A 56380-nucleotide genomic window follows, 5' to 3' on the forward strand; every position below is an offset into this window, starting at 1 on the left:
GGGCCCGGCGTCGATGTCCCCACTCGCGCGAGTGGGGACATCGACGCCGGGCCCCCGCCAGCGGCTCAGGCCTCGGCGGTTCCGTCGGCGACGCCCGTACGGAGTCGTGCTTCCAGACGGCCCGCGACGGTCCGCGTCTCGAACGCGGGCTGCGGTGCCGTGGCGGGACCGGTCACGTTCCAGCCGTCCGACAGGCGGAAGGTGCTGCCGTGCCAGGGGCAGCGGACGCAGCCGTCGACGACGGTGCCCTCGGCGAGCGGTCCGCCCATGTGGCTGCACCGTGCGGCCAGGACACGGACCTCACCGTCCGCGTCCCGCACGATCACGACGGGCACCTCGCCGATGCGGCCCTGCCGGGGCCGGCCCTCGGGCAGGGAGACCACCTCGCCGAGGTCGTGCCAGCCCGGCTCGACCAGGTCGGCGACCTCCTCGGCGTGGTTCGCCCCCGCCCCCTGCCGGTACGCCAGATGGCCGCCGATCGCCCCGCCGGTGCCGATCGCGGCGAGACCGCAGAACGCCCACGCCTTCCCGCGCCAGTGGTGCCCGCGGCACCGGGCCGAGAAGGAGGCCGTGTAGAGGGCCACGCCGGTGATGTTCGCGGCGGCGTGGACGAGCCCCACCCGCAGCTGCGGGCGCCGCAGCTCCGCCCAGTCGGTCCAGCCCGACACGGCGGACGGCAGCGCCCCCACCAGGCCCGCGCCGACGAGGTAGCGCGCCGCCCGCCGTTCACCGGGGAGGAGGTCGAGCACGGCCGCCGACAGCCAGGCCCCGACGGGGAGCTGCACCAGGAGCGGATGGACCGGATGCCCGAGCCAGCGGCCGTGGAGGGCGTCCCGGGCCCGGCCGAGCGGAAGGCCCTGCACGGTGCGCCGCAGGGCGTCGACGACCCGGTCGCACCGGGCGGAGTTCTCGATCCGCTCCATCGCCGCCAGGACGCGGCCCGGCCCCTTGGCCGACGGCAGCACCGCGCGGGCGAGTGCGAGGGAACGGCGGGGAATGTCTTGGGTGGCCATGGCTGGCGTGTAACCCGTGGCGCCGCCCGGAAACGGACCCGCGGGGACGGATCCGGCGGGGGAGCGCCCGCGCACGAGCGGGCCCCCGTCGGCCGGGGCGCCGGAACCACCGGGCGCGTGCGCTGCGCCTGCCGATGACGGGCCTTTGTGCAGATAATGCTCGTGTCGCCCTCCGTCGTGCTCTCACGAAGCGGAGCGTCCTGCGGCGAGGAGCGGGATCCGGAGCGGGAGGAGCCATGCTCATCAGGCATCTGGTCGAGGACGGAGTCCTGCACCTGGCACTCCTGCGCGATCTGGACGTCCCCAGTCGTGCCGCGGCCGCCCTGCAGATCGAGACGCTCCTCCTGGCGCATCGACCGCGTCTGGTCAGGATGCAGCTGCCCACCGCCGAGCCCTCGCCCGCGTCGCTCAGCGCGCTCGCGCGCGCCCGGCGGATGTGCGAGGGCCTGGGCATCCCCCTGACGGTCGTCGGCCCCGCCCCGGTCGTCGACCCGCTCTGACGCCCGGGGAGCGCGACCGCCCCCGGGGTTGACCACGTGACCGTACGGCCCCCGAAGGCGACGACGAGGCGGCCGACCGTGCGCGACCGGCCGCCGTGCGGCACCGGGCCCGGCCGCCCCGGAGGCGCGGTCGGCGGCCGTGCCCCCGACGGCGTGAAGTGCCCCGTGCCGTCCCCTCGTTGCGGCAGCGTGTTCCATCGCCGACACGGGCGAGTGATCATTGGCCGTGATCGCCTTCAGGGGCCGGGGGCGACCGCGCGCCGCACCTAGACTCCCCGCACATGTCGCTCTGGCTCCTCAACCACTTCAGCACCTTCACCCTCGCCGTGGTCACCGTCGGCGGGACCGTCGTCCTCGCCGTGGCCGGCAGCGTGCTGCTCCGCCGCAGGTACCCCTCGCTGGCCCGGGGGGAGCACAACGACATGGTCGGGGTGACGCTGGGGATGTTCGGCGCGATCTACGGGATCATCCTCGCCTTCGTCATCGTCACCCTCTGGACCCAGCTGGACGGCACGCAGACCATCGTCGCCAGCGAGGCCACCGACGCCGCGCTCATCGCCCGTGACGCCGCCGCCTTCCCGCCCCCGGTCCGTGCCGACCTCGACGCGGCCGTCAGCGGCTACGTCCACGCGGTCGTCGAGGACCAGTGGCCCCGCATGCGCGCCGGACAGCCGAGCTACGGGGCCACGGAGAGGCACCTCCGGTCCGCCTTCGACGTCCTCCAGTCGTACGACCCGGCCTCCCCGCGCGAAGAGGTCTTCTACGAGCAGGCCGTCGCCCACCTCAACGACGTCGCCGCCCAGCGCCGCGCCCGTCTGAACATGGCCCAGCAGGAACTCCCGCCGCTGCTCCAGGTCCTGGCCTTCGGCGGTGCGATCGTCCTCGTCCCGCTCACCTTCCTCTACGGCATGCGCAAGCTCCGGATCCAGCTCCTCTTCGTCGCCTCCGTCGCCGGCCTCATCGGCTTCAGCCTGCTCCTGGTCTTCGTCCTCGACCGCCCGTTCGCGGGGGACCTGAGCGTGAGCCCCGCCCCGTACCGCGAGGGGGCGCTCGCCCCGTACTGGAACCGGTGAACGGCGGGGCGCGGCGCCGGGGTCAGGAGTGGCTGATGACCACTTTGCCGAAGGCCGTGCCGGTGGCGTAGTGGCGGTAGGCGTCGACGGCCTCGTCGAAGGGGAAGACGCGGTCGACGACCGGCCGCAGCCCGTGCGCCTCGATCAGGGCGTTCATGGCGGTGAACTGGGCGCGGCTGCCGACCGCCACGCTGCGGACGGTCGCGCCGGAGGCGAAGAGGGCGTACGGGTCGAGCGGCGGGGCGGTCCTGCCCGTGAAACCGACGCACGCGATGGTGCCCGCCAGGGCGATGGCGCGGACGGACTCGTGGAGGAGTCCGGCGACGTCGACGATGCGGTCGGCGCCCCGTCCGCCCGTGAGGGAGCGGACCCCGCCGGCCCAGTCGGGGGCGGCCGAGCGGTCGACGACGGCGTCGGCGCCGAGCTCGCGCAGCCGCGCGACCTTGGCCGGGCCGCCGGTCGTGGCGATCACGCGCGCGCCGAGCGCCCTGGCGAACCGGAGAGCGAAGAGGGAGACGCCGCCGGAGCCCTGCACGACGACCGTGTCGCCGGGACTGACCCCCGCTCCGTCGCCGGTCAGCGCGTTCCACGCCGTGACCGCCACGCAGGGCAGGGTGGCGGCCTCCACGTACGTCAGGTGCGCGGGCACGGTCACGAGCGAGTCCGCGTCGACGAGGGCGAACTCGGTGAGCATGCCGTCCAGGGAGCCGCCGCGCTGCGCGAGGTGCTCGACGGCGAAGGGGCCGTCCTGCCAGGAGGGGAAGAGCGTCGCGGCGACGCGGTCCCCGAGGCGCACCGACTCGACGTCCGGGCCGACCGCGACCACCTCTCCGGCCCCGTCGGAGACGGGGACGACGTCCGGCTGGACCGGAAGGACGTAGGTCCCGTCGAGCACCATGAGCTCGCGGAAGCTCAGGGACGTCGCCCGCACCGCCACCAGGGCCTGGCCGGGGCCCGGCACGGGGACGTCGTGCTCGCGGACGGTGAGGCCGGAGAGCCCGGCCCCGCTGTGCGACAGGTGGTAGCTCCGCATCGGTCGTGCCCTTCGTGAGACGTGGGTGGGGACGTGGGTGGCGCGGGGGAGACGGGTGACGGCGGCGGGGGCCGGGCGGCCCGGTCCGGGTCTCACGCGGCGTCGGACCCGGCGGCCGGCGGGACCTCCCCGGCCGTCTTGCCGAAGCCGAGCGACTCGACGATCAGGCCGTCCGTCACGCGCATCACGTTGACGCCCTGCACCCACTGGTCGGGCCCGTCGCCGAAGCGGTAGGCCCACACGATCGTCGCGCGGTCACCGGCCACGATGACCTCCTGCGGGGTGAACCGCGCGGCGTCGTCGTCGACGAGGGCGGTCCACCACTCCGTACGGGCTTCGCGTCCGGAGACCCGCTCCCCGCGCGGCGCGGGCTGGACGCTCTCCACGACGCAGTCCTCGGCGATCAGGTCGGCGAGGAGGCCGGCCTCGCGGTCGGTGAACGCGCGGTTGAAGCGGGCGATGACTTCGGCGGTGGTGCGCACGGACATGACGCCTCCTCGAAAGAGATAGACCGTTCGGTCTACGAGGGCTATAGATAGAACGGTTGATCTACCGTGTCAAGTGCTGCAGAATTGCCGCATGAGCACTTCCGTGAAGCCGGGGCCCCGTGAGCGACTCCTGCTCGCCGCGCAGGAGTTGACCTACCGTCAGGGCGTCGGCGTCGGCGTGGACGCCCTGCTGAAGGAGGCCGGGGTCGCCCGCCGCTCGCTGTACGAGCACTTCGGCGGCAAGGACGGCCTCATCGCCGAGGTGCTGCGCCGCAGCACCGCCGAGGACGTGGGGCGCTACCGCTCCACCATGGACTCCGCGGGGGACGACCCCAGGGCCCGGCTCCTCGCGGTCGTCGACCGGCTCGGCCGCATCGCCGCCGACCCGGACTTCCACGGCTGCCGCTACCTCGCCGCCGACCTCGCGCTCACGGACCCGGAGCACCCCGGGCACGAGGTCACCAGGGAGTACCGGCGCACCCTCCGGGGCCTGTTCGCGGACGAGTTCGCCGCCCTCGGACACGCCCGGCCCGACTTCGCCGCCGACCAGCTGCTCATCCTCGTCGACGGCCTCCTCGCCGCCGGCGCGACCCGCCCCGGCGTCGAGCCCGCCGCCGCGGCCCGCGCCCTGGCCGGACACGTCATCGACGCCGGCCTCGCGTAGGGGGTGCCCTTCGGGCCGCCCCCCGGGAGCGTCTTGCCGATCGGGGGCCACGCCTCGTGCACCCGGGGCGGCAGCTCCATCGGTCGTCGGGCCCCGTCGCGCCGAGCGGCGCCAGAAGGGCGGATCAGTGGGCGTAGCGGCCCGTGTCGATCTCCCAGCGGTGGTAGCCGGCGATCCAGGCGGCGAGCCCGTCGACGTACCGGCGGGCCGCCTCGCGAGCGGCCGGGGGGAGGCCCAGGAGCTCGCATATCTCGGGGACCTCGGACGACAGCTCCACGAAGCGGTCGACCATCGCCTGCGCCTCGCGCATCACTTCGACGGCCGCCTCGTCGGGGGTGCCGCCGAGCTCCTCGCGGACGATCATCACGATGTTGGCGACGTCGCCGCGGGCGATCTCCTGCGCGTACGAGTGCACGTCGTTCGTGAACGACGGTATGTCCGCGGCCAGTTGGCGCATCCGCCGGAAGGACGGATGGTGCAGAACCTCCTGCGGCAGCTCGAACCGGTTGAGCCGCTCGACCATGTCGAAGAGGGTCTCCATGGCGGCCGTGCCCCGGCGGAGCGCCAGATAGCCCTCCCGGTCGGGGAGGCGCCCGGAGAGCCGGCCGGCGGCCTCGGCGGGGTGGCAGGCGAAGTACCACTCCCAGTTGTAGGCGGACCGGGCGAGCCACCGGGCCGACATGCCGCGCACGCTGCGCTCCCAGAGGTCGGCGAAGGCCTGCTCGACGGCGGTACGGGCGCCGGGCTCGGGGCCGTTCCCGTGCAGAAGGCCCGTCAGCCGGGTGCACATCTCGGCCACTCGGGCCGGGGAGCGGCCGAGGCCCGAGTCGAACCGGTCGTCGAAGAGGAAGTAGAAGCCGAGCAGGTCCGCGGCGAGGACGAGGTCGTCGGCGGCGGAATCCGGGCTGGTGAACGCGGCGAGACGGGGCACGTCCCACTTCTCGTACGCCGGCAGGGCGACGGTGACGGCAAGGCCCTCGTGATGGAGGAGCCAGTCCCGGTGGCGCTGTGCGACGGTTGCCCGGTTCGGGTTGCTGCGAGGTGGAAACGGCAGGTCGAGCATGGTGGCGTTGGACACTGGCACCCCCAGGTTCTGATCCCGGGTCATCCCGTGACGCCCCCGGCGCGATCGAAGATTACTTGAATTGATCATCAACTGCCAGGAGTGGCAAGCAGATCGCTTTCAAGCCAGTGGAAGTGTGGCGTCCGGATCGGCCGGGGCGGGGAGCGTCCGACCGGGTGCGAGACCGTCGGCACCTGTCGGCCGTGGGGCCGGGCCGGAAGTCGCCGTATCGGTCGCGCGTTCCCCCGTTCGCCGCGACGGGTGGTTCGTCCCCCGTCCGCGCCACCCGTGGGCGGGGGAGCGCGTTGGGGTTGCCGTGACGCCCGGTGCAGTGACGGTTCTGCATCCGGGACCTGCGGGTTCTGTATCGACTCCCGACCGCGGTGGACCGATGGCGGGAGCGAAGATCTGGAGGGTGCGCGGTGCCGGAGATGCGGAATCGGGACGAGGGACACGGCGCCCGGTTCGTGGCCTGCTTCCGGGACGGTCAGGCCCTGGTCGGACGCGACGGGGAACTCGCCGCGCTCCGGGCCGCCGTGTCCGGACACCGGCTGGTCACCGTGACCGGAGCGGCCGGGACGGGCAAGAGCCGACTGGCCCTGGCCGCCCTCGCGCCGCCCCCCGAGGGCCCCGCGCGGACGGTGGTGCGGGTGCGCTGGCACGACGGGATCCCCGTCGGACGCCGGGCGCTGACCGTGCGGGTCGCCCGGGCCCTGGGCGGCGCCGGCGTGCCCTGGGACGTCGACCGGGCCCTGAGCGACTCGGGCCCGCCCCGGGATCCGGCACCCGCGGAGCTCGCCGCGCCGGCTCGGCCCGCTCCGGCGGGCGAGGTGCTCCTCCTCCTGGACGACGTCGACCCCGTCCACACGGAGTGCATCGGCATGGTCCAGACGCTGCTGATGACCCGGCCGGCGGTACGCGTCCTGGTGACCGCGCGGCGACCGCTCGGCCTCGGGGACGAGCAGGTGGTCCGACTGGCGCCCCTGCCGGTGGAGCCGGCACCCGACCGGCCGGGCGCGTCACCCGCCGCGGAGCTCCTCGTCTCCCGCGCGCGGGAGCGCGGATGGAGCGAGGAACCCGATCCGGCGGCCGTGACACGGGTGTGCCGGCTGCTCGAAGGCGTCCCCCTGGCCCTCGAACTCGCCGCGGGCCGACTGGGGGAGTGGACGATGGAGGAGCTGGCCGCCCACCTGGAGACCGGCCGGTGCCGCCTGTCCGACCCGAACCCCCTCCTGCTGCGGCACCGCACGCTGCGCACCTCCATCGGGGCCGTCCACGCCCTGTGCGAACCGACCCAGCGCAAGGTCTGGCGCCGGCTCAGCGTCTTCACCGGGCCCTTCACGGAGGCGGCGGCGGTCTTCGTGTGCCTGGGCTCCGACCTCGCACCGCACGAGGTGCCCCCCGCCCTGGCGACCCTGAGCGCCACGGGCGTGCTCCGGACGCTCGGGGAGGCGGGCGCGGTGCACCCGCCCCGCTACCGCATGGCCCGGGCCGCCCGCGACTTCGGCGCCGAACGGCTCGCGGCGGCGGGCGAACGGCCGATGACGCGGGACCGCCACGCCGTCCACTTCCGCGGTGTGGCGGCCGTCGCCGAGACCCTGTGGAACACCGGCCTGCAACGACAGGCGCTCCAGACCGTCCAGGACGAACACGACGACCTGATGGCCCTCGTGCACCGCGCCGGCGACGGGTCCGGCCACGCCGAGACGGCCCTGGAGACCATGCTGCACCTGTGGTTCTGGTGGGCGGTCCACGACCACGCCCGGGAAGGCGGCGACCGACTGCACGGACTGCTGCCCCGGCTGCCCGCCGACAGCCCGCTCGTGGCGCGGGGCCGATGGCTCGCGGCCTGGCTCGGCGCGGCGCGGGACCCGCGCACGGCGCACCACCTGCTCTCCCTCGCCTGGCCCGCGGCCGTGCTCGCCGGCGACGACGCCCTCCTCGGCCACATCGCCCATGTGCACGGAACCCTGGCGTGGCGACGGCAGGACCGCGAATCGGCCGCCCGGTACTACCGGCAGGCGGCGGACACCACGCCCAGCGGCGCCCCCTGGGGCCCGCCCCCCGCCGTGAGCCTCGCCGCCCTGGCCGTGGTCCAGGCCCACCACGCCCCCGCGGAAGCGGCCCGCACCGCCCGGCGGGCGCTCGCCCAACCCGGCTGTGCCGACGACGCCTGGGCCACGGCGCTGGCCCACTACGCCCGCGCCTTCGCCGACCACCGCTCCGGACGCACCGGCCGCGCCCGGCACCGGGCCGGCCGCGCCCTGGCGGACCTCGATGCCCGGCTCGACGCCCCGCAGGCCCGCCGTGCCCTGCGCCTCCTCCTCGCCACGACGACGGTCGGCACGCCGACCCAGCGCCCTCGCCCGCACGTCCCCGTACTACGCGACGGAACCAGGTCCCCCTCGACGACGGCGAGCCTGGCCCGACGGTGACCTCCCGCTGCCGGTCCGGGGCCGTCGCCGCCGGCTCCGGACCGCCGCTGACCGGTCCGGACCGCAGCGAAGGCGGGGCCCCGCCACCGCGAGCCCGCGCTCCGACGAGCCTCGCCCACGTCCCGGAAAAATAATTCGGCGACCGATGTCGAGAACCCGCGCCCTGCTCCGTCCCCGCTGTGAGAGCGACCAGAATGGGCCGCACGAGGACCGAGGAGAACATCATGGCCAAGTACCTGCTGCTGAAGCACTACCGGGGCGCCCCGGCCGCGGTCAACGACGTACCGATGGACCGGTGGACGCCGGAGGAGATCTCGGACCACGTGCAGTACATGCACGACTTCGCGGCCCGTCTGGAGAAGACCGGCGAGTTCGTCGACGGCCAGGGTCTCGCCCCCGACGGAGTGTGGGTCCGCTACGACGGCGAGGGGCGCCCGCCGGTCACCGACGGCCCGTTCGCCGAGACCAAGGACCTCATCGCCGGCTGGATGGTGATCGACGTCGACGGCTACGAGCGCGCCCTGGAGCTCGCGGGGGAGCTCTCGGCCGCCCCCGGAGCCGGCGGGAAGCCGATCCACGAGTGGCTCGAACTGCGCCCGCTCATGGCCGCGCCGCCCACCATCACGGAGTGACCACGTCCATGGACGAGGCCCTGCTCCGGAGCCTCACCCCGAGTGTGCTGGCCGTCCTCGTCCGCCGTGGAGCCGACTTCGCGGCGGCCGAGGACGCCGTGCAGGACGCGCTGGTCGAGGCGGTCCGCGTCTGGCGGGCCGACCCCTCCCCGCGCTCTCGTCCGCACTCGGGCGGGGGAGACCCCCTTCGCGATGCCAAGGGCTGGCTGATCACCGTGGCCTGGCGCAAGTTCCTGGACGCGACCCGGGCGGACACCGCCCGGCGTCGGCGCGAGGACCTCGTCGACGAGGAGCCGGCGCCCGGTCCCGTGCCCGCGACGGACGACACGCTCCAGCTCTACTTCCTCTGCGCCCACCCGTCCCTGAGTCCCTCGTCCGCGGTCGCGCTCACGCTGCGCGCCGTGGGCGGGCTGACCACCCGCCAGATCGCCGAGGCCTACCTGGTGCCCGAGGCGACCATGGCGCAGCGCATCAGCCGGGCCAAGCGCACGGTCTCGCAGGTGCGGTTCGACCGGCCCGGCGACGTCGCCACCGTGCTGCGCGTCCTCTACCTGGTCTTCAACGAGGGCTACTCCGGTGACCTCGACCTCGCCGCCGAGGCCATCCGGCTCACCCGGCAGCTCGCGGCCGCGATCGACCACCCGGAGGTGGCGGGGCTCCTCGCCCTCATGCTGCTCCACCACGCCCGCCGCGCCGCCCGGACCGCGCCCGACGGCAGCCTGGTGCCCCTCGCCGAGCAGGACCGCGCCCGGTGGGACACCGGGGCGATCGCCGAGGGCGTCGAGATCCTGCAGGCGGCCCTCGCCCGCGACCGCCTCGGCGAGTTCCAGGCGCAGGCCGCCGTCGCGGCGCTCCACGCCGACGCCCCCACGGCGGAGGAGACCGACTGGGTGCAGATCGTGGAGTGGTACGACGAGCTCACGCGTCTGACCGACAGCCCGGTCGTCCGACTCAACCGCGCGGTCGCCGTCGGCGAGGCCGACGGACCGCGCGCCGGCCTGGCGGCCCTCGCGGAGCTGGACGACTCCCTGCCCCGGTACGCGGCGGTGGCGGCGTACCTCCACGAACGCGCCGGTGACCTCACGACGGCGGCGCGCCTGTACGCCGAGGCGGCGAGGAAGGCGACCGACGTCCTGGAGCGCGACCATCTGACCCGTCAGGCCGCGCGCCTCAACACCCGTCCCGGCACGGACCGGCCCCGCTGACGGGACACCGTCTTCCCGACGGGCACCGCGTCGCTCGATCCTCCGGTGAACGTGACCGTTTCACGGAGGAGTTCGCGGCGCGACGTGTGCGAGGTGGAGGCGATGCGGAGAGGTCATTGAGAAACCTTGTTGAAGAACCCCGTACCCCCGGTTCGCACTTGATTTGCTCCTGCCAATCCGCACAGGGTTCTCTCGAACGTTTGACGCCCCACACGTCAACACGAGGAGAGATCCCTTTTCATGGCAACTCACAAGCGATCCCGCGGTCTTCGGCACGTGGCCATAGCCACGGGCGTGGCAGCCGCCGCCGTCACGGCACTGCTCGCCGGCAATCTCGCCGGGGCGGCCGCCCCGGCCGAAGGGACCGTGCACGGGCTCGGCGCCCCCGGCGCCGTCGACGGCAGCTTCGTCGTCATCCTCGACGCGTCCGCGAACAAGGCGGAGCTCGCGAAGAAGTACGGAGGCACCCTCCAGCGCTCCTACGGCTCCGAGGTCAACGGCTTCTCGGCGTCGGGACTGACCGTCCAGGAGGCCAAGCGGCTCGCCGCCGACCCCGCGGTCGGGACCGTCGTGCAGAACAAGCGCTTCAGCATCGAGGAGACGCAGGAGAAGCCCCCGTCCTGGGGCCTGGACCGGATCGACCAGGCCGTGACGGCCGGCGACGAGAAGTACGCCTACCCCGACGGCGGGGGAGGGGGCGTCACGGCGTACGTCATCGACACCGGCGTCCGGATCACCCACCAGGACTTCGGCGGCCGGGCCGTCCACGGCTTCGACGCCGTGGACAAGGACGACACGGCCGACGACGGCAACGGTCACGGCACCCACGTCGCGGGCACCATCGCCGGCACCGCCCACGGCGTCGCCAAGAAGGCCAGGATCGTCGCCGTACGGGTGCTCGACGACAACGGGTCCGGCACCACCGAACAGGTCGTGGCCGGCATCGACTGGGTGACGAAGAACCACTCCGGGCCCTCCGTCGCGAACATGAGCCTCGGCGGCGGCGCCGACGAGGCGCTCGACGCGGCGGTCCAGCGTGCCATCGCCTCCGGCGTGACCTTCGCCGTCGCGGCCGGCAACGAGTCCTCCGACGCCGGCCAGGGCTCGCCGTCCCGGGTGCCCGAGGCGATCACCGTGGCGTCCAGCACCAAGGACGACCGGCAGTCGGACTTCTCCAACTTCGGCGCGGTGGTGGACCTGTACGCCCCCGGCTCGGACATCACGTCGGACTGGAACGACAGCGACACCGGGGTCAAGACCATCTCCGGGACGTCCATGGCCACGCCCCACGTGACGGGTGCGGCGGCGCTCTACCTGGCGGCCCACCCGACGGCGACGCCCGCCGAAACGGCCGCCGGGCTGACCGGGGCCGCCACCCCGGACGCCATCGAGAACCCCTCCTCCGGCACGGCGAACAAGCTGCTGAAGGTGACGCCGTAGTCGTGCGGTGAGAACCACGGAGGATGGCCCCCGCACCGCGGGGGCCATCCCCTTTTTCTCTTTCCCCCGCCCTCTTTCCCCTTCACCCCTTTCGCCGGGAACCGGCCCGTGGCCAGAATCAGTCCCTATGGGGAAAACTGCCGCGGCGCCGAAGGGGGACGGGGATGAGCGCATGGGTGGTCCCGGGGTACACGGAGTCCCGCGAGCTGGGCGCGGGCGGCAGCGGACGCGTGGCGCTGGCCACCCACGACGCGACCGGCGTACCGGTGGCCGTCAAGTACCTCGGTGAGCGGCTCCGCTCGGACGGGGCGTTCGTCCGCGGCTTCCGTTCCGAGGCCCGGCTCCTCGGCGCCCTCGACACCCCGCACGTCGTCGGGTTCTACGAGTACGTCGAGGCGCCCGGGGGAGCGGCCATCGTCATGGAGCTGGTGGACGGCGTCGCGCTGCGCGCCCTGCTCGCCCGGGAGGGCGCGACCGGACCCGAGGCCGCCCTCGCGGTCCTCAAGGGCTCGCTCCTCGGACTCGCCGCCGCCCACCGTGCGGGCGTCGTCCACCGCGACTACAAGCCCGAGAACGTCCTCGTCGCCGCCGACGGGTCGTCCAAACTGGTCGACTTCGGGATCGCGGCCGGACGGGACAGCAGCCCGGGCGTCGCCGGGACGCCCGCCTACATGGCCCCGGAGCAGTGGAACGGCGCGCCCGCCTCGCCCGCGGCCGACGTGTACGCGGCGACCGCGACCTTCTTCGAGTGCCTGACCGGACGCAAACCCTTCACGGGGGACAACTTCGCCGAACTCGCCCTCCAGCACCTGGAGGCGCCCGTACCCGACGGACAGGCGCCGGAACCGCTGCGCCCGCTCATCCGCCGGGGCCTCGCCAAGGCCCCGCACGAACGGCCGGAGAACGCGGACGCGTTCGTCGGCGAACTGGAGTCGGTCGCCACCGCCGCGTACGGACCGGACTGGGAGGAACGCGGACGGGGCCGGCTCGCAGCGCTCGCCGCACTCCTGCCGCTGCTCTTCCCCTCCTCGGGCGGTACGGCCCGGGGCACGACGGCCCTCGCCACGACGACCCTGCCCGAACCGCCGCCGCGCCTCCGGCGCCGCGTCCCCCACGGGCTGCCCGCGGCCGCGGCCCTCGTCCTGGCGGTGCTCCTCGCCCTCGCCGCACGGGCCGGGGGAGAGGAGGCGGCCGGGGAGGAGGCCGTCCAGGCCGTCGCGACGACGAACACGTCACCGAGCGCCCGCCCACCGACCCCGAGCACGACGCCGACGACCCGGGAACCCTCCCCGTCCTCGGAAACGCCCGAAGCCCCCGCACCGACCGACACGACGACCGGGCCGACCACGACACCCCCGCCGACCACGACGGCACCGGTGGTCCCACCCGCCACGCCCCCCACGACCCCACCGACCACGCCCCCCACGACCCCACCCACCACGCCGCCCACCACCCCACCGACCACCCCGCCGCCGACGCCCCCGGTCTCCGTCACGGCCGCCTCGGTCACGAGCCTGCGCCAGACCGGGCCGACGGACGCGGAGGCCACCGTCGAGATCACGACGGACGGAACCGGCCCGGTGACGCTCCTCGTCGAGTGGTTCACCGGCGACCAGAAGGGCGCGCCCGGCACGCCGGACGGCTCGGAGACCGTCCGGCGCGAAGGGGCCGACCGGTACACCCTCACGCTCCCGCACGCGGTCCGGGGCCCCGGCTGCTACTGGGGAGTGCGCGCGACCACGGACCCCGCCGCCGCGAACGGCGGCTCCCTGCAGCAGATCTTCATCCGGCGGTGTGTGATCACATGAACGACGACGACTACAGCGCCACCGAACTGGGCAGCCACTGGTTCCAGCGCCCGGCACCCGACCCGACCCCCGACCGCGTCGAGGGCGAGGTGCTGCGCTTCGGTCCCGGGGTGACCGCGGCCGCCGCCCGCCGCGCCGGGAACACCCCGACGGCGGCCCAGATCTGGCACGGCACCCTGCCCGGCGCCCCGCCACCCCGCCGACCGCGCACGCGCCGGCTGCTGCGGTACGCGCCCGCGGCCGCGATCCTGCTCGTCGTCCTGGCCCTGCTCGCCTGGCGCGAGTACGGCCCCCGGGTCGCGGTCCGGTCCGTCGGGGTCACCGCCCCCGACGGACCGCTCGGCTGCGACGCCACGGCGAACGTGCTGGGCGTCGTGCGCACCGACGGCCGCCCGGGCACCCTCACGTACCACTGGGAACGCAGTGACGGCACCCGCTCGGCGCCCCTGCGCGAGACCCTGCCCCGCGGCCGGAAGGAGGCCCGCCTCCCCCTCCTGTGGACCTTCCGGGGCCGGGGCACCCACCACGCCGTGGCCCGCCTGGTCCTCACGTCCCCGTCCACCGGGGCAGCGGAGGCCGCCTTCACGTACCGCTGCGGGTGAACCCGGAGGAAGGGGAACGGGACGGCCTCGCGGGGCCGTCGAAGCGGTTCGTCGCGGCTCGTCCTCATGGCGACGGGGGACGGACCGGCCGGAACACCGGTGATCGGCGGCGTGGCGATAATCGCTGGTGCACGGGCCGACGCGCCTTGTACGTTGGCCCCGCGACCGCGCCTCCGATGCGCTCGGCTGCGGCTACTTCCTTCGAATCCACGTGATGCCGCCGCCTTTCCGGATCTCGGTGGGCGCGGGCGCCTCCGCCCCGCCGGACGTCGTGGCCGGGGCCTTCCGAACCCTTGAATCCGGGAGGATTCACTGCCCCGTCACACCCCGCGCGTCTCCAAGGTCTGGTCCGAGATGCTCGTGGCCCCGCACGTCTCCGCGGCCGCCCGCGCCACGCCCCCGGCACCACCACGGCTCCACCACGGGCCCGCCGGACCGGAGTTCCGCACCCACGCGGGCGGCCCGGCCTTCGTCCGGGCGCCCCGCGACGAGCTCTTCCTCCTCGCGGTCGGCAACTTCGTCTCCCAGCGGACCTTCTACGAGACCGGCGCCGAGCGGGACGACCGGTACGCCCGCCTCGTCCGCGAACTCGCCGTCGAGGACCCGGAGTGGACGGCCGGCCTGCTGCGCTGGCTGCGCGCCGAGGGCAACACGCGCACGGCGTCCCTGGTGGGCGCCGCCGCGTACGTGCGGGCCCGGCTCGACGCCGGGGCGTCCGGAGGCCCCTCCAACCGGTCCGTGATCGACTCGGTGCTCCAGCGCGCCGACGAGCCCGGCGCGCTGCTCGCCCACTGGATCTCGACGTACGGGCGGAACGTGCCGCAACCCGTGAAGCGGGGCATCGCCGACGGCGTGCGCCGTCTCTACACGTCCCGGTCCCTGCTCAAGTACGACACCGCCTCCCAGGACTTCCGCTTCGGCGACGTGCTCAACCTGGTGCACGCCTCCCCGGATCCGGTCAAACCGTGGCAGGGCGCGCTGTTCCGGTACGCCCTGGACCGCCGCCACCACCCGGAGCGTGCGGTTCCGCCGCTCTCCGACCCCCTGCTGACGGCGCGTCGGGCGCTGACGGAGACGGCGGCGGACGAGCGGCGGGCCGTGGTGACCGGGCCGGACGGCCCCGCGCGGCTGGCCGCGGCCGGCATGACGTGGGAAGCCCTGGCGGGCTGGCTCCACGCCCCGATGGACGCCGCCGTCTGGGAGGCCGTGATCCCCGCGATGGGCCCGATGGCGCTCCTGCGGAACCTGCGGAACTTCGACGGGGCGGGGGTCTCGGACGAGGTCGCGGCCCGGGTCGCCGAACGGCTCTCGGACGCCTCCGAGGTGGCCCGGTCGCGGCAGTTCCCCTTCCGCTACCTGGCCGCCCACCAGCAGGCGTCGCCGCGCTGGGCGGCCCCGCTGGAACGGGCCCTCGGCCACTCCCTGGCCGACGTGCCCGCCCTGCCCGGCCGGACCCTGATCCTGGTGGACCGGTCCGACTCGATGTTCTGGGACACCGTCTCCGAGCGGTCCGGGCTGACCCGGGCCGACGCGGCGGCCGTCTTCGGCACCGCGCTGGCCGTGCGGGCCGAGCGGGCGGATCTGGTGGAGTTCGGCCGGGGCAGCGCGGAGGTGCCGTTCGCGCCGGGCGAGCCGGTGCTCGACGTGCTGAAACGCTTCCGGAGCATGGGAGGCACCTACACCGCGAAAGCGGTACGGAAGCACTACCGCGGCCACGACCGGGTCCTGATCGTCACCGACGAGCAGGTCGCGCCCCACGACTCCGTCGACCCGACCGAGCCGGTCCCGGCCGATGTCCCGGTCTACACCTGGAACCTGGCCGGACACCGGCCCGCCCACGGCCCCACGGGCCCCCACCGGCACACCTTCGGCGGCCTCACGGACGCCGCCTTCCGGACGGTCGGCCTCGTCGAGGCGGGCCGTGACGCCGCTTGGCCCTGGACGGAGGGGACGGAGGGGACGGAGAGGGCGGAAGAGGCGCCGGGGCCGAGCGCCACGAGCGACGGCCACAGCGCCGCGTAGGAGGAGTCCGGGCTCCGGTCGGGCACGGCGACACACCCATGGGGTGCTTCACGAACCGTTGGCGCGCGTGAACGTGCCCAGGCCCTCGTGGTTCAGGTACTCGACGGTGAAGGACTTCCCGTCCGGGGTGAAGGTGACCCCCGTGGGACCCACCGCGTTCTCGCCGGCCGTCGGGAAGCTGAACGTGTCGCCGTCGTAGTGCGTGAGCCGGTACGACTGCGGCTTCGGTCCCAGCTGGAGCGTCAGGGTGCCGTCCGCTCCCGCGACGACCTTCGCCCGCCCGTAGGAGGAGTTCTCGAACGTGCCCGCGTACGTGTCGGCGGCCTTCGCGGGCGCCGCGCCGGACGGCGGGTGGGCGTAGTCGGTCTTCGACCGGAGCGCGTCCGTCTGCTGCTGGTATATCGCGTCCACGAGCGGGATCCAGTCACGGCTGACCTTGCCGGTCTGCGCGATGTCGAAGAAGTCGAGGGCGACGGCGTCGGCGACGCCGACCGGTGAGGCGTTGGTCAGGACGACGATGCCGAGCTGCTCGCCGGGCAGCATCGTCACGTTGGTGTGCGCGCCCAGCGCGAACGCTCCGGTGTGCGAGAGCCTGAGCCGGCCCTCGTCGTCGTAACTCACGTTCCAGCCCAGGCCGTAGAAGCCGGTCCGGCCGGCCGGGGCGTGCGGCGGGCTCGAGACCGACTCGGGCCAGTGGGTGCGCTCCAGGGCGTCGGCGGGGATGATCTGCTTGCCGTCGAGCTTGCCGTCGCCGAGTTGGAGCTTCAGCCACGTGGTCATGTCCCGGGCACTGGAGCTGACTCCGCCGGCGGGGGACTGGGCGTCCGGATTCCGTACGAACTCGGCCTTCCAGGCGCCGTCGACCTCGGCGTGGCCCCAGGCCCGGTCGGTGGCCTTCGCGAAGTCGGCGAAGCGGGAACTGGTGGAGTTCATGCCGGCCGGCTTGTAGAGCGTGTCGGCGGAGAGCTTCTCCCAGGACACGCCCTTCTCCTCGGCGACCGCCTGAGCGGCGGCCGTGAGGCCGAAGTTGGTGTACGCGTAGCTGGCGCGGAAGGGGGCGAGGGGCTCGTACCGCAGATGGGACAGGATGTACGCGCGGTCGTAGCCGAGGTCTTCGAGCAGGTCGCCCGCGTGGTCGGGAAGGCCGCTGCGGTGCGCGAACAGGTCGGCGGACGTCACGTGGGAAGTGACCCACGGGTCCTTGAGCTTGAAGTCCGGCACGTTCGGGGCGACCGGCTTGGCCCAGCCGTCGACGCCCAGGGCTCCGGCCATGACGGTGGAGGCGACCGGCTTCGACACGGAGGCCAGTTGGAACACGGTGTCGGCGTCGACGGCTGCGCTCTCCCCGACCTTCCGTACGCCGTACCCCTTCAGGTGGATCACCTTGCCGTCGTGGACGACGCCGACGGACACGCCCGGCACGCCGGTGCGCTTCATGGCGTCCTTGACGACCGTGTCGAGCCGGTCGACGGCACGCTTCACCGCCGCGTCGTCGAGCTGGGGCGGGGGCTGAGCGGGAGGCGGCGTGGGCGACGGCGTGGGCGACGGCGTGGGGCCGGGCGCCGCGGCGCCGACGAGCGCCGCCGCCAGCCCCGCCGCGGCAAGCCATCTAACGGTGCTCATGATTCCATTCAAAGACCTTCGTGGGCATCTGTCGCGCGGTGCCGGACGCCGCTCCCCGATCCGGCCCGATCGGCGGGACATCCCCTAGCGTCGGAACATGACTCCCACCCACTCCGGCGTCTGCGCCGGGCCCCGCCGCACCGTGACCGTCGCCGTCGCCCAGGCGGCCGCCCCGCTCTTCGACACCCCGGCCGCGGTGGCCCGGGCCGAGCAGCTCGTCCGCGAGGCCGTCGCCCGGGACGCCGAGGTCGTCGTCCTCCCCGAGGCGTTCATCGGCGGCTACCCCAAGGGGCTGGACTTCGGCATCACGGTCGGCAGCCGCACCCCCGCGGGCCGCGACCTCTTCCGCCGGTACCACGCCGCCGCCGTCGAGGTCCCGGGCCCCGAGACCGAGGCGCTCGCCGCCGTCACCCGGGAACTCGGCTGCCACGCCGTGATCGGCGCGGTCGAACGCCGGGGCGGCACCCTGTACTGCGTCGCGCTCTTCTTCGGTCCCGACGGCTACCTGGGCCTCCACCGCAAGCTCGTGCCCACCGCCGCCGAGCGCTACCTCTGGGGCCAGGGCGACGGCTCCACCCTGACCGTCGTCGACACCGGTGCCGCCCGCCTCGGCGCGGCCATCTGCTGGGAGAACTACATGCCGCTCCTGCGCACCGCCATGTACGCCAAGGGCGTCGACCTGTGGTGCGCGCCGACCGTCGACGACCGCGACGCCTGGCAGGCCACCATGCGCCACATCGCCCTGGAGGGCCGCTGCTTCGTCCTCAGCGCCTGCCAGTACCTGCGCCGCGACGCCCTGCCGGACGACCTCCACCCCGTCCAGGGCGACGCGCCCGACACCGTGCTGATCGGCGGCGGCTCCGTCATCGTCTCCCCGCTGGGGGAGGTCCTCGCCGGGCCGCTGCGCGACGGCGAGGGCGTCCTGACCGCGGAGCTCGACCTCGACGAGCTCGCCCGCGCCCGCTTCGACCTCGACGCCACCGGCCACTACGCCCGCCCCGACGTCTTCGCCCTCCACGTCGACGAGACCGCCCGCACCACCGTGACCAGCGGGTAGCCCGCCCGTCGAGGTCGCCCCGTGACCGGCGGTAGACTCGGCGACCGTGGCGGATACCCAGTACGAAGACTTGTTGAAAATGGTGCTCACCTCGGGGACGGCCAAGGCCGACCGGACGGGCACAGGCACCCGGAGCGTCTTCGGACACCAGCTCCGCTACGACCTCTCGCAGGGATTCCCGCTGGTCACCACCAAGAAGGTGCACCTCAAGTCCATCGTGTACGAGCTGCTGTGGTTCCTCCGCGGCGACTCCAACGTCGGCTGGCTGCAGGAGAACGGCGTCACCATCTGGGACGAGTGGGCCGACGACAAGGGCGAACTCGGTCCCGTCTACGGCGTGCAGTGGCGCTCCTGGCCCACGCCCGACGGTCGGCACGTCGACCAGATCAGCGGGCTCCTCGACACGCTGCGCCGCGACCCGGACTCCCGTCGCATGATCGTGTCCGCCTGGAACGTCGCCGAACTGGACCGGATGGCACTGGCCCCGTGCCACGCCTTCTTCCAGTTCCACGTCGCCGACGGCAGGCTCTCCTGCCAGCTGTACCAGCGCAGCGCGGACCTGTTCCTCGGCGTCCCGTTCAACATCGCCAGCTACGCCCTGCTCACCCACATGGTGGCGCAGCAGGTCGGCCTGGAGCCGGGCGACTTCATCTGGACCGGCGGAGACTGCCACATCTACGACAACCACGTGGAGCAGGTGACCGAGCAGCTCACCCGCACCCCGTACGACTTCCCCGAACTGAAGCTGCGCAAGGCCGACTCGCTGTTCGACTACGCCTTCTCCGACGTGGAGATCGTCGGCTACCGGCACCACCCGGCGATCAAGGCGCCGGTCGCCGTATGAGCACGGGTGCGAACATCGGGCTCATCTGGGCGCAGACGACCGACGGCGTGATCGGCGCCGACAACGCGATCCCGTGGCGCCTCCCCGAGGACATGGCGCACTTCAAGGCGACCACCCTCGGCCGCCCCGTCATCATGGGCCGGAAGACCTGGGACTCGCTGCCCGCGCGCTTCCGCCCCCTGGTCGGCCGCCGCAACATCGTGGTGACCCGCGACGCGGGGTGGACGGCCGAGGGCGCGGAGCGCGCGGGGTCCGTCGACGAGGCGCTCGATCTGGCGGCCGGGTCGCCGGAGCCGGCCGGCGAGGCCCTCGCCTGGGTGATGGGCGGCGGCGAGATCTACCGCGCCACCCTGCCCCACGCCAGGACGCTCTCGGTGACGGAGGTCGACACCGCTGTCGACGGCGACACCCACGCCCCGGCCGTCGATCCCGACTGGCGGATCTCGGAGGACACCGGCTGGCGGGAGTCCACGACGGGCCTGCGCTACCGCATCCGCCGCTACGACCGCCCGTAACCGCCCGGGCACCCCTCGCGGTCGCGTCGGCCGGGACTCGGTCAGGGGCGGTCAGCGCGCCCCGCGCATCCCGAGGATGTACGCGGCGGTCAGCGCGACGGCGCGGTCCTCGTCGCGGGACAGCTCCGTGAGGGCACGTGAGGCGGTGGGGCCCGGGATGTCCGCGAGGGCCTGCGTCAGGCGCCGGCGCGCGGGCGGCCCCGTGGCGTCGTGGGCGAGGCGGTCGACGAGCAGGCCGGTGATCCGGTCCGCGAGCGCGGCACGGCTCGCCAGTGCGCTCAGCGCGTCGGCCGCGGCGACGTCGTTCGCCTCCTCGACGACCATGTCGACGAGCGTCGGGACCGCCTCGGGCACCCCCCGGGCCCCCAGCTCCAGGGCCGTGTGTCTGCGGACCGCGAGGTCGGCGTCCCCGAGGGCCTCCCGCAGCAGCTCGGTCGCCCTGTCCCCCGGGATCTCCGCGAGGGCCCGGACGGCCCGGTCGCGCACCTCGGCCACCGGCGACCCGAGGCCCCGGGCGAGCAGCGGCAGCCCTGCCTCGCCCGAACGCGCCAGCGCCCAGTGGAGGGCGCCGGCGACGCTCGGGTCCGTCTCGCCCAGCGCCGCCTCGACGAGCGCCTCCACCGGCACCGGAGCCTCGTCGGCCGAGGACAGGGCGGCGCGCTGCCGCGTCTCCGGGCTCTTCGACGTCAGCGACTGGAGGAGGGCGACGGTCCGGAGGACGTCGTGCCAGCCGGCGGGCTCCGCGGAGCCGATCCGGCGCAGCCGCGTGAGCAGCTCCGTCTCGGCCGCGATGCGTTCGCGCGTCTGCCGGATGAGGTCCTCGACGAGCGCCGAGGGCGTGAAACCGGGATCGTCGAGCGCGCGCCCCACCTCACGGAGCGACAGTCCCAGGGACCGCAGGCTCTCGATGTGGAAGATGCGCCGGATGTCCTCGTCGGAGTACTCCCGATAGCCGCCGCCGGTCCGGTCCGTCGGCCGCACCAGACCGAGCGCCTCGTAGTGCCTGAGCATGCGGGCACTGACCCCGGAGTACCGGGCCACCTCTCCGATCAGCACGACCCCTCGCTCCTCCCGTCGGTCCGTCCGTCACTCCTCCCGGCCGGTCGGGCCGAGGGCCACGATCCGCTTCGCCTCCTCGATCGCGAAGTCGAAGCCGGCCTGCGGGTCGTGCGACAGCCTCTCCGTGGCGATCGCGTGCCGGCGCACGAGGGGGCGGGGGTCCGACAGCGCGGCGCGCAGGACCGGTGCCCTCGCCTCGCCGAGCGCGATCAGCGCCCGGCTGAGGCTCAGCCACGTCCCGTGTCCGCCCCACCCGAGCCGGGTCGCCAGTACTCCGGCCAGCTCGGCCTCCTCGCCCTCGGGCACGAGGACGACCGCCGCCCGCCAGGCGCTCCGCGCCACCTCGTCGTCGGCGTCGGTCAGGAGCTCCCGCGTGATCGCCGGCCAGGCCCGCCCGTCGCCGATCTTGGAAAGGGTGTGCAGGGCCTGGCTGCGTGCCCGGGGCCGTTCCGAGCGCAGCTCGTCGAGGAGCCGGGGGAGCGTCAGCGCCGGGGGGTGGCGGGTGAGCGCCCAGGTGAGCATCTCGCGGACCTGGAAGTCCGGCTCGACCGCGCACCGCCCGACGAGCTCCTCGACGCACCGCGGGTCCGGTGCCGTGCCCACCGCCAGCGCGGCCCTCAGCCGCACCGACGGGTCCTCGTCCCCGAGCCCCCGCAGGGCCCGTACCGTCTTCGTGCCGTCGTCCGCCATGGTCATCGGGACCACCTCCTCCGCCACAGTGAAGACCTTGTCACCGTGTCAAGGTCAACTGCGGCCGGGCGGACGGTCCTGCGGGGCGCACGGGGCGAGGGGAGCTCAGTAGGTGTGTCCGACGTGGGCGAGGGCCTGCTTCAGGAGCGTCCCCTGACCGCCGGGCATCTCGTTCTGCACGGCGGCGGAGGCCGCTTCCTGCGGGCTGAACCAGAGCAGGTCGAGAGCGTCCTGCCGGGGGCGGCAGTCGCCGGTCACCGGGACGATGTAGGCCAGCGAGACGGCGTGCTGGCGCGGGTCGTGGTAGGGCGTGATGCCGGCCGTGGGGAAGTACTCCGCGACCGTGAAGGGCTGGAGGGAGGCCGGTACGCGGGGCAGGGCCACCGGCCCGAGGTCCTTCTCCAGGTGGCGCAGCAGGGCGTCGCGGACCCGCTCGTGGTGCATGACGCGGCCGGACACCAGGGTGCGGCTGATCGTTCCTTCCGCGCCGATCCGCAGGAGCAGTCCGATGCTGGTGACCTCGCCGCTGTCGTCCACGCGCACGGGGACGGCCTCGACGTAGAGGATCGGCATCCGGGCCCTGGCCGTGTCCAGTTCATCGGTGGTCAGCCAGCCGGGCGTGGTCTCAGTCATGTCAGACATCGCTTGATCATACTTTCCGGGCTGTGTTTCGGCCCAGGCCGCGTGTCCGCCGGCCGGGTGGGAGTTCGGAGCGGCCGTCGTGAGGGGAGACGGTCAGAGGGAGCGGATCCGGGTGCGCAGGAGACAGAACTCGTTGCCCTCCGGGTCGGCCAGCACGTGCCAGCTCGCGCTGTCGTCCTGGCCGACGTCGGTGGGCCGGGCGCCGAGGGCGAGCAGCCGCTCCAGCTCCGCGTCCTGGTCGCGGTCGGTGGGGTTGACGTCGATGTGCAGGCGGAGCTTTCCGGTCCGGGGGTCGTTGCCGGGGCTGAGGAGGAGCGTCGGCTGCGGATCGCCGAGGACGGCGCCGGGCGGCCCGATCTGGATGCTTCCGTCGTCCTCCCGGCCGATCTCGACGTACCCGAGGACCTCGCTCCAGAACGCGGCGAGCCGCTCGGGGTCGGCGCAGTCGAGGGCCAGTTCGGTGATGCGGCATGCCATGCCCGTCAGTGTACGTGCGGAGGGATGATGAGGTGGCGTCAGTTCACGGACGGGCGGCCCTGGTTGGCGCGTCACCTCAGCAGCGCGCCCGGGTCCCGGACCAGCGGGGCCGTGCCCACCGAGTTGCTCACGTTGAAGGTGACGCTCCCCGCGCGGTAGCGGTCCTCCGTCCATTCGATGGGGCGGCCGTCCTGGTTGCTCGTCAGGTGGCGCTGGCGCAGGAGCGGACTGCCCCGGCGGACGCGGAGCAGACGGGCGTCGTCGCTCCCGGCGGGGACGGCGTCGATGAGGTGCTCGCCGTAGTGGGCGACGATGCCCGCGTCCTCGGCCATGCTGTCCATGATCGAGGCGCAGTCGACGGGCAGGGACTCGACGGTGGGCGCGACCCACTCCGCGTACGCCGTGCGCTCCAGCATCACCGGTTCGTCGTCCAGGCAGCGCAGGCGCAGGACGTCGAGGACCGTCGCTCCCTGCGGCAGGGCGAGGCGGCGCGCCTCCTCGGACGTGGCCCGGCGGCGCTCGCGGTGGAGGAAGCGGCTCGCCGACCGGTAGCCCATGGTCCGTGCCCACTGGGCGAAGCTGTGGAGCTCGGCGAAGCTGTGCCGGCGCTCCCTGCGGAGCACGATCCGGCGGGCGCCCTGGCGGGAGCCGATGATCCCCTCCGAGGTGAGCAGGGCGACGGCCTGGCGCACCGTGCCGCGTGACGCGGACCAGCGGTCGGCGAGGTCGCTCTCGGACGGCAGGCGGGCGCCGACGGGGTACTCGCCGCTGAGGATCGAGCGGCGGAGCTCCTCCGCGATCTCCATGTAGAGCGCCGTCACCATGCCCCCGTCTCGCACTTGGCTGCGCACACCACGTCACGGTGCGCGCCGTCCCCGTGCCCACCCTAACCCGACGATCCGGCACCCGGCGGCCCGGTCGGTCCCTCTCAAGTCCGGAGATGACACCTGGGGTTCACCCCAACCGGCTCTTCCGGGAGGCGTCTGGATCCGGCCATGTGCCGTTCATTCTCCGGACAGGAGGCACGGGCGAACTGGGGGCGGCTTGTTCAGACAAGTTCCTTCACTCGCTTCTGGGAGAACCCGTGCGCAGAACCCCCGTCCGCGGCGCCGCAGTCCTGCTCGGCGCCGTCGTCCTGACCACCGTCACCGCCTGTGGCGCCGCTCCCGAGGGCGCGACCGGCGCCGAGGGTGCGAAGTCGGCCACCGCGAAGTCGGCCGAGGACCTCGGAGGCATGGACGCCCTCGTCAAGGCGGCGAAGCAGGAGGGCGCGCTGCACGTCATCGCCCTGCCGCCGGACTGGGCCAACTACGGCGAGCTGATCAAGACGTTCGAGACGAAGTACGGGATCAAGGTCGAGAGCGAGAACCCGGACGCCTCCAGCGCCGACGAGATCGCCGCCGTCAAGTCCCGCAAGGGCCAGAAGCGCGCCCCCGATGTCCTCGACCTCGGCATCGCGTTCGCCCGCAGCGGCGCCGAGGAGGGCCTGTTCGCCCCGTACGAGGTCGAGGCCTGGGACAAGATCCCCGCCGCCCAGAAGGACGCGGACGGCCGCTGGTACAACGACTACGGCGGCTACGTCTCCATCGGCTGCGACGCCCGGCGCATCCCGAACTGCCCGAAGACCTTCGCCGACCTCCTCAAGCCCGAGTACAAGGGCAAGGTCGCCCTCAACGGCAACCCCACCAAGTCCGGCTCCGCCTTCGGCGGCGTGTACGCGGCCGCCCTCGCCGACAAGGGCTCCTTCGCCGACATCCAGCCCGGCATCGACTTCTTCGGCACCCTGAAGAAGAACGGCAACTTCATCCCCGTCGAATCCACCCCGGCCACGGTCGAGAAGGGCGAGACGCCCATCAGCATCGACTGGGACTACCTCAACGCCGGCTACGCCGACCAGTTCAAGGGCAAGGGCGTCGACTGGCAGGTCACCGTCCCGGCCGACGGCGTGTACGCCCAGTTCTACTCCCAGGCCGTCAGCAAGGACGCCCCCCACCCCGCGGCCGCCCGCCTCTGGATGGAGTTCCTCTACAGCGCCGAGGGCCAGAACCTCTGGCTCAAGGGCTACGCCCGCCCCGTCCTGCTGCCGGCCATGACCGCCGACGGCACCGCCGACAAGACGTTCACGGCCAAGCTGCCCCAGGTCGACGGCACCCCCGCCTTCCCGGCCGCCGCCGAGCTCGACAAGGCCAAGGCCACCCTCGCCGAGAAGTGGGACAAGGCCCTCTCCTGATGTCCTCAGCCACCCCCGCCACGGGAACCGCCGGCGGCACCGGCCGCCGGCGGCGCGGCCCGCGCACCTGGCTCGCCGCCCTCCCCCTGATCGCCTTCACCGCCCTCGCCTTCGGACTTCCCCTCGGCGCCCTCCTGTACGGCGCCGTGACCCGCACCGACCCCGCCACCGGCGCCACCGCCCTGACCGGCGAGCACCTCGGCCGCTCCCTCCAGGGCCCCTACCTCGGTTCGCTCCTCGGCAGCCTGCAACTCTCCGCGCTCACCGCCCTGATCGGCTCGGTCCTCGGCGTCCTCATCGCCCAGGCCGTCGTCACCTCCCGGTCCCGGGCCCTGCGCGGCGCCGTCCTCACCGCCTCCGGGGTCCTCGCCAACTTCGGCGGCGTCCCCCTCGCGTTCGCGTTCATCGCGACCGTCGGCATCTCCGGCGTGGTCACCCGACTCGCCGACCTGACCGACCTCGGCTGGAACCTGTACTCCTTCGGCGGCCTCGCCGTCGTCTACCTGTACTTCCTCGTCCCCCTCATGGTCCTGGTGATCGTGCCCGCCCTCGACGGCCTGCGTCCCCAGTGGCGCGAGGCCGCGCAGAACGCGGGCGCCGGCGGATGGCAGTACTGGCGCCACGTCGGCATCCCGGTCCTCGCGCCCTCGCTGCTCGGCGGGTTCGTGCTGCTCTTCGGCAGCGCCTTCGCCGCCCACGCCACCGCGGCCGCGCTCGTCGGCGGCTCCGTACCGCTCGTCACCCTCAAGATCGCGGACGCCCTCTCCGGCAACGTCCTGGTCGGCCAGGAGAACGTGGCGCTCGCCCTCGGCCTCGACATGATCCTGATCGCCGGCCTGGTCATGGCGGTCCACCTCCCCCTCCAGCGCAGGAGCGCCCGATGGCTGCGATGACCCCCACCGCCCCGGACGTCGCCCCGGAGCCCGGGACGCGGACGGCGGACCGGTCCACCGCTCCCGTACGGATCCGGCGCCGCCCCCGCCCGTGGCGCGGCCTCGTCCTCGGCCTCGGCGGCGCCTACTTCCTCGTCCCGCTCGTCGCCTCGTTCGTCTTCACCGTGCACACCCCCGGCCAGGGCGTCTCCTTCGAGGCGTACACCGCGCTGCTCTCCGCCGACGGGTTCACCGAGAGCCTGCTGCTGTCCCTCGGCCTCGCCGCCGCCACCATCACGCTCGCCCTGCTGCTCGCGGTGCCCGCCCTGGTGGCCGTCCGGCTCGGCGCACCGCGCCTGCGGCCGGTCGTCGAGGTGATGTGCACGCTGCCGCTCGTGGTGCCGCCGATCGCGCTCGTCACCGGGATCAGCACCGTACTGCGCTGGGGCCCGGACCACCTGTCGCGGACCCCGCTCTACCAGACGTTCCTCGCGGTCCAGAACGAGGACTTCCCCTTCGTCCTGGTCCTCGCCCACACCGTCATGGCCCTGCCGTTCGTCCACCGCTCCCTCGACGCGGGACTGCGCGCCGTCGACGTCCCCACGCTCGTCGAGGCCGCCCGCAACTGCGGGGCGTCCTGGCCGTACGTCATGCTCCGGGTGGTCCTGCCCAACCTGCGCTCCTCGCTCGCCGGCGCCGCGTTCCTCACCCTGGCGCTCGTCCTCGGCGAGTTCACCACCGCCTCCGTCCTCGGCTTCCGACCGTTCGCCGTGTGGATCGTCTCCATCTCCGGCGCCCAGGCCCGCGTGTCGGTGGCCGTCTCCCTCCTGAGCCTCCTCATCACCTGGCTGCTGCTCCTCGTCCTGTCCCGGGCCGGGACGGCCCCGGCCGGCGCGCCCGGAGCCCCCCGCACCTCCCGCAAGGAGTCCTGACCCATGACCTCTGCCACAGCGGAACGGACGGAGTCCACCGCCGCCACCGGCGCCCGCGTCGAATTCCGCGGCCTGCGCCGCGCGTTCGGCCCCACCGTCGCGCTCGACGGCCTCGACCTGACCGTCGAACCGGGCGAACTCCTCGCGCTCCTCGGCCCCTCGGGCTGCGGCAAGACCACCGCGCTGCGGGTCCTCGCCGGCTTCGAACGCCCCGACTCCGGCGAGGTCCTCGTGGACGGGGCGGACATCACCCACGTGCCGGCCAACCGCCGCGACGCCGGCATGGTCTTCCAGTCGTACAGCCTCTTCCCCAACCTCACCGCCCGCGACAACGTCGCCTTCGGCCTCCGCGTCCGCAAGGCCGGGACGGCCGAGCGCCGCGCCCGCGCCGCCGAACTCCTCGACCTGGTCGGCCTGCCCGAGCACGGCGACCGCTACCCGCACCAGATGTCCGGCGGCCAGCAGCAGCGCGTCGCCCTGGCCCGGGCCCTCGCCCTGCGCCCCCGCGTCCTGCTCCTGGACGAACCCCTCTCCGCGCTCGACGCCAAGGTCCGGCTCAGCCTGCGCGAGGAGATCAGGCGGCTCCAGCTCTCCCTCGGCATCACCACCGTGTTCGTCACCCACGACCAGGAGGAGGCGCTGTCCATGGCGGACCGCGTCGCCGTCCTCGACGCCGGGAGGCTGGAGCAGTGCGCGGCCCCGGCCGAGCTGTACCGCCGGCCCGCGACCGCCTTCGTCGCCGAGTTCGTCGGCACCATGAACCGCCTGCCGGGCCGCCTCACCGACTCCGGACTCGTGGAGGCGGCGGGCAGCCGGCTCCCCGTCGACGGCGACCTCCCCGGCACCCGCGACGTCGAGGTGCTCGTCCGCCCCGAGAACGTCACCGTGACCGCCGACGCCGACGGGGAGGCCGTGGTCGTCTCCACCTCCTTCTTCGGATCCGTCACCCGCGTCCACCTCGACCACCGCGGCACGACGGTCAAGGCCGACCTCCCGTCGCGCGACGCGGGCGGACTGGCTCCGGGGACCCGCGCCACCGTCGGCCTCGCCCCGCACCCCGTGCTCGTCGTCCCGAAGGCGGAGCGGTGACCGCCCTCGCCGCCGTCCTCTTCGACATGGACGGCACCCTCGTCGACACCGAGGTCCTCTGGTGGGAGGCCACGGAGGAGGTCGCCGCCCGACTCGGACACCGGCTCACGCGGGCCGACGCGCCCGAGGTCGTCGGACGCGCCGTCGAGGACACCGCGGCCCACCTCGTACGGACCACCGGCACGCACGACCCGGACGGCGTCGCGACGGCGCTGACCAGCGCCTTCCAGCGGCGCGTCGACGAGGGCGCGCCGATGCGCCCGGGAGCCGACCGCCTCCTGACCGAACTGGAGCGGGCGGGACTGCCGTTCGCGCTCGTCAGCGCCTCGCCCCGCTCGGTGGTCGACTCGGTCGTCGGCGGCGCGCTCGCGCACGTCCCCTTCGCCCTCACGCTCTCCGCCGACGACACCGCGCGGACCAAGCCGCACCCCGACCCGTACCGGACGGCCGCCCGGCGGCTCGGCGTCCCGGCGGCGGCGTGCGTGGCCGTCGAGGACTCGCCGGACGGAGCGGCCTCGGCCGACGCCGCCGGCTGCGCCGTCCTGGTCGTCCCCTCCCTCCTGCCGGTGCCTCCGGGCCCCGACCGGATCTTCGCGGACAGCCTGGAGGACGTGTCCCTTGACGGCCTGCGCCGCCATGTCCGGGACAGGGCGGCCGCCCGGAGCGGAGAGCCGCCGGAGCGGGGGCGAGCCGGCTGACCCCCGCCGCGCGCGGCGGGTGGGGCCCGTCCCCGGAGAAGTCCCGGCTGTCCCTCCGTCCCCCTCCTTCCTATGCTGGGGGAAGGAGAGGTGAGGAGGGCCGCGATGGCCGCCGTCGCCGTGCACAGCGCCGTCCTGGGGGAGGGGCGCCCCACGCTCCCGTACGCGGAAGCCGGCCGTCCGGGCGGCACACCGCTCGTCCTGGTGCACGGCTACCTGGACTCCTGGTGGACGTTCGAGCCGATGCTGCGCCGGCTGCCTCCGGGCCTGCACGCGTACGCCCCCACCCAGCGCGGCCACGGCGACGCCGACAAACCGCCCGACGGCTACCTGCCGGAGGACTTCGCCGAGGACCTGGTCGCCTTCATGGACGGCGTGGGCATCGGGCGAGCGGTCCTGGTCGGCGGATCGAGCGGCGGGGTGCAGGCCCGTGTCGTCGCGGGCCGCCGACCGGACCGGGTGGCGGGCCTCGTCCTGCTCGGCGTCCCGGCCACCCTCGCCGACAAGCCGCGGGTCGTCCGGTTCTGGGACACGGTCAAGGAGTTGCGGGACCCCGTGGACCCCGCACTCGCGACGGAGCTCGTCGACGGCCTGACCGCGACCCCCATGGGACGCGGCTTCCTGAAGACCGTCGCCGACGAGAACCTCAAGGCCCCGGCCCGCGTCTGGCGCGAGACCCTGCGCGGCCTCCTCGAGACCGACCTCCGGGCCACCCTCTCCGGAATCCTCGTCCCCACCCTGGTCGTCTGGGGCGACGAGGACCCCCTCCTGGGCCGCGAGGACCAGCGGACGATCCTCGACGCGATCCCCGACTCCCGCCTCCTCGTCTACGAGGGCGTGGGCCACCTCGCGTACTGGGAGGCCCCCGAGCGGGTGCTCCGCGACCTGACGGACTTCCTCGCCGACCGCACGTGAGGCCCGGGTGCCGGGAGGAACCCCATCGCCTCCAGGGCGTTCACCTCCTCCGGGCTCCGGTCCCCGTACTGCCCGCCGACGCCTTTGTCGCGCCCGGTACACCGATCCAAAGTGATCAAAAAAGATCAACCAGAAGGTCAATCTGGCAATAATAAAGCAGCTGAGACTTCATCAAAAAAACCGTGAATAGCATGAGTCGAAAGAAGAAGCAGAGACACCCGGTCGGTTCTCTCCGAGAGGCAGAGCTCATGGCATTCACGATCGACAGGCCTCACGTAGGCGGCGGAGCACCGCGCCGCTTACGGCGCGGCACCGCCGCGACGCTGGCCGCCGCGCTGCTCGGCGCTGTCGGCGCGGTGCTTCCCGCCGGACCGGCACATGCGGCCGGACCGGGGCGGCTGGTCTACATCGCCAACGCCGGTGCGGGGTCGGTGAGCGTCGTCGACCCGACGACCGGATCGACGACGGCCACCATCGACGTGGGCAGCGCACCCACGGGCGTGACGCTCACGCCGGACGGCTCCCAGGCATGGGTGGCGAACAGCGCCGGAGACTCGGTCTCCGTCATCGACACCGCGGCCAACTCCGTCGCCGCCACCGTCGCGGTGGGGCGCACGCCCCAGTCGGTGGTCATCTCTCCGGACGGGACGCGGGCGTACGTGGTCCACACCGACCGTCCCAGCGGGGTCGACGTGATCGACACCTCCTCCCTCGCGGTCACCGCCACTCTCGCGGCCGGTGATTCGCCGGACAGCCTGGACCTGTCCCCGGACGGCAGCCGGCTCTACGTCGGGAACTCCTCCAGCAGCACGGTGTCGGTGATCGACACCGCGACCGACACCGTCAGCGCCACCGTCCCCGTGGGGAACGCGGCCGGGCTGGCGGTCAGCCCCGACGGCGCCCACGTCTACGTCGCCGACTACAACGAGAACCGCCTCTCCGTGATCGACACCGCCACCGCCACCGTCACGGCGGCCGTTCCCGTCGGCAGCCTTCCGCAGAACGTGGCCGTCGCACCGGACGGAGGACTCGTCTACGTCGCCAACCGGGGAGGCAACTCCGTCTCCGTCGTGGACACGGCGACCCACACCGTCGTCGCCACGGTCCCGACCGGCGCGGGGACGAGCGGCGTGCTGGCCGACCCCGACGGCACCCGTGTCTACGCCACCAACACCTTCGTCAACACCATGTCGGTGATCGACACCGCGACCCTCACGGTCACCGCCACCGTCCCCACCGGTTCCCGCCCCAGGGGCCTGGCGATGAGCAAGGCCGCCCCGCCCACCGTCACCGCGCTCACCCCGGACCACGGCCCGACCACCGGCGGCACCACCGTCACCCTGACCGGCAGCCACCTGACCGGCACCACCGCCGTCACCTTCGGCAACGTCCCCGCCGGCGGCGTCACCGTGGTCGACGACACCACCGTCACCGCGACCGCCCCCGCCCACGCGCCCGGCACCGTCGACGTCTCGCTGACCGCCGAGGGCCGCACCGTCACCGCCGGGACCTACACCTACCAGCCGTCCCCGCCCACCGTCACCGCCGTCACCCCCACCAACGGCCCGGCCGCCGGCGGCACCACCGTGACCCTCACCGGCACCGGCTTCACCGGCGCGACCGCCGTCGCCTTCGGCGCCGTCCCGGCCACCTCGGTCACCGTCCACGGCGACACCGAGATCACCGCGACCTCCCCGGCCGCCACCACCGCCGGACCGGCCGACATCACCGTCACCACCCCCGCCGGGACCGGCACCACCAGCCCGGCCGATCGCTACACCTACACCCGGGACACCACCAAACTCACCGCCGCCCCCCTGCTGCTCTCCCTGACTCCCGGCCAGCTGAACATCAACCTGCACCTGTCGGCCACCCTCACCGACACCACCACCGGCAAGCCCATCAGCGGCGCCACCGTGAAATTCACCCTCGGCACGACCACCGTGTGCACCGGCACCACCAACACAGCGGGCACCGCGACCTGCAGCGGCGTCGTCCCCCTCCTCACCGCACTCCTCCACCTCGGCTACACCGCCACCTACAACGGCGCCCCCACCCACGAACCCGCCACCGCCACCGCCCCACTCGTCCGCGGCTGAACAGCTGAACCGCCCGCTGCGATACGGGGAGGCCGCCACCGGAACACACCGGTGGCGGCCTCCGCCGTCACCAACGGCGCGCAGCCACGGCGAGCCCACCCTTCGTGGCGGACTCCTGCTCGCCGGCGATCTTCGTACCGCTCAGACCTCGGGCAGGGAGGGGTCGGGCGTCCACGGCTGCGGCGCGGTGACGGCCCAGCGCTCGTGGTCCCGCCAGCCCCCGTCGATGTAGAGGTAGGCGGGCGACACCCCTTCGTAGCGGAAGCCCAGCCGCCGGACCAGGGCCAGGGACGCCTCGTTCGCCGGCTGGATGCAGGCCTCCAGCCGGTGGAGCCGCAGTTCGGCGAAGGCGTACCGGAGGGTGAGGGCGACCCCTTCGGTCATGTAACCGGCCCCCGCGGACGGGGCGAAGGCCGCATAGCCGAGGGACGCGCCCTGGTAGCGGCCCCGGATGATCGAGTTGATGTTGACCATGCCGGCGGCCTCGCCGGTCTCCCGGACACGGACCAGGAAGCCCTGGTTGGTGCCGTCGTCGAAGCGGCGCATCCAGTCCTGGAACTCCTCCGCCGTCGCGGGCAGTCGCATCCACGGCTGGTGCAGCGCGGAGCTGGCCCGCACGAGCGCGCAGAACTCGTCCTGATCGGAAGGGGTGAGCGGGCGGAGGTCGACCCGTGGCGTCGTCGTGAGCATGGACCCACGGTAGGGCCCGCGCGCGGGGGCTCCAGGAGCGGGTACGGCTCGGGCACCGGCCTGAGCCGCGGGTTCTCCACCGGTCCCTTTCGGAGCCTCCCGGAGCCGACCGCGCCGCCGCTGACGGCGGTGTGGCCGTCGAGCCGGCCGGAACGGGCTCCCGGCGGGCGTGACTGCCGCACGACTGCCGCCGCCGAGTGCCGACCCCGGGCGTCCGGCGGGCCTACGCTCCTGACCCCCGACCACCGAGAGACAGGAGTACGTCATGGAGAGTCCGACGCGCAGGGCGGCCGCGGCCGGTGCCGCCGCGTTGCTGGCCGCGGGCCTGGTGGCCGTGGCCGGCGCGGAGAGCGAGCCGGCGCCGGTCCGGTCCGACCGGATCACGACGGTGGCCCAGCTCAAGGAGAGCATCGGAGTCGCCGCGGAGCTGGACCGGCAGGACGGGGCCGCCGAGATCGGCGGCAACACCGGTGGCCAGGCGACGCTCACCTCCCGCACCGCCTGCTGAGACGGAGAGGTGACCACCATGGGCGGAAACGAGCCGGTGCGGACGTGGTGTCCCAGCGGCGAGGCGCACACCCCGGAGTCCGTCGTCCTGGGCGTACGGTCCGGACGGGACGGGAGCGTGGTCTACCTGGCCGATCCGGTCCCGGCGTCCGAGGTGCTCGGCGACGTCCCCGCGGACATCGAACCGCGCCGCATCCTGCGCTTCGCCTCGCACTGCGTGAGCGACTGCGTGAACCGCCGGGGCGCCGACTGCACGCTGGTCGAGCGCGTCACGGCGCGGCCGGTCGCCCGTGGGGACGGCTCCGTCCCGCGGTGTCACCTGCGGGCCCGGTGCCAGTGGTGGGCCCAGACCGGCATCGCCGCGTGCCTGCGGTGCCCCGCGGTCGCGACCCGCCATCGCGTCGACGACACCCTGGCCGAGCTGGTGGCCGACCCGGCCACGACGCGGGAACAGCTCGACGCCTGGATCGCGGCGGCCGACTGAGCACCCCGCCGGCCGTGCCGGAGGCCCCCGCCCGTGCGGCCGGGGGCCTCCGCGAGGTCCCTCTCCACCGGCCGAGAGCTCTCTCCACCGGCCGAGGGGCTCCGGTGCCTCAGCCGAGCTCCGCCGGGTCCCCCGTGGGGATGTCGAGCCGCTCGGCGAGGCCGGTGAGGGCCGCCCCGAGGGGGAGGGCCACCCGGGAGAGGGCGTGCCGGTCGCCGCGGGTCGGGTCCCGGTTGATGATCAACACGGGTTTCCCCGCCTGGGCCGCCTGACGGACGAAGCGGAGGCCCGACATCACCGTGAGCGAGGAGCCGAGCACCAGCAGCGAGGTCGCCCCGTCGACCAGTCGGCGGCAGTGCTCGACCCGCCGGGGCGGGACGGACTCCCCGAAGAACACCACGTCGGGCTTGAGGATCCCGCCGCAGTGCGCGCAGGGCACCACCTGGAAGTCGCCGACCTGCTCGTCGGTCAGATCGGCGTCACCGTCGGGGTTGATCCCGGCCGCCACCGGCCGGAAACCCGCATTGGCCTCTTCCAGCCGCCGCGCGAGCTCGTGACGCGGACTGTACGTGCCGCAGGAGAGGCAGACGACCCGGGCCAGGCTGCCGTGGAGCTCCACGACCCCTCCGCTGCCGGCGGCCTGGTGCAGGCCGTCGACGTTCTGGGTGATCACGCCCGAGAGCAGACCGTGGCGCGCGAAGGCGGCGACGGCCCGGTGCCCGGCGTTGGGCAGGGCGCGACCGAAGGTGCGCCAGCCGAGGTGGCTGCGCGCCCAGTACCGGCGCCGGGCCCGAGCGCTGCCGGTGAAGTCCTGGAAGGTCATCGGGGTGTGCCGGCTGAGGCTTCCGCCCTCGCCCCGGTAATCGGGGATGCCGGACTCGGTGGAGATCCCCGCGCCGCTGAGCACCAGCACGCCACCGGCGTCCAGCGCATCGACGACCGGCCCCAGGTCCGTCGTACCCGGCGGCAGGTCCTCGTCGGGGGTCCAGCTCAGAGTGGGACGCATGCGCATGCCGCCAGGGTACGAAACGACCCCCGGGTTCGCCTTCCCGCGGCCGGGACCGCGGACGGCGACGGAAAGGTCACGGGCCCCGGTGGAGCGCTTGACCGCGCTCCGGAGGCGGATGACGGCGTCGGCGCCCGGCCGGACCCCAGGACCGGCCGGGCCGGGAACCGTCAGCTCATGAGGAGGAGCCGCGTGTGGGGGACGAGCTTCCGGTTGACGCTGGTGCTCTGCACGAAGATGGTGAAGTCGTCGTTGTGATCGGGCCTGACCCGCGTCTCCACGTCAGGCAGGCCGAGCAGGGCGCGGGCCTGCGGCCCCGTGTACACCCGGTCCGTCTTCTTCTCCAGCACCGCGATCTGCTTCCGCGCCTGGACCTTCTCCGGCTTGCTCAGCTGGTAGAACGCGCAGCCCGTGCGGTACGCGTGCCCGGACTCCACGACCCACTCCCGGATCGCCGCGTCACGGGCCACCGGAATCAGCTGGTACTCCGACGGGCTCACCGGAGTGAGTCCGGCCGCCTTGATGGTGTCCTTGTTGACCGCCTCCCCGCCCGTGGAGAACACCGCCCGCGAGCCCCGGATGCCCTTGGTGCGGCCCACCATGAACTTCTCGGTGGCCTCGCGGATGACCTGCCCGGCCTCTTCCAGGCCCTGGGTGCTGGTGGCGTCCCAGACGGCGACGTTCTCCTTCGGGAAGCCGCAGTTCATGGCCTCGCGCCTGCCCATCTGGTCCGGTACGAGGACGGCGAGGGTCCAGTTGTCCTCCTGGGTCGCGATCATCTCGGCCATGGCGTCGACCAGTTCACGCGCGGTCCCGGCCGGGGCGTCGGGGCAGCGGTGACTGGCGTTCTCCTGGCCGTCGGTCAGGACGAACGTCAGGAAGCTGTGGTCGCCGTACAGTTGGGCGGTCTGCGCCAGCTCCCGCTGCGACTTCAGCGCGGCGGCCAGCAGCGCGGTCATGCCACCGACCCGGTACAGCTGCTTCAGCGAGGGCATCCGCAGCACGTCCTTGTCGTAGATGACGCACTCCACCTCGTCCGCGAAGACGTACACCGTGACCCGGGTCTCCTGGTCCAGCTCCCTCGACCGGCGGGCCAGGTAGGCGATCTGCTGGTCCGCCACCTCCACGACCTTGCGGCTCAGGTGCGACATCGACGAACTGGCGTCCAGGACAAGGGCGACGTGATTGATGTAGTTCTGGGTTCCGGACAAGACAGCTTCCCCCTCTTTCCGACTGGATGCTCCTACCGTCTCACCCGCCACTGACAATCGGTCCGGCTCCGGCGCCGGGTGCGGAACCCACCCCTCCGGTCACTCGGGGCGGTTGAAGCGGTGCGCCGCCCACAGCAGGGCGACGGTGCCGCCGGCCAGGAGCAGGCCGGCTTCGAGGAGCAGGGGCGGTTGCCGGCCGGCCCACTCGATCCCCGGGGCGGCGGCCTGGTCCGGCACCCGCAGGGCGATGATGCGGCGGAGGAGGTCGACCGCGTACGCCAGGGGGTTGACGTCGGACAGCGCCCGGGCCCAGGCGGGCAGGGACGTGAGGGGGAAGAAGCCGCCGGAGAGGAACAGCAGCGGCATCATCACCACGCCGAGCAGGGTGTGGAACGTCTCGGCCCTCCGCAGGCTCACGGCCAGGGCCAGCGCCAGGGAGGTGACGGTGAAGGAGGCCAGGGCCATCCCGGCGAGGAGCAGCACCAGGAGGACCGGGTCGTAGGGCAGGCCCGCCACGCCGGCCAGGGCGAGCAGGACGGCGCCCTGCACGGTGGCGGTCAGGGTGCCGCCGACGCAGCTTCCCAGGAGCAGGGTGGAGCGGCGGACCGGCGCCATCAGGAGCTCTCGCAGATAGCCGCTCTCCCGGTCGGTGATCAGACGGATGCCGACCATGATGGCGGGCGTCTGCACCGTCATCATCAGCATGCCGGGGAAGAGGTAGGCCTGGTAGCCGACGCCCAGGGAGGCCTGGGGGATGAGGGCGGCCAGTCCGCCTCCGAGGATGAGGAGGTAGAGCGCGGGGTGCAGCAGCATCAGCGCCGTGTGGGTGCGCTGACCGGCGAGGCGCAGCAGATCGCGGTGGACCAGGGCGTGGACGGCACGCAGTTCGCGCCGCAGCCGGGTGGTCCGTTCGCCGCCGGTGGCCTCCGGGGCCTCCCAGGTCAGGGTGCTCATCGGCCACCGCCCGTCTTCGCCGCGGCCGTCGTCGTGCACGGGGCGGGGGGAGCGGCGGCCCGGCCGGGTTGTGCGGCGCCGAGGCTGCGGCCGGTGTGGTGGAAGAAGACGTCGTCGAGCGTCGGCGGGGTCGCGGAGGCGGCGTTCACCGCGATGCCGCTCGCCTCCAGCGCCGCGCACAGCCGGGGGATCCAGGAGCTGCCGCCCGGGACCCGCAGGGAGACGCCGTCCGCGTCGACGGTGACGGCCCGGTCGGGCGGCACCAGGCCGCGTACGACCTGCCGGGCCGCCGTGTCGTCGCCGGTGCGCAGGACGACCAGGTCGTCCCCGATCGCGGCCTTGAGCGCCTCGGGCGCGCCCTGTGCCACCAGCCGGCCGCGGTCGATGATGGCGAGGCGGTCGCAGTTCTCCGCCTCCTCCAGGTAGTGCGTGGTGACGAAGAGGGTGCTGCCGTGCCGCTCGCGCAGCGTGCGCAGGTGCTCCCAGACCTGGGCCCGGGCGTGGGGGTCGAGTCCGGTGGTCGGCTCGTCGAGGAACAGCACCCCGGGGGCGTGCAGCAGCTGGCGGGCGATCTCCAGGCGCCGCCGCATGCCGCCGGACAGGGTGCGCACGGGGGAGCGGCGCCGGTCGGTCAGCCCGGCCGTGTCGAGGACCTCGGCGGCGCGCCGACGGGCGTCGCGGCGGGACAGGCCGTAGAGGCGCGCGTGGATGTGGAGGTTCTGCTCGGCCGTCAGGTCCGGGTCCACGGCGCTGTGCTGGAAGAGCATCCCGACCCTGCGCCGTACCGCGTGGGGCTGGGTGAGGACGTCGGCGCCGGCCACCGTGGCACGGCCGGACGTGGGTCGGGCCAGCGCGCACAGCATGGCGATGGTGGTGGATTTCCCCGCTCCGTTGGGCCCGAGGAACGCGAAGGTCTCGCCCCGCTCCACGTCCAGGTCCAGTCCGCTCACGGCATGGGTGGTCGTGCCCTCCGGTCCGGGATAGCTCTTGACCAGACCGCGCGTGCTGATGGCGTACGCGGGCTCGGGAAGGTCTTCTGGGGCGTGCGGGCCCGCCGGGACGGCCGTCCTGAGGGCCGCCGGGGCGAGGGCGTCATCGCCGGCGTGTCGCTGCATGGGTCTGGTCCTCGTCTACGGGTTCGCCGGGCCGGCGGCCCCCGGCGTGGCCGGCCGTGCTCCGGGGGCGTGCCGCTGTTCCGGCCGTGATTCCGGCCGGCGGCTGCCCGGGACAGCCGCCGGCCGGATGGAGCGTCTGCCTTAGGCGCAGCTGATGCCGATGCAGATGGTGTTGAGGAGGGTCAGCAGACCGACGCACTCGCAGGTCGCGGCGAACGGCGTGCCGTCGGCGCCGACGGGGTCGGTCTCCGGAAGGGCGTGGAGGCGGGCCAGCAGCTCGAGGTCCTGGTTCTCCATGGGTTTCTCCTTCTGTGAGGCGGCGGCAGCACTTCTCTGCCGCTCGACCCGGCGTCCGGACCGTCCGGCGCCGGGAGTCTGTGGGGGAACGTCCGCAGGGGGAAGGCAGGGACGACGACGGACACGTCGATCCCGTTCCTGCGTGGTTCGCGGTACGTGGTTCGCGGTACGCGGGGGAGGGGGCGGGGCCGCCGCGTCGGACTCCCGGCCCCGGCCGCTCAACCCCGCTGCTCGACCATCCAGTGCCGGTGGCCGGCGTGACGGTTCCTCAGGAGGAAGGCGAGGATTCCGGCCGAACCGTCGCTCCACCCGGTCGAGACGTCCCCGTACTCGTTGGGGAAGACCACGTGACCCCGGCGTCGGGCCCCCTCGGCCAGGATGAGGCCCGCCAGTTCCCCGGCCGCCTCCCGGTGGACGGGGTCTCCCGTGGCGTCGGCCATGTCGAGGAGGAAGTCGCCGTTGCCCGCCAGGCCGTGGCACTGGGCGAGCGCGGCGCGGGGAGCGCGTTCCACGACGGCGCGCGCGCTGCCGCGGGCGAGGTCGCCGAACCTGTCGTCCCCGGTGGCCTGCCACAACCGGACGAGGAAGGTGCCGATGCCCGCCGAGCCGTGGCACCAGTACGGAGCCGTGGGCACGTCGCCCGACTGGGCGGGCCACTGCGCCGTTTCGCCGACGCGTACGGCGTCGGCCACGAGGCCCTCTCCGACCTCAAGGGCCAGTGCCCGGTGGTCGGGGTGCCGGGAGAGGTCCGAGGCGGCGAGGAGGAAGCAGCCGATGCCGGCCGTCCCGTGGGCGAAGCCGAGATAGCGCTTGCCGCCCTCGGGGGAGTCGGCTTCCGCGGGGACCGCCCAGCCCACTCCGGACGGCTCGCGCCGGGCGGCGGCCGTCAGCCGGTCGGCCGCGTCGACGGCCTGGTCGGCGAAGCGCGTGTCCCCGGTGCGCCGCCACAGGTGGAGGGCGGCGAGTCCGCTGCCCGCGGTGCCGTGGGTGACGTCGTGGTGGGGCGTCGCCCGCTGCGGTGCCCGTGCCAGGTCCAGCGCGTGCTCGACGAGCCGTCGGTCGTCGATGGCGCGTCCGGCGTCGTACAGCGCCCACGCGGTGCCACGGCCGCCGAAGTGCAGGCCGGGGCGCGGGGTGCGGACGTCGGTGCGGTCCGCGATCCAACGGCCGGCGGTGGAGAGCAGCCCGGGCAGACGCGGGTCGCCGGTGAGCTCGAAGTACCGCGTCAGCACGGCCAGTACCCCGGCCGCGCCCTGCTGGACGGTGCACGGGTCGCTCTCCCCGGCCAGCGTCGACACGGGCCACAGCCGTCGGTCGTCCGCCGGGGTCATCGAGTCGACGAGGTGGTCCACGAGCCCGGCCACCACGTCGTCCGTCGTCCGGCCGTCCGCCGTCCGGCCGTCGGCTTTCCGGCCTTCCGCCATCGGGCCGTCCGCCGCCCGGCCTTCCGGGGCCGGGCCGCCGGCGGCGGAAGCACCAGGTCTCCCTACGGCCGTCCTGTCCGCGCCCTCCGGCCGCGCCGCCGGGTCCGCCGTCCGCAGTGCCTCCAGGGCCCTGGACGGGTCCCACCGCTCGGCCGGATCGTCCCTCATCAGCCCGAGGATCATGTCCACCACACCGCCCGGCAGCCGCAGCGGCCGGGTGCAGGCCGCGAGCCATGCGGCGAGCCGCTCCTCGGCCGGTCTGTCGGCGGGCTCCTCGGACAGCAGGTTCGGGACCTTCCCGGCCAGGACGAAGCAGGCGGTGGCGCCGAGGCTGTAGTAGTCGGCCGTCGCACGGACGGGCGCGTCGGCCAGGCGCTCGGGGGCGCTGAAACCGGGCGTCCCCACGCGGGTCGGCAGGGCGGCCTCGTCCTCCAGGACCGCGAGCTCCAGGTCGATGAGGCGCAGCCCGCCGTCCGGGCGGACCATGACGTTGCCCGGCGTGAAGTCCCGCAGGACCAGGCCGCGGGCGTGTGCCGCCGCCACCAGGTCCACCAGGCGCGCGACCTGCGTCAGTGCGTCGGCGCGGTACCGCTCGCCGCCCACGTCGCGGAAGTGCTCGGCCACCCAGGTGCGCAGCGTCACGCCCGGCACCTCGTCCTGGGCCAGGAACAGGTGCCCGCCGTGCTCGAACAGCGCCAGCGCTTCCGGAGCCAGCCCCGTCCCCTTGAGCTTCTCCAGCGTCCGGGCCTCGGCGCGCAGCCAGTCCCGGACGTCGCCGCCGGAGGCGTCGCCCTCCACGTGCGGCCGGGCCTCCTTGATCACCACGCCCGCGCCCGTACGGGTGTCGCTGCCCCGGTAGACGCCGCCCTTGTTGGTCTGCCGGATGGCCTCCCGCACCGCGAAGCGGCCGCCGAGCACCACCGGACGGCTCGTCGTCTCCCCGCCCTGCGGTGCCACCGGCACCGCGGCGGGGAACGGACAGACGGCCCAGGGCGGCGGCGCGTACCGGCCGGTGCGCTTGTCCTCCACGGGATTGCCGTCGGGGTCCTCGATGAACCACACCAGCAGGCCGTCGTCCGACAGCCGCCGCCGGCCGACGAAGGCCCCGTAGCGGTAGTGCACCAGACTGCGCGCGGCGTAGGGCTGATCGGACAGGATCCGCGGACCGGCGAGACCCGCCGTCGCCGCGTGCAGGTCCCGGGCGAGCCCGGCCGCCTCGGCGTCGGAACGCGGATAGACGGTGATGAACTTGCCCGAGCTCCCGCGCGGCGTCGCCCTGGAGTTCAGCGCGCTGACCTGCTCCAGCGACCGGGCGAACTTGAAGCCCGACCCCTCCCGCAGCAGCACGTCCAGGGCCCTGGTGAGGACCTCGGGCGCGGAGGCGGCCGTGGCCGACACGTGCAGCTTCCATCCCTGCTCGCGCCGCGTCCCGGTCACGGGCGCGACCCGGCACCACATCTCGTCCGCCTCGACCGCCCAGCGCGCACCCGTACCCGTGGTGTGCAGCGCCCGGCGGAGCAGGTCTTCCAGTTCGACTTCGGTAGCGCTCGTCATTGCGTGTCCCTCTCAACGGTGAGAACCGCTGACGGGAAAGTGCCCGATGACATAAACAGACCAACACGCACCCACCTGGATTCACTTCATCCAGCGAGCGCACGACGCGGTACCGCCAGGAGGGGGGCGCGCTCCGGCGCAGAAGAATGCGCCGGGGCGCACGAAGTCATGCCGGGCAGCCGGAATCGGCCACGACGTAGTGACCGGGGGCGGTCTGCCGGAGGGTGTGGGTGGTGAACGTGTTCCACAGCCCCATGGCCTGGCCGGAGCCCGTGGCGTAGGTGAGGCCGCCGCTCCGGTAGGCGCGTCCGGCGACCGTGTGGTCGTAGTTGCTCGCCGTGTGGCAGGTGGGCGTGTACCCGGTGGTGGTCGCCGTCACGGCCGCCGACACCGGGCCCGCCGCGCCCGAGGCGTCGACGGCCGCGACCGTGTAGCCGTACGCCGTCCCCGGGGCGAGGCCGGTGTCGGTGTACGCGGTCGAGGACGTGCTGCCCACCTTCGTACCGCCGCGGAGGACGTCGTACGAGACCGCGCCGGCCACCGCGTCCCAGCCGAGGGACGCGGTCGTGTCGGTGACCGAGGCGACCGCCAGTCCGGTGGGGGCGGGCGGGGACCCGGGGCCGGGTTCCTGCCCGGCGCCGTCGAGGCCCCAGAAGCGGGCGGTGTGGTAGCTGGAGCAGATGGTGTCGAGGTAGTACGTGCCGGTGCTGCCGCACTGGTCCGGGCCGCTGCCCGGGTCGACCGCGAGGCCGTGGGCCATGCCGGACAGGGAGTACACCTGGACGGCGGGCCTGCCGGAGGCGTCGTCGTACTCGTTCAGGGTGGCGCCCCCGCCCAGGCTCCGGGTGCGGGAGGGCGTCTGGCCGATCCCCCAGACGTCGGTCCACTGGTCGCGCAGCTCGGTGGCGTTGGCCGGCCTGACGGTGGTGTCGGCGGTGCCCTGCCAGATCGCCACCCGGGGCCAGGACGCGGTGCCGGCGGGGGCGGCCGAGCGCACCGGGGCGCCCCATTGCGCGGGGCTCCTGTCCGGAGGGCTGTACATGCAGGTGTACGCCGTGGACACGCTGTCCGCGCAGAACGCGGGCAGTCCGGAATCGATGGAGCCGCCCGCGAAGACGTCGGGGTAGGCGGCGAGCAGGTTCGCGGTCATGCCGGCCCCGGCGGACAGACCGGTGACGTAGACCCGCCGGGTGTCGCTGCCGTACTGGGCGACGGCCTTGTCGACCATCTGCCTGATCGACAGCGCCTCGCCCCGTCCGCGTGTGCTGTCGCCCGGCTCGAACCAGTTGAAGCAGGAGTTGGCGTTGTTGGCGCTGCTCGTCTGCGGGAGGACCAGCGCGAAGCCGTACCGGTCGGCGAACGTCGGCCAGCCGGAGTGCGCGTAGTAGTCGGCCGCGCCCTGCGTGCAGCCGTGCAGGGCGACCACGAGCGGCGCGCCGGCCGGCAGCGCGTCGGGCACGTAGGCGTACATGGACAGGTTGCCGGGATTGGAGCCGAAGTCGGAGACCTGGGTCAGGCCCGCGGCGGACGCCTGCGGCCCCAGGGCGACCAGGCCGCCGGCCAGGGCCAGCGCCCCCGCGGCGGCGGTGAGCCGGCGACGGAGGCCCGCGACGAGGCGGCGTCTCTTCGTGGAGCGGAACGGAGGGTACGGCTGTCCCATGACGACTGCCTCCTGTGGGGGTGAACACGAGGTGCACCGACCGTGGCGACCGGTGTGGCGTGCATCATCCGGGCGCCCGCGCCGGCTCGGACATGGGCGGGGCGACCAGGCTTGGCCGGAGGCTTGTGTGACGGCGATCCATGAAGGGCTTGCGGGACGGCGATCCACGAGGGGCCTGTGTGACGGCGATCCGCGAGGGAGCGGAAAAGGAGCGGGTCCGAGGGCGTAGCCTGCCCCCGGACCCTGTCGATGCCGCTCACATCACACGCCGGCACGCTTGAGGACCCGGGTCATTCGTCATTGCGTCGCGTCCTGCCTTTGGACCACCGCCGATCGAGCTCGGCGGACCAGATTCGAACTGGCATTTCGACGCACCAGGGCCCGGGCCCGGTCGATCCGGCGATGAGCGGCGCATGCTGAGTCTGGAGCAATAGTCTGAGATTGACCGCGGTCTGCCTCTGCCTGGTTGGGCCATCCCGGCGCGGAGTGCCGGGAGGAGGACTCGAACCTCCACTGGAACCGCGGATGTCACGACAAGGCTCAGCTTCAGCTTTGCGCTCCTCGCGCACCCCGGCCGAGTTCTGTGGCCGGGGAGTCTGTGGCGTCCCGCTACCCGAAGAGGTAGCCGAAGACGGCGTCACCGACCCGCTGGTCGGTGACCTCGGCGCCGTTCGCCTCCTCGCGGGCGAACTTCACCGCCTGCTGGAGCTTCTCCACCCGTTCCAGGAGCTCGTTGACCCGGCGGGCGGGCAGCGCGCCCGAGAACTTCACGGTGGTCCAGTAACCGACCGGCACGTCCTCGTAGTAGACCTCGACCTGGGCCGGGTGCTTGTCCGTCGCCTCCGCCTTGACGTGGTTGCGCGGCACCTTCTTCGTCCGGACCGTGCGCACCACCTCGGTCTTCCAGGCGTCCGTCGACGGATCCTGCGTCCACGACTCCGCGGCGTCGAGCACCGGAAGCTTGCGGACGAAGGTGTTGATGTCCGTCAGCTGCTTCTCCAGGAACAGCAGGTACGCCACGGGCACCCGCCCCACGAGCACGCGCCCGTCGACCGTGATGTCCGCGCGCGCCTCGCAGTTCGCCCAGTCCTTGGTGGCCGTCACGTCGAAGAGGCGGGTCAGCGCCCGCGCGGTGTCGCGCAGCACGTCCTCGGCCTTCACCTGTACCAGGGTCGACTCGGGCGGCAGCTGCTCGCCCTCCTCGTCCTTCGGCTGGTAGGTGCGGGAGATGCCGGCGAGCAACGCGGGTTTCTGCAGGCCGTGGTGAGCTGCCGTCAGGTCCTGGTGCGCCCGGGACTTGACGCCCTTCTCCACGGCGATGATCTGGTTGAGTTTCGTTGCCACGTCGTCGACCTTAGGGCGGGGACCCCGGACCGGTCGAACGGTTTTACGGCCGGCCGCCCGCGCCCGAATCCGCCCGCCGCGTTCAGGAGTTGATTGCGGGAGGGGTTGACGGGACCTCGCCGCCTCCATAACTTCACACCTTGATATAAGCCCTGCCGACCGCTCCGTCGAAAGGCATGTCAGGTGCATTACAAGTCTTGGTCGTTCGTGCGGCGGGGCCGGTCGCGCCCCCGCGGCCTCGCCGCCCTCGTGACCGGCGCCCTCCTCGCGAGCGGCCTGGTCATGACCGGCCCCGGTGTCGCACGGGCCGCCGGCGAGCGGGTCGACGTCTGGCTGACCACCACCTCCGACGCCGGAGGCCGTACCGTCACGCGGGGACTCGCCCCACAGGCGCCGACCGCCTTCGGCCCGGCCGGCGGCAGCGCGAGCCACACCGTCGCCGTCGACGAGGCCACCACCTACCAGCAGTTCGAGGGCGGCGGCGCCTCCCTCACGGACACCACCGCCCACCTCCTGCGCGGCGGTGCGGTCAGCGCCGCCACCCGTGACGAGGTCATGCGCAGGCTGTTCTCGCCGACCGAGGGCATCGGCCTCTCCTTCGTCCGCAACCCGATCGGCGCCTCCGACCTCTCCCGGCCCGGCAACGTCTCCCTCGACGACACCTGCTGCGACCTCTCCGACTTCGGCGCGAACGGCTACGACACGAACGTGCGGCTGCTGACCGTCCAGGCCAGACAGCTCAACCCGGCCCTCCGCGTGAAGGGGGTGCCGTGGAGCGCCCCCGGATGGATGAAGGACAACGGCCGTATGGACCAGATGGGCTGGCTGAAGTGGGAGTACTACCCGCTCTACGCCCAGTACCTGGTCAAGTACGTCCAGAGCTACCAGGCCGCCGGGATCAAGGTCGACTACCTCTCCGTCCAGAACGAGCCCAATTGCTGCCAGGCCGGCAACCCCACGGCCATGAACTATCCCGGCATGAGCTGGAACCCGTCCGGCCTCGTCGAGTTCACGAAGAACCACGTCTACCCCGCCTTCCGCGCGGCCGGCATCACCACCAAGGTCCTCGTGCACGACTGGAACTACGGTGACTACGCGAACTTCGGCGCCGCGGTCCTCGGGGACGCGGGCGTGCGGAACGACCCCCTCTTCGGGGGCATCGCCTGGCACGGCTACGCCGGAGACCCGGCGGTCGGCAGCCAGGTCCACACCCAGTACCCGTCGGTGCGCCAGTTCGGCACCGAACACTCCGGCGGCACCTGGATCGCGAACCAGCACGACGAGGACCTGAAGGACATCGTCGGCTTCGCCCGCAACTGGAGCAGCAGCCTGGTCAAGTGGAGCCTGGCCGTCAACCAGGACATGGGTCCGCACAACGGCGGCTGCGGCACCTGCACGGGGCTGATCACCGTGCAGGAGGGCGGAGCGCGCGCCGGGCAGGTCGACTACACGATCGAGTACTACACGACCGGACACCTCACGAAGTTCGTCCGGCCCGGCGCGTACCGCATCGCCTCGACCGACGACGCCGGCCTGCCGAACGTGGCCTGGCGCAACCCGGACGGCTCCAAGGCGCTCATCGCCCACAACGGCGGCGCCTCCGCCCGGTCCCTCCGCGTCGACTGGGGCGGCCAGTCCTTCACGTACACCCTGCCGGCCCGCACCACCGCCACCTTCACCTGGTCCGGTACGGCGGCGAGCGCACCGACCGGCCCGCTGACCGGCCTGGCCGGCAAGTGCCTCGACGTGGCCGGCGCGGCCACCGCCGACGGCACCCCGGTCCAGCTGTACACCTGCAACGGCACCGCGGCACAGCGGTGGACGCTCGCCGCCGACGGCACCGTCCGGGCCCTCGGCAAGTGCCTCGACGTCACCGGGGCGGGAACCGCCGACGGCACGAAGGTGCAGCTCCACACCTGCAACGGGACCGGCGCGCAACGCTGGTCGTACGACCCCGGGACGCACGACGTCGTCAACACGGCCGCCGACAAGTGCCTGGACGTCACCGGCAACTCCTCGGCCGACGGCACCCGCACGCAGATCTGGACCTGCACGGGCGGCGCCAACCAGAAGTGGACCCATCAGCCGTCGTGAACACCCCCGCACCCCCCTCCCGAGGAGCCCGCATGCCGCATCCGCGCCACCGAAGAAGGGCGAGCGCCGCCGCGCTCGCCGCCACCGCGGTCCTCGCCGGACTGCTCGCCGGAGCCGTGCCCAGTGCCGCCGCCGGCGCCGACGGAGACCCGGCCCCCCGGGCCGTCGACCGCTTCGAAGGGGAGGTCCCCTTCACCGGACCGCCTGCCGAGGGCCTCTTCACCTGGGGCAGCGACGCCGACGACCACCCCGCGCTCACCCTCGCCGAGCGCGCCGACGCCCCCGAGGGCGCCAAGGTCCTCGAAGGCCGCTACGACATCAGCGGCTGGGGCGGATTCACCCACGACTTCGCCTTCGACCGGCCCGCTCAGGACTGGACCGCCCACAAGGGCGTCCGCTTCTGGTGGTACGGCCAGAACACCGCCCCCCTGCCGCCCGGCTCCGGGAAGCGGATCGGCTTCGAGATCAAGGACGGCGGAGCGAACGGCGAGGCGTCCGAACTGTGGACGACCTCCTTCACCGACGACTGGGAGGGCTGGCACCTCGTCGAGATCCCCTTCTCCGATTTCCACTACCGCGCCGACTACCAGCCGGTCGGCGGCATCGACCAGGTCCTCGGCCTCGACCGCATGTGGGGATACGCGCTCACCCTGCCGCCCGGCGCACCCGGCCGCTTCGCCCTCGACGGCGTCGAGCTGTACGGGAAGGCGGACCCCGCCCTCGGCACCCGTGTCACCACGGGGGCCGTGGTCCACTCCGTCGACGAGGGCGGCACCGCCCGCGTCGACGTCTCCGTGACCACCACCGGCTCCGCGCCGACCGGCGAGCCCGTCACCGTCACGTACAGGACGGACGACAGCGGCCCCGCCCAGCCGGGGAAGGACTACTCCCCGGTGTCCGGCAGCCTCGTCTTCCCCGCCGGCACGCCGTCCGGAACGACCCGCTCGATCACCGTGCCGACCCTGAAGGACCGGGCCGCCGAGGAGGCCGAGACGATTCCGGTGAAGCTGACCGTCGACGGCGCCGGGTCACCCGCCGAGACACCGGTCGTCGTCATCGACGCGCACGGACTGCCCTACCTCGACGAGCGCCTGCCGGTGAAGAGGCGCGTCGCCGACCTCCTCTCCCGGATGACGCTCCCCGAGAAGGCCGGCCAGATGACCCAGGCCGAGCGCAACGCCCTGCGCTCGCCCGGTGACATCGCCGGCTACGGGCTCGGCTCCCTGCTCTCCGGCGGCGGCTCCGTCCCCACCCCCAACACGCCCGAGGCGTGGGCCCGCATGGTCGACGCCTACCAGCTGCGCGCCCGGGCGACCCGGCTGCAGATCCCGCTGATCTACGGCGTGGACGCCGTGCACGGCCACAACAACGTCGTCGGCTCGACGATCATGCCCCACAACATCGGGATCGGCGCCGGGCGGGACCCCGGTCTCGCCGCCAGGACCGGTGCCGTCACCGCCCGGGAGGTGCGGGCCACGGGCGTGCCCTGGGACTTCGCCCCCTGCCTGTGCGTCACCCGGGACGAACGCTGGGGCCGCTCCTACGAGTCCTTCGGCGAGGACCCGGCGCTCGTCACCGCCATGGAGACCGTGATCGACGGGATGCAGGGCACGCCGGACGGCCGGGACCTCGACCGGAACGACAGGGTGCTGACCACCGCCAAGCACTTCGTGGGCGACGGCGGCACCGCCTTCGGCTCCTCGACGACCGGTTCGTACACGATCGACCAGGGCGTCACCCGCGTCACCCGCCAGGAACTGGAGGTCGTGCACCTCGCGCCGTTCGCCGAGGCCGTGAAGCACGGCGTGGGCACGGTCATGCCCTCGTACTCCTCCCTCGACGTCCTCGGCGACGACCGAGGACCCGTCAAGATGCACGCGAACGCCGAGATGATCAACGGCGTCCTCAAGGACCGGATGGGCTTCGAGGGCTTCGTCATCAGCGACTGGCAGGCCATCGACCAGATCCCCGGCGACTACCCGAGCGACGTGCGGACCTCGATCAACGCGGGCCTGGACATGATCATGGTGCCGACGAACTACCAGGAGTTCACCCGGACACTGGCCGCCGAGACGGAGGCGGGTCGCATCCCCGCCGCACGGATCGACGACGCCGTCGCCCGGATCCTCACCCAGAAGTTCCGCCTGGGCCTCTTCGAGAAGCCGTACGCGGACACCACCCACCTGGCGGCCGTCGGCTCGCCGGAACACCGCGCGGTGGCACGGGAGGCGGCGGCCGCCTCGCAGGTGCTCCTGAAGAACGACGGCGGCGTACTGCCGCTCAAGCCCACCCAGAACGTGTACGTCGCGGGCTCCGACGCCGACGACCTCGGCAACCAGGCCGGCGGATGGACCGTCACCTGGCAGGGCGCCTCGGGCCGGACGACGACCGGCACCACGATCCTGGAGGCCATGCGGAAGTCGGTCGCCCCCGGCACCACGCTCACCTGGTCCCAGGACGCCACCGCACCCACCGGGGGACACGACGTCGGTGTCGTCGTGGTCGGTGAGAAGCCCTACGCCGAGGGCGTGGGCGACGTGGGCAACGGGCACGACCTGGAACTGAGCGCGGCCGACGAGGCGGCCGTCGACCGGGTCTGCGCCGCCATGCCCTGCGCGGTCCTCGTCGTCTCCGGACGCCCCCAGCTCATCGGCGACCGGCTGCCCGCCATCGACGCCCTGGTGGCCTCCTGGCTGCCCGGCACGGAGGGCGACGGCGTGGCGGACGTCCTGTACGGCCGACGACCCTTCACCGGACAGCTTCCGGTGAGCTGGCCGAGGTCGGAGGGCCAGTTGCCGCTGAACGTGGGCGACGCGCGCTACGACCCGCAGTTCCCGTACGGCTGGGGACTGACCACGCTCCACGGCACCCCACGGGGAGGGGAGCCCGCGCTGCGGGCGATCGGGCTCGCCGCCCGGGCCCTCCAGAAGGCCGGATGCGGCGACTCCGCCGCGGCGCGGAGACTCGTCGGCGGGGCCCGGCTGATCGTCCAGGAGCGCATCGGACAGGACGTCACGGAGAAGACGGCGAAGCCGTTCGCCGAGGCGGACCACCTGCTGCTCACCGGTGACCCGGCGGGCGCGGTCGGCAGACTGACCGAGGCCTTCCGCGCGGCCGGCTGACCGCCCGGCCGACCCGGTCCCGTCGTCCACGGAGGCGGCGGGACCGGGAAGGCCCCTCCGGGGCCACCGGGGCGCACCGTGGTGATTTCGGTAAGACTCCGTCACAGAACCGTGAAGCGGGCGCGCGAACCTGGTGCTCACCTCAGCGCAGTTCGTGCGTTGTCCTCGGGGGGAGTACCGCCATGAGTTCCGTTCGCAGAGTCGCCGTCGTCCTCGTCGCCGCGTCCGCGCTGGCCCTGACCGCCTGCGGGCCCTCCGGGGACGGAGCCGCGGGCGGCCCCGAGGCGCCAGCCGCGAAGCCCTCCGCCGCCACGCCGTCCGCACCGGCGGAGCCCACGAAGCCCGCCGGGTCGTCGAAGCCGTCGGCACCCGCCACGCCGTCGAAGCCGGGCAAGGCGCCGACGCCCGCCGGGCCGGCCTCGCCGTCGACCGACCCGGACTACGACGTCTTCCCGTGCAGCACGTACGACGTGACGTTCACGGCGAACCTGGCCGAGCCCACGACCAGCAGCTACCTGCTGAAGATCACCAGCAAGAGCGGCAAGCCGTGCCGGGTGCTCGGCCACCCCGTCGTGACCTTCGGCGCCCTGGACGGACGGGCGACGGAGCGCGGCGCCGCCCCCGGCGTCGAGGACGCCATCCGGCTCGCCCCGGGCGCGTCGGCCTACGCGGGACTCATGGGCGGCCCGAAGGGCCCCGAGAGCAGGGCGGTCTCCTCGATCGCGATGACCATGGAGACCGATTCCGACCTGAAGCAGGTGCCGCTCAAGGCCTCGACGCCCGGCTTCAACGTCTCCGACGAGAACTCCGTCACCGCGTGGATGGACAACGCCGAGGACGCGCTCAGCCTGTGACCGGTCGTCGCGGACGGGCGTCGTGGGCCCGACACGCGCGCAGGACCGTGGCGCACGCCGCCTCCCGGATCTCCCGCTCCGGGTGGCGGCGCAGCTCCACGACGGCGGCGCGGGCGGCGGCGGACCAGGCGGAACACCGGCCCGGACCCCGGGACGTGCGTCAGCACGTCGTCGCGTGCTCCTCCGGTTCCTCCACGGGGGTGGAGCGCCCGGGGCCGGCGGGACGGGGGCGTCTTGCGTTCCGCCGCACCCGCACGGCGATCACGCCGGTCGGCACGGCCGCGAGCGCCGTCCACGTCGCCGGGTGGGCCCACAGGGCGGTGTCGAGCTGCTGTGCGAGCACGAAGGCGCCCATGGCGGCGACGAACCAGCCGAACGCCGTGCGCAGCGCGTCCTGCGGGACGCGGCCCGCGAGCCGGCCGCCCACGAGGCTGCCGACGACCGCCGCGGCGGCCACGGCCAGGGCCGGGCCCCAGTCGACCGGGGCGCCCGCGAGGTGTCCGGCGAGCCCGGCGAAGGAGTTCATGCCGATGACGAGGAGCGAGGTGCCGACCGCGACGCCCATCGGCAGCCCGCCGAGAACCGCGAGCGCCGGGACGACGAGGAACCCGCCGCCCGAGCCCACCAGGCCCGTCACCGCGCCGACGGCGAGGCCCTTGACCGCGATCCGCCCCGGCGGCGGCTCGGGGTGGACCCGCGCCGCCCTCTCCGGCCCGCGCCGGGGCCCGCGGAGCATCGCGACGGCCGTGGCCGGCATCATCAGGGCGAAGGCGACGAGCAGGACCGTTCCCGGGACGTGCTCGGCGAGCCGTCCGCCGCCGTACGCGCCCGCCATGCTGAACCCGCCGAAGGTCAGGCCGGTCCGCCAGTGGACCCGGCGGGCCCGGGCGTGCGGGACCAGCGCGGCGAGGCTGGTCACGCCGACCACGAACAGGGAGGTGGTGATCGCCTCCTCGGTGTCCTGCCCGGCCAGGTAGACCAGGATCGGCACCGTCAGGATCGAGCCGCCGCCCCCGAGGACGCCCAGGCTGAGGCCGACGAGCAGGGACGCCGCGACGACCAGGGCGGTCACGAGGCGCTCCGCAGCCCCGCGATCGCCGTGCGGACGTCGGTGCGCGGCCCGCGGTTGTACGGCAGCCTGGACAGCAGCACGCCCATGGCGCAGGAGTTGCCGAGGGCGGCGTAGGTCAGGCCGGCCCCGATCGCGGTGCCGATCAGATGGGCGCCCGGAACGAACAGCCCGACGAGGCCGGTGGTCAGGACGACCGAGCCGGCCACGAGCCGGACCTGACGCTCCATGTCCCACCGCTCCGGGCCCCGGTCGACGGGCGAGCCGGCGGCCTCCCAGGCGACGAGGCCGCCCTCCAGGACGCGGAGGTCCGGCAGCCCGGCGCCGGCCAGGGCCTTCTCGGCCAGGGCGGCGCGCTGCCCGGAGCGGCAGACGAGCACGACGTCCCCGTCGAGGTGGGGCAGGAGCTCGGCGAGGTGTTCGGTCAGGGTGCTCAGCGGCACGTTGGACGAACCGGGGATGTGCGCCGTACGGAACTCGCCGGGCGTCCGCACGTCGAGCAGGCGCGGGGCGTGCCCCTCCCGGACGAGCCGGTGCAGCGCGGCGGGCGTGAGGGAGGGGGCGGGGGTGGTGCTCATGGGATTCCACTTCGGATCGGTCCCCGCATACCCAGGGGGGTGTGCGGGAAGGTGTGAGGGGCCCCGACGGGCGATGCGGCGGGAGGGGGGCGGTCAGGCGTCGACGGCCTTGGTCGCCGACGCCGTCAGGGCCCAGGCGGCGTAGCCGCCGAGGACGTCGGAGACGTCCCGGAAGCCGCGCCGGCGCAGCAGGCTCGCCGCGATGGAGGAACGGTGGCCTCCGGCGCAGTGCAGGACCAGGGGCCGGTCGGCCGGCAGTTCGCGGGCGCGCTCCGGGAGTTCGCTCAGCGGGATGTGCAGGGCCGACCCGATGGAACCGTTCGCCGCGCGCTCCCCGCAGGTGCGGACGTCCACGACGACCGGCGGCCGCTCGCCCGCGAGGGCGGTCCGCAGCTGTGCGGCGGTGACCCGGCTCGCGGGGGAGACCTCGTCGGCGAGCGACTCCAGGGCGTCCTCGGGATCGCGCAGGTAGCCGGCGACCCGGTCGAAACCGACCCGGGCGAGGCGGGTGACGACCTCCTCCTCCCGGTTCTGCGGTGCCATGACGACCAGCTCGGCGGCCGGGTGGAGGACGGTGCCGGCCTGCTCGGCGAAACGGCCGTCGGCGGGCACGTTCACCGCGCCGCGCAGATGCCCGGCCGCGAACTCCCGGGGGTCGCGCGCGTCCACCACGACGGCGCCGGCGGCCCGCAGCCCGGCGAACTCGTCGAGCGTCAGCGGACGGGGGGCCGACCCGTCGTAGCGGGCGCGGTCCTTGCGGTTGAGCTCGGCGTCATACGCGAAGTAGCCGGGCGCGGCCGACCGGCCGGCGGTGACGAGTGCGACGAACTCCTCGCGGCCCATCGGCGCGCAGGCGTAGTTGGTCGCCCGCTGCTCGCCGATCGTCGACCGCTTCTCCGTCGACAGGTTCTTGCCGCAGGCCGATCCGGCGCCGTGCGCGGGGAAGACCCGCACCGCGTCCGGCAGTCCCATCAGCTTGTTCTGCACGCTGTCGTGGAGCATCGCGCCGAGCTCCTCGGCGCTCACGCCCACCGAGGCGAGCAGGTCGGGGCGGCCGACGTCGCCGATGAACAGCGCGTCGCCGGTCAGGACGCCGTACGGCACCTCGTCCCCGGCCCGCTCGTACACGAGGACGCTGATCGACTCCGGCGTGTGTCCGGGCGTCTCCAGGATCTCCAGGGTGACGTCGCCGAGGGAGATCCGCTCGCCCTCGGCGAGCGCGCGGATCGGGTACTCGGTCTCGGCGCGCCGGCCGTAGCCGATCCAGGCACCGGTCTCGTCCGCCATCTCCAGGTGCCCGGCGACGAAGTCCGCGTGGAAGTGGGTGTTGAGGACGCCGACCACCGTGAAGCCGTGCGCGGCGGCGTCCGCCAGGTACTCCGAGACGTCGCGGCGCGGATCGACGACCACCGCCCGGCCGGTGTGCTCGTCGGCGACCATGTAGGACGCCTGGGAGAGGCAGTCGAGGTAGTACTGGGCGAAGAACACGGCGATCCCTTCGTCAGGAGCGCACGCCGGTGCGCTGGGCGCGCGGCGTGACGGGCTCGGGGCCCCGGATCCGCCCGGGCGGTGGCGTGGGCGGTCGATCCGCCGACGGGTGCGCGGACCGCACACCGGGTGGTGCCCTCCAGGTACCCCGGGGGGTATTTTCACATTCGACCGTAAGGGGGTCGACACGAGGAAGTCAAATACCCCCCTGGGTATTACGGATCGCCGGGTGCGCGGCTGTTTTGCCGGACCGGCAACAGCAGTGGCGCGAGCGGGGCGCGGTGGGCGACGGTGCATCCGTGACCGATGACATCGCAGCGGGAACGCCCGCCCGCACCCCTTCGCCCGCCGACGGATACCTCGGAGACCCCGCGGTGCGGGCGAAGTGGGACGACCTCTACGCCGACCGGGAACGACTCTGGAGCGGTCGGCCCAACGGCGCGCTCGTGGCCGAGGTCTCCGGACTCGTCCCCGGCCGGGTGCTCGACGTCGGCTGCGGCGAGGGCGCGGACGCCGTCTGGCTCGCGCGCGGCGGCTGGGACGTGACCGCGCTCGAGGTCTCGGGAGTGGCACTGGAACGGGCTGCCGAGCACGCGCGGGACGCCGGCGCCACCGTCCGCTGGGTCCACGCCACCCTGACGGAGGCGGCGCTCCCGCCGGCCTCCTTCGACCTGGTCTCCGCGCAGTACCCGGCCCTGCTGCGCACGCCCGACGCCGCGGCCGAACGCGCGCTGATCTCGGCCGTCGCGGTCGGTGGCGTGCTGCTGCTCGTCCACCACGCCGGGATGGAGACCCGGGAGGCGGACGAGAGCGGCTTCGACCCGGCCGACTACGTCTGGCCCTCGGCGGTCACGGCCCTGCTCGACGACGACTGGTCGGTGGAGGTGGACGAGGAGCGGCCGCGCGCGGCACCCGAGGGCGGGGCCGGCGCGCACCACACCCACGACCTGGTGCTGCGCGCCCGCCGACTGCGCTGAGCCCCGCTCGCCCGGACCCGGGCCCGGCACCGGAACCCGGAGGGTGCCGCCGGGCCCCGCGCCCGGGCGCCAGGCCGTCCCCGGTACGCGCCCGCGGAACGGGACACCCTCTAGGAGCTGTCCGGCCGATCACGCGCGCAGCCGACGCGGTGCCTTGGTCGAGCGTTACGGGGCGGCGCGAGTCGACTCCTCATGCCGGGTCTGGCAGGTCCATCATCCGTGCGTGCTCGGCCGCGCCGGCCACAGCTGTGATGGCGGTGGTCCGGCCGTTGTCTGTACTGCGAGCCGTTGTCTGTACTGCAATAGGAGGCCAGAGATCATCCGGGGCCTACGACGGGCGAGGGGCGCGTCCGATCCGATTTGCGAGCGGGGCGCCGCTGATCCCCGGAGCCGGTCCGCAGCGTCAACGCCGCGCTCCCTCCACACGCGTGGACCGAGGGCTCGGTGGAGAATCCGGTGGCGAGTGGTTCACCGCAGGAGGATGGCGAGGAGTTCGGCGAGGCGCAGGACGGAGTCGGCGGGGTGGCGCAGCCGTCTCGTGAGAAGCCTCGTCGTTGATTCCGCGCTGAAGTACTACTTATCTCCGTTCTGCGATGGCGTAGCGGGTGCCTGATGCGTACGCGATCGAGTTCGCCGCCTGACAGGAACAGTCGCCGTCACCCGCGCCCGGCGCAGGGCAACGGGTGCGCCACCGCACGGACCTGGCTGTGCGGGCCAGAGCGGGAAAAGCGTTCGATCACGCGTAGCTCGCGTTCGGTTCGCGGCGTCCCGATCGCCGGATTCCGCTGTTCACAAGCCACTTGAGATCGTCGGTCAACCAGAAGCCCTCGAACGGAGCGGTGGGAGCTGTACGTCATGGGACAATCACAGAACGTTACATCGGATGTCGTTCTGTGGAGCTGGCCTGTGCACCTCGTGAAGAAGTTGAAGTCCGTCACCGCCACGCTGGCGGTCGTAGCCGGAACGCTGGTAGCTGCTGGTACCGGCGTGCCCGTCGCGCAAGCGGCCGTCGGCCCGTTTGAGGACCTCCAGGTCGTCAAGAGCACCGCGACCGTCAAGAGCTTCGAGGACGTCACGGTCTACTGCCCCAACGGCCGGGTGCCGCTCGGCGGGGGTGCCGAGGCGAAGATCGATTCGGAGCCGTGGGCCGACATCGTGGCGCTCGTCAACAGCACCCCCGAGGGTGACGGCCTCGGCCGCTACGGCTGGACCGCCAGGGCCCGCTACGCCCGCGGCGACGACGCCCCGTTCACCCTGACCACCTACGCGGTGTGCGCCCGGCCGGTGAACGGCTACGAGGTCGTCAGCAACCGGTTCCAGAGCATCGAGAGCAACGGCTCGGTCGCCGTCTCGTGCCCCGGCAACAAGGTCGTCCTCGGCGGCGGCGGTACGATCCGCGGCAGTGCCCGCTCGGGCCTGAGCAAGACCTACCCGACCACCACCGGTGCGGGCACCGTCTCCAACCAGTGGACCGCCGCCGGCTACGACTCTGACCCCGGCGACCTCCGGGCCGACGCCTTCGCCGTCTGCGCCGACCCGATCCCCGGCCTCAGCACCACCCGCTACACGACCCCGTCCACAGACGAGTCGGTCGCAGGCGGCGTGCTGATGTGCGGCACCGGCCACCGCGTCATCGGTGGCGGCGCCGCCACGACCCGCGACGACGAGACCCTGGTGGTCAGCCGACCCGCCACCGCAGCCGAGACCGGCAAGTCCGACGGCTGGTGGACCCAGGCCACCACCATCAACTGGGGCGGCCGCAGCGTCGACCTCTACACCATCTGCTACTGACACCCGACCGCAGAGCTGTCGCAGGAAGCCGCCCGCCCCGAAGCCACGGGGCGGGCGGCCCGCTAAAGGTTCCGTCCGGGCGCTCATGTTCGGAGCCATAGGACGGTAGCGGCTACGGTGACGGTGCCGAGGTAGACGTAGCCGCGCTTTGCCGCACCGGGTTGCGGCGGCGCGGGCGTGCTTGAGCTTGTTGAGGGACCGTTTCGACTACTGGATGTGCTTCCGCGCGCCCCTTGCCGTCTCCTGTGCGCCCTACCGTCCGGGGCGTTTCCTCTTTGATCATGAGGCCGTCCCCCAGGAGTGATCGACAGCGAGTACCGGGATCGTGTCCAGGCGTCCGCCGTGGAGCACGTTCCGCTCTCGCCTTCGTCGGCCACTCCCGAGCCCCTCGGCTTCAGGAAAGGCACTGGATGATCCTGCGCCGGTACACACCGCGCCTCT

50 protein-coding genes and 1 pseudogene (1 of these 51 running past the window's edge) are annotated in these 56380 nt (G+C 73.6%); 28 read left to right on the top strand and 23 right to left on the bottom strand.

The window, feature by feature from the left end; all coding sequences use genetic code 11:
- Nucleotides 1-65: 65 nt before the first annotated feature.
- Complete coding sequence (locus tag ACZ66Z_RS29470; protein WP_469938403.1) at nt 66-1013, bottom strand: Rieske (2Fe-2S) protein; 948 nt, start codon at nt 1011-1013, stop codon at nt 66-68.
- A gap of 236 nt (nt 1014-1249) precedes the next feature.
- Here ACZ66Z_RS29470 and ACZ66Z_RS29475 point away from each other — a divergent pair, with 236 nt between their 5' ends.
- Both ACZ66Z_RS29475 and ACZ66Z_RS29480 read left to right on the top strand, forming a co-directional pair.
- Complete coding sequence (locus ACZ66Z_RS29475) at nt 1250-1513, top strand: hypothetical protein (protein ID WP_469938404.1); 264 nt, start codon at nt 1250-1252, stop codon at nt 1511-1513.
- A gap of 281 nt (nt 1514-1794) precedes the next feature.
- Entirely contained in the window at nt 1795-2586 is a 792-nt protein-coding gene (locus ACZ66Z_RS29480; protein ID WP_469938405.1) for a bestrophin-like domain, read from the top strand.
- A gap of 22 nt (nt 2587-2608) precedes the next feature.
- On the opposite strand, the gene ACZ66Z_RS29485 is transcribed toward ACZ66Z_RS29480, so the two are convergent.
- Together ACZ66Z_RS29485 and ACZ66Z_RS29490 are read right to left on the bottom strand one after the other, a co-directional pair.
- A complete protein-coding gene (locus ACZ66Z_RS29485; protein ID WP_469938406.1) occupies nt 2609-3619 on the bottom strand; it encodes a zinc-dependent alcohol dehydrogenase family protein in 1011 nt (336 codons plus the stop codon).
- A 92-nt stretch (nt 3620-3711) separates the two neighbouring features.
- Nucleotides 3712-4107 carry a nuclear transport factor 2 family protein gene (locus ACZ66Z_RS29490; RefSeq protein WP_469938407.1) on the bottom strand — a complete coding sequence of 132 codons (396 nt, stop codon included), beginning with the start codon at nt 4105-4107 and terminating at the stop codon, nt 3712-3714.
- Nucleotides 4108-4198: 91 nt separating this feature from the next.
- Between ACZ66Z_RS29490 and ACZ66Z_RS29495 the strand changes: the two genes are divergently transcribed.
- Nucleotides 4199-4771: a TetR/AcrR family transcriptional regulator gene (locus ACZ66Z_RS29495; protein ID WP_469938408.1), complete on the top strand. Its 573-nt coding sequence runs from the start codon at nt 4199-4201 to the stop codon at nt 4769-4771.
- Nucleotides 4772-4895: 124 nt separating this feature from the next.
- Here the strand turns inward: ACZ66Z_RS29495 and ACZ66Z_RS29500 are convergent, their stop codons facing one another.
- Nucleotides 4896-5855, bottom strand: a complete 960-nt coding sequence (locus tag ACZ66Z_RS29500; RefSeq protein WP_469938409.1) for a terpene synthase family protein — start codon at nt 5853-5855, stop codon at nt 4896-4898.
- Between the two features lie 410 nt (nt 5856-6265).
- Here ACZ66Z_RS29500 and ACZ66Z_RS29505 point away from each other — a divergent pair, with 410 nt between their 5' ends.
- The 7 genes from ACZ66Z_RS29505 to ACZ66Z_RS29535 all read left to right on the top strand — a co-directional run bounded on the left by ACZ66Z_RS29505 (nt 6266) and on the right by ACZ66Z_RS29535 (nt 15978).
- Nucleotides 6266-8269 carry an ATP-binding protein gene (locus ACZ66Z_RS29505; RefSeq protein ID WP_469938410.1) on the top strand — a complete coding sequence of 668 codons (2004 nt, stop codon included), beginning with the start codon at nt 6266-6268 and terminating at the stop codon, nt 8267-8269.
- 224 nt (nt 8270-8493) lie between these two features.
- Entirely contained in the window at nt 8494-8901 is a 408-nt protein-coding gene (locus ACZ66Z_RS29510) for a YciI family protein (protein WP_469938469.1), read from the top strand.
- Between the two features lie 8 nt (nt 8902-8909).
- Complete coding sequence (locus ACZ66Z_RS29515) at nt 8910-10106, top strand: RNA polymerase sigma factor (protein ID WP_469938470.1); 1197 nt, start codon at nt 8910-8912, stop codon at nt 10104-10106.
- A 240-nt stretch (nt 10107-10346) separates the two neighbouring features.
- Nucleotides 10347-11546, top strand: a complete 1200-nt coding sequence (locus ACZ66Z_RS29520; protein ID WP_469938411.1) for a S8 family peptidase — start codon at nt 10347-10349, stop codon at nt 11544-11546.
- A 164-nt stretch (nt 11547-11710) separates the two neighbouring features.
- Nucleotides 11711-13354, top strand: a complete 1644-nt coding sequence (locus ACZ66Z_RS29525) for a protein kinase domain-containing protein (protein WP_469938412.1) — start codon at nt 11711-11713, stop codon at nt 13352-13354.
- Nucleotides 13351-13956, top strand: coding sequence for a hypothetical protein (locus ACZ66Z_RS29530; RefSeq protein WP_469938413.1), 606 nt, complete (start codon nt 13351-13353; stop codon nt 13954-13956). Before ACZ66Z_RS29525 ends, ACZ66Z_RS29530 begins: the two co-directional genes overlap by 4 nt.
- A gap of 354 nt (nt 13957-14310) precedes the next feature.
- Nucleotides 14311-15978, top strand: coding sequence for a TROVE domain-containing protein (locus ACZ66Z_RS29535; protein ID WP_469938414.1), 1668 nt, complete (start codon nt 14311-14313; stop codon nt 15976-15978).
- A 48-nt stretch (nt 15979-16026) separates the two neighbouring features.
- Here ACZ66Z_RS29535 and ACZ66Z_RS29540 read toward each other — a convergent pair whose 3' ends face one another.
- Nucleotides 16027-17601 (bottom strand): serine hydrolase, encoded by a 1575-nt coding sequence (locus ACZ66Z_RS29540; RefSeq protein WP_469938415.1) that lies wholly within the window; start codon nt 17599-17601, stop codon nt 16027-16029.
- 97 nt (nt 17602-17698) lie between these two features.
- Between ACZ66Z_RS29540 and ACZ66Z_RS29545 the strand changes: the two genes are divergently transcribed.
- From ACZ66Z_RS29545 to ACZ66Z_RS29555, 3 genes are read left to right on the top strand one after another with little or no spacing between them, the layout of a single operon-like run.
- The gene (locus ACZ66Z_RS29545) at nt 17699-18658 is read left to right on the top strand and encodes a nitrilase-related carbon-nitrogen hydrolase (protein ID WP_469938416.1); all 960 of its coding nucleotides are present in this window, start codon (nt 17699-17701) and stop codon (nt 18656-18658) included.
- Nucleotides 18659-18704: 46 nt separating this feature from the next.
- Complete coding sequence (locus ACZ66Z_RS29550; RefSeq protein ID WP_469938417.1) at nt 18705-19502, top strand: thymidylate synthase; 798 nt, start codon at nt 18705-18707, stop codon at nt 19500-19502.
- Nucleotides 19499-20017 carry a dihydrofolate reductase gene (locus ACZ66Z_RS29555; RefSeq protein ID WP_469938418.1) on the top strand — a complete coding sequence of 173 codons (519 nt, stop codon included), beginning with the start codon at nt 19499-19501 and terminating at the stop codon, nt 20015-20017. Before ACZ66Z_RS29550 ends, ACZ66Z_RS29555 begins: the two co-directional genes overlap by 4 nt.
- A 51-nt stretch (nt 20018-20068) precedes the next feature.
- Here ACZ66Z_RS29555 and ACZ66Z_RS29560 read toward each other — a convergent pair whose 3' ends face one another.
- The 5 genes from ACZ66Z_RS29560 to ACZ66Z_RS29580 all read right to left on the bottom strand — a co-directional run bounded on the left by ACZ66Z_RS29560 (nt 20069) and on the right by ACZ66Z_RS29580 (nt 23709).
- Nucleotides 20069-21073, bottom strand: a complete 1005-nt coding sequence (locus ACZ66Z_RS29560; protein WP_469938419.1) for a HEAT repeat domain-containing protein — start codon at nt 21071-21073, stop codon at nt 20069-20071.
- Between the two features lie 30 nt (nt 21074-21103).
- Nucleotides 21104-21772 carry a HEAT repeat domain-containing protein gene (locus ACZ66Z_RS29565; RefSeq protein ID WP_469938420.1) on the bottom strand — a complete coding sequence of 223 codons (669 nt, stop codon included), beginning with the start codon at nt 21770-21772 and terminating at the stop codon, nt 21104-21106.
- 99 nt (nt 21773-21871) lie between these two features.
- Complete coding sequence (locus ACZ66Z_RS29570) at nt 21872-22408, bottom strand: NUDIX hydrolase family protein (RefSeq protein WP_469938421.1); 537 nt, start codon at nt 22406-22408, stop codon at nt 21872-21874.
- 93 nt (nt 22409-22501) lie between these two features.
- Complete coding sequence (locus tag ACZ66Z_RS29575; protein ID WP_469938422.1) at nt 22502-22885, bottom strand: VOC family protein; 384 nt, start codon at nt 22883-22885, stop codon at nt 22502-22504.
- 71 nt (nt 22886-22956) lie between these two features.
- Entirely contained in the window at nt 22957-23709 is a 753-nt protein-coding gene (locus ACZ66Z_RS29580; RefSeq protein ID WP_469938471.1) for a GntR family transcriptional regulator, read from the bottom strand.
- 293 nt (nt 23710-24002) lie between these two features.
- Here ACZ66Z_RS29580 and ACZ66Z_RS29585 point away from each other — a divergent pair, with 293 nt between their 5' ends.
- The 7 genes from ACZ66Z_RS29585 (at nt 24003) to ACZ66Z_RS29615 (ending at nt 31720) form a co-directional block, all read left to right on the top strand.
- Complete coding sequence (locus ACZ66Z_RS29585) at nt 24003-25115, top strand: ABC transporter substrate-binding protein (protein ID WP_469938472.1); 1113 nt, start codon at nt 24003-24005, stop codon at nt 25113-25115.
- Entirely contained in the window at nt 25115-26008 is an 894-nt protein-coding gene (locus ACZ66Z_RS29590) for an ABC transporter permease (protein ID WP_469938423.1), read from the top strand. The genes ACZ66Z_RS29585 and ACZ66Z_RS29590 overlap by 1 nt, the downstream gene beginning before the upstream one ends.
- On the top strand, nt 25996-26919 hold the full coding sequence (locus ACZ66Z_RS29595; RefSeq protein ID WP_469938424.1) for an ABC transporter permease: 924 nt from the start codon (nt 25996-25998) through the stop codon (nt 26917-26919). The genes ACZ66Z_RS29590 and ACZ66Z_RS29595 overlap by 13 nt, the downstream gene beginning before the upstream one ends.
- Before the next feature lie 3 nt (nt 26920-26922).
- Entirely contained in the window at nt 26923-28008 is a 1086-nt protein-coding gene (locus tag ACZ66Z_RS29600) for an ABC transporter ATP-binding protein (protein ID WP_469938425.1), read from the top strand.
- The gene (locus ACZ66Z_RS29605; protein WP_469938426.1) at nt 28005-28706 is read left to right on the top strand and encodes an HAD family hydrolase; all 702 of its coding nucleotides are present in this window, start codon (nt 28005-28007) and stop codon (nt 28704-28706) included. Before ACZ66Z_RS29600 ends, ACZ66Z_RS29605 begins: the two co-directional genes overlap by 4 nt.
- Nucleotides 28707-28811: 105 nt before the next feature.
- Entirely contained in the window at nt 28812-29621 is an 810-nt protein-coding gene (locus tag ACZ66Z_RS29610) for an alpha/beta fold hydrolase (protein ID WP_469938427.1), read from the top strand.
- Between the two features lie 248 nt (nt 29622-29869).
- The gene (locus tag ACZ66Z_RS29615) at nt 29870-31720 is read left to right on the top strand and encodes an IPT/TIG domain-containing protein (RefSeq protein WP_469938428.1); all 1851 of its coding nucleotides are present in this window, start codon (nt 29870-29872) and stop codon (nt 31718-31720) included.
- A 141-nt stretch (nt 31721-31861) separates the two neighbouring features.
- Here ACZ66Z_RS29615 and ACZ66Z_RS29620 read toward each other — a convergent pair whose 3' ends face one another.
- Nucleotides 31862-32410 (bottom strand): GNAT family N-acetyltransferase, encoded by a 549-nt coding sequence (locus tag ACZ66Z_RS29620; protein ID WP_469938429.1) that lies wholly within the window; start codon nt 32408-32410, stop codon nt 31862-31864.
- A 265-nt stretch (nt 32411-32675) separates the two neighbouring features.
- Here ACZ66Z_RS29620 and ACZ66Z_RS29625 point away from each other — a divergent pair, with 265 nt between their 5' ends.
- Nucleotides 32676-32918 carry a hypothetical protein gene (locus ACZ66Z_RS29625; RefSeq protein WP_469938430.1) on the top strand — a complete coding sequence of 81 codons (243 nt, stop codon included), beginning with the start codon at nt 32676-32678 and terminating at the stop codon, nt 32916-32918.
- A gap of 18 nt (nt 32919-32936) precedes the next feature.
- A complete protein-coding gene (locus tag ACZ66Z_RS29630; RefSeq protein WP_469938431.1) occupies nt 32937-33401 on the top strand; it encodes a hypothetical protein in 465 nt (154 codons plus the stop codon).
- Between the two features lie 109 nt (nt 33402-33510).
- Here the strand turns inward: ACZ66Z_RS29630 and ACZ66Z_RS29635 are convergent, their stop codons facing one another.
- The 9 genes and pseudogenes from ACZ66Z_RS29635 to ACZ66Z_RS29675 all read right to left on the bottom strand — a co-directional run bounded on the left by ACZ66Z_RS29635 (nt 33511) and on the right by ACZ66Z_RS29675 (nt 43966).
- Complete coding sequence (locus tag ACZ66Z_RS29635; RefSeq protein ID WP_469938432.1) at nt 33511-34413, bottom strand: NAD-dependent protein deacetylase; 903 nt, start codon at nt 34411-34413, stop codon at nt 33511-33513.
- A 164-nt stretch (nt 34414-34577) separates the two neighbouring features.
- Nucleotides 34578-35618: a vWA domain-containing protein gene (locus ACZ66Z_RS29640; protein WP_469938433.1), complete on the bottom strand. Its 1041-nt coding sequence runs from the start codon at nt 35616-35618 to the stop codon at nt 34578-34580.
- A 99-nt stretch (nt 35619-35717) separates the two neighbouring features.
- Entirely contained in the window at nt 35718-36572 is an 855-nt protein-coding gene (locus tag ACZ66Z_RS29645) for an ABC transporter permease (RefSeq protein ID WP_469938434.1), read from the bottom strand.
- Nucleotides 36569-37687, bottom strand: a complete 1119-nt coding sequence (locus ACZ66Z_RS29650; protein WP_469938435.1) for an ABC transporter ATP-binding protein — start codon at nt 37685-37687, stop codon at nt 36569-36571. Before ACZ66Z_RS29650 ends, ACZ66Z_RS29645 begins: the two co-directional genes overlap by 4 nt.
- 141 nt (nt 37688-37828) lie before the next feature.
- Nucleotides 37829-37984 carry a VenA family class IV lanthipeptide gene (locus ACZ66Z_RS29655; RefSeq protein ID WP_469938436.1) on the bottom strand — a complete coding sequence of 52 codons (156 nt, stop codon included), beginning with the start codon at nt 37982-37984 and terminating at the stop codon, nt 37829-37831.
- Nucleotides 37985-38202: 218 nt separating this feature from the next.
- Complete coding sequence (gene lanL, locus ACZ66Z_RS29660) at nt 38203-40962, bottom strand: class IV lanthionine synthetase LanL (RefSeq protein WP_469938437.1); 2760 nt, start codon at nt 40960-40962, stop codon at nt 38203-38205.
- A 166-nt stretch (nt 40963-41128) separates the two neighbouring features.
- Nucleotides 41129-42622 (bottom strand): extracellular catalytic domain type 1 short-chain-length polyhydroxyalkanoate depolymerase, encoded by a 1494-nt coding sequence (locus ACZ66Z_RS29665; protein ID WP_469938438.1) that lies wholly within the window; start codon nt 42620-42622, stop codon nt 41129-41131.
- A gap of 487 nt (nt 42623-43109) precedes the next feature.
- A pseudogene (locus tag ACZ66Z_RS29670) lies at nt 43110-43197 on the bottom strand.
- A gap of 34 nt (nt 43198-43231) precedes the next feature.
- A complete protein-coding gene (locus ACZ66Z_RS29675) occupies nt 43232-43966 on the bottom strand; it encodes a DUF7873 family protein (protein WP_469938439.1) in 735 nt (244 codons plus the stop codon).
- Nucleotides 43967-44248: 282 nt separating this feature from the next.
- Between ACZ66Z_RS29675 and ACZ66Z_RS29680 the strand changes: the two genes are divergently transcribed.
- The 3 genes from ACZ66Z_RS29680 (at nt 44249) to ACZ66Z_RS29690 (ending at nt 50036) form a co-directional block, all read left to right on the top strand.
- Complete coding sequence (locus ACZ66Z_RS29680; protein WP_469938473.1) at nt 44249-46060, top strand: ricin-type beta-trefoil lectin domain protein; 1812 nt, start codon at nt 44249-44251, stop codon at nt 46058-46060.
- Between the two features lie 32 nt (nt 46061-46092).
- Nucleotides 46093-49182, top strand: coding sequence for a glycoside hydrolase family 3 protein (locus tag ACZ66Z_RS29685; RefSeq protein WP_469938440.1), 3090 nt, complete (start codon nt 46093-46095; stop codon nt 49180-49182).
- A 182-nt stretch (nt 49183-49364) separates the two neighbouring features.
- Complete coding sequence (locus tag ACZ66Z_RS29690) at nt 49365-50036, top strand: DUF4232 domain-containing protein (RefSeq protein WP_469938441.1); 672 nt, start codon at nt 49365-49367, stop codon at nt 50034-50036.
- Between the two features lie 160 nt (nt 50037-50196).
- Here the strand turns inward: ACZ66Z_RS29690 and ACZ66Z_RS29695 are convergent, their stop codons facing one another.
- From ACZ66Z_RS29695 to ACZ66Z_RS29705, 3 genes are all read right to left on the bottom strand, one after another.
- Nucleotides 50197-51108, bottom strand: a complete 912-nt coding sequence (locus ACZ66Z_RS29695) for a sulfite exporter TauE/SafE family protein (protein ID WP_469938442.1) — start codon at nt 51106-51108, stop codon at nt 50197-50199.
- Nucleotides 51105-51683, bottom strand: a complete 579-nt coding sequence (locus ACZ66Z_RS29700) for a rhodanese-like domain-containing protein (RefSeq protein ID WP_469938443.1) — start codon at nt 51681-51683, stop codon at nt 51105-51107. The genes ACZ66Z_RS29695 and ACZ66Z_RS29700 overlap by 4 nt, the downstream gene beginning before the upstream one ends.
- A 93-nt stretch (nt 51684-51776) precedes the next feature.
- Entirely contained in the window at nt 51777-53171 is a 1395-nt protein-coding gene (locus ACZ66Z_RS29705) for an MBL fold metallo-hydrolase (RefSeq protein ID WP_469938444.1), read from the bottom strand.
- Nucleotides 53172-53470: 299 nt separating this feature from the next.
- On the opposite strand from ACZ66Z_RS29705, the gene ACZ66Z_RS29710 reads away from it, so the two are divergent.
- The 3 genes from ACZ66Z_RS29710 to ACZ66Z_RS29720 all read left to right on the top strand — a co-directional run.
- Nucleotides 53471-54148 carry a class I SAM-dependent methyltransferase gene (locus ACZ66Z_RS29710; RefSeq protein ID WP_469938445.1) on the top strand — a complete coding sequence of 226 codons (678 nt, stop codon included), beginning with the start codon at nt 53471-53473 and terminating at the stop codon, nt 54146-54148.
- 906 nt (nt 54149-55054) lie between these two features.
- Nucleotides 55055-55939, top strand: coding sequence for a hypothetical protein (locus ACZ66Z_RS29715; RefSeq protein ID WP_469938446.1), 885 nt, complete (start codon nt 55055-55057; stop codon nt 55937-55939).
- Nucleotides 55940-56349: 410 nt separating this feature from the next.
- On the top strand, nt 56350-56380 hold the 5' portion of the coding sequence (locus ACZ66Z_RS29720; RefSeq protein ID WP_469938447.1) for a hypothetical protein. The gene runs 1520 nt beyond the window's last position; 31 of the gene's 1551 nt are visible here — the first part of the coding sequence; its start codon is at nt 56350-56352; its stop codon lies off the right edge, out of view.

This window comes from Streptomyces sp. NPDC107498, assembly GCF_055582805.1.

Excerpts from the sequence above, each read along its gene's own strand:
- ACZ66Z_RS29470 (WP_469938403.1), bottom strand. The coding sequence starts at position 1,013 with ATGGCCACCCAAGACATTCCCCGCCGTTCCCTCGCACTCGCCCGCGCG.
- ACZ66Z_RS29475 (WP_469938404.1), top strand. The coding sequence starts at position 1,250 with ATGCTCATCAGGCATCTGGTCGAGGACGGAGTCCTGCACCTGGCACTC.
- ACZ66Z_RS29480 (WP_469938405.1), top strand. The coding sequence starts at position 1,795 with ATGTCGCTCTGGCTCCTCAACCACTTCAGCACCTTCACCCTCGCCGTG.
- ACZ66Z_RS29485 (WP_469938406.1), bottom strand. The coding sequence starts at position 3,619 with ATGCGGAGCTACCACCTGTCGCACAGCGGGGCCGGGCTCTCCGGCCTC.
- ACZ66Z_RS29490 (WP_469938407.1), bottom strand. The coding sequence starts at position 4,107 with ATGTCCGTGCGCACCACCGCCGAAGTCATCGCCCGCTTCAACCGCGCG.
- ACZ66Z_RS29495 (WP_469938408.1), top strand. The coding sequence starts at position 4,199 with ATGAGCACTTCCGTGAAGCCGGGGCCCCGTGAGCGACTCCTGCTCGCC.
- ACZ66Z_RS29505 (WP_469938410.1), top strand. The coding sequence starts at position 6,266 with ATGCGGAATCGGGACGAGGGACACGGCGCCCGGTTCGTGGCCTGCTTC.
- ACZ66Z_RS29510 (WP_469938469.1), top strand. The coding sequence starts at position 8,494 with ATGGCCAAGTACCTGCTGCTGAAGCACTACCGGGGCGCCCCGGCCGCG.
- ACZ66Z_RS29515 (WP_469938470.1), top strand. The coding sequence starts at position 8,910 with ATGGACGAGGCCCTGCTCCGGAGCCTCACCCCGAGTGTGCTGGCCGTC.
- ACZ66Z_RS29520 (WP_469938411.1), top strand. The coding sequence starts at position 10,347 with ATGGCAACTCACAAGCGATCCCGCGGTCTTCGGCACGTGGCCATAGCC.
- ACZ66Z_RS29525 (WP_469938412.1), top strand. The coding sequence starts at position 11,711 with ATGAGCGCATGGGTGGTCCCGGGGTACACGGAGTCCCGCGAGCTGGGC.
- ACZ66Z_RS29530 (WP_469938413.1), top strand. The coding sequence starts at position 13,351 with ATGAACGACGACGACTACAGCGCCACCGAACTGGGCAGCCACTGGTTC.
- ACZ66Z_RS29535 (WP_469938414.1), top strand. The coding sequence starts at position 14,311 with ATGCTCGTGGCCCCGCACGTCTCCGCGGCCGCCCGCGCCACGCCCCCG.
- ACZ66Z_RS29540 (WP_469938415.1), bottom strand. The coding sequence starts at position 17,601 with ATGAGCACCGTTAGATGGCTTGCCGCGGCGGGGCTGGCGGCGGCGCTC.
- ACZ66Z_RS29545 (WP_469938416.1), top strand. The coding sequence starts at position 17,699 with ATGACTCCCACCCACTCCGGCGTCTGCGCCGGGCCCCGCCGCACCGTG.
- ACZ66Z_RS29555 (WP_469938418.1), top strand. The coding sequence starts at position 19,499 with ATGAGCACGGGTGCGAACATCGGGCTCATCTGGGCGCAGACGACCGAC.
- ACZ66Z_RS29565 (WP_469938420.1), bottom strand. The coding sequence starts at position 21,772 with ATGACCATGGCGGACGACGGCACGAAGACGGTACGGGCCCTGCGGGGG.
- ACZ66Z_RS29570 (WP_469938421.1), bottom strand. The coding sequence starts at position 22,408 with ATGTCTGACATGACTGAGACCACGCCCGGCTGGCTGACCACCGATGAA.
- ACZ66Z_RS29575 (WP_469938422.1), bottom strand. The coding sequence starts at position 22,885 with ATGGCATGCCGCATCACCGAACTGGCCCTCGACTGCGCCGACCCCGAG.
- ACZ66Z_RS29580 (WP_469938471.1), bottom strand. The coding sequence starts at position 23,709 with ATGGTGACGGCGCTCTACATGGAGATCGCGGAGGAGCTCCGCCGCTCG.
- ACZ66Z_RS29590 (WP_469938423.1), top strand. The coding sequence starts at position 25,115 with ATGTCCTCAGCCACCCCCGCCACGGGAACCGCCGGCGGCACCGGCCGC.
- ACZ66Z_RS29595 (WP_469938424.1), top strand. The coding sequence starts at position 25,996 with ATGGCTGCGATGACCCCCACCGCCCCGGACGTCGCCCCGGAGCCCGGG.
- ACZ66Z_RS29600 (WP_469938425.1), top strand. The coding sequence starts at position 26,923 with ATGACCTCTGCCACAGCGGAACGGACGGAGTCCACCGCCGCCACCGGC.
- ACZ66Z_RS29610 (WP_469938427.1), top strand. The coding sequence starts at position 28,812 with ATGGCCGCCGTCGCCGTGCACAGCGCCGTCCTGGGGGAGGGGCGCCCC.
- ACZ66Z_RS29615 (WP_469938428.1), top strand. The coding sequence starts at position 29,870 with ATGGCATTCACGATCGACAGGCCTCACGTAGGCGGCGGAGCACCGCGC.
- ACZ66Z_RS29620 (WP_469938429.1), bottom strand. The coding sequence starts at position 32,410 with ATGCTCACGACGACGCCACGGGTCGACCTCCGCCCGCTCACCCCTTCC.
- ACZ66Z_RS29625 (WP_469938430.1), top strand. The coding sequence starts at position 32,676 with ATGGAGAGTCCGACGCGCAGGGCGGCCGCGGCCGGTGCCGCCGCGTTG.
- ACZ66Z_RS29630 (WP_469938431.1), top strand. The coding sequence starts at position 32,937 with ATGGGCGGAAACGAGCCGGTGCGGACGTGGTGTCCCAGCGGCGAGGCG.
- ACZ66Z_RS29635 (WP_469938432.1), bottom strand. The coding sequence starts at position 34,413 with ATGCGCATGCGTCCCACTCTGAGCTGGACCCCCGACGAGGACCTGCCG.
- ACZ66Z_RS29645 (WP_469938434.1), bottom strand. The coding sequence starts at position 36,572 with ATGAGCACCCTGACCTGGGAGGCCCCGGAGGCCACCGGCGGCGAACGG.
- ACZ66Z_RS29650 (WP_469938435.1), bottom strand. The coding sequence starts at position 37,687 with ATGCAGCGACACGCCGGCGATGACGCCCTCGCCCCGGCGGCCCTCAGG.
- ACZ66Z_RS29655 (WP_469938436.1), bottom strand. The coding sequence starts at position 37,984 with ATGGAGAACCAGGACCTCGAGCTGCTGGCCCGCCTCCACGCCCTTCCG.
- lanL (WP_469938437.1), bottom strand. The coding sequence starts at position 40,962 with ATGACGAGCGCTACCGAAGTCGAACTGGAAGACCTGCTCCGCCGGGCG.
- ACZ66Z_RS29665 (WP_469938438.1), bottom strand. The coding sequence starts at position 42,622 with ATGGGACAGCCGTACCCTCCGTTCCGCTCCACGAAGAGACGCCGCCTC.
- ACZ66Z_RS29680 (WP_469938473.1), top strand. The coding sequence starts at position 44,249 with ATGACCGGCCCCGGTGTCGCACGGGCCGCCGGCGAGCGGGTCGACGTC.
- ACZ66Z_RS29685 (WP_469938440.1), top strand. The coding sequence starts at position 46,093 with ATGCCGCATCCGCGCCACCGAAGAAGGGCGAGCGCCGCCGCGCTCGCC.
- ACZ66Z_RS29690 (WP_469938441.1), top strand. The coding sequence starts at position 49,365 with ATGAGTTCCGTTCGCAGAGTCGCCGTCGTCCTCGTCGCCGCGTCCGCG.
- ACZ66Z_RS29700 (WP_469938443.1), bottom strand. The coding sequence starts at position 51,683 with ATGAGCACCACCCCCGCCCCCTCCCTCACGCCCGCCGCGCTGCACCGG.